Genomic DNA, 56701 nt, shown 5'->3' with positions numbered 1-56701 from the left:
CACAGTTTTCCACCATCTCGACCGACCCCCGTCGTCAATTCCTCGTCCACCGGCGCATCCGGCCTGGTAGGACCACCATGCCGCATCCCGCCGCGGTGCCTCGGCGGCCTGTGGATAACCGAGGGGTTGTGGATAACTCGGTCGCCCGTTCGAGCGGATGGGCCGGACGGGTCTGGCGGTGCGGCGCCCGCGGTGGTGTGCTTGCTCATAACGAAACGAAGCGTCCGAGCCCGAGAGTGGGAGGTGGTCGACGTGCCCGATCAGTCATTGCGCGACGGCCCGTCCGAGAGGTCGAGAGCCCATCCGGGGGATGTCAGCCGCCGCGTCGCGCAGCGGCGGGAACAGCTGGGGCTCAGCCGTGAGGAAGTGGCCGCCAAGGCCGGAATGACGCCCAGCTACGTGCGCTACGTGGAGGAGCAGTGCCACCACACCATCGGCACCAACGCCCTGCTCCGGCTCGCAGGCGCGTTGAGGACCACCGCGAGTCATCTGCTGGGGGGTGACGCCGAGCACGTGCCCGGCGAGGCGGAGCCCGCCGGTCCGCCGGTGATGGGGGAGATGCCCTCGGAGGAGTGCTGGACCCGGCTGTCCGGCCAGGACGTCGGCCGGATCGCGCTCACCACCGGGGGTGGCCACCCCGCGGTCGTCCCGGTGAACTACGCGGTCGTCGGCGGTGCCATCGTCTACCGCACGGCCGCGGACGCGCCTCCGTCCCTGGCCGAAGGAATCGAGGTCGCCTTCGAGGTCGACCAGCTCGACGCCTGTCTCAGCGCGGGATGGAGCGTGCTGGTCCTCGGGGTCGCCGAGCGCGTCGTCGATCCCGAGGACGCCCGCGCACTGGAGACCCACCCCGGCCCGTGGTCCGCGGGTGAGGACGATCTGTGGATACGCATCGTGCCGACGCACGTCACCGGCAGCCTCATACGCACCGTCTAGCACAGGAGCTGCTGGAGCCGTCGCGGGTTCAGCCTGCGGTCGCTCGGGGGCGTTTGATCGGGCGCGGTCGGCGCGGTCGGCGCGGTCGGCGTGGCAGTCGCGGGCGTCAGCCGTGGAAGACCGCCACGGGGCAGTGCGCGTGGTGGAGCACGGCGTGGGTGACATGGGCCAGCCGACCGCCGGCGTGTTGCTTTCGCCGGGCACTCGCGACGAGCAGATCGGCGTGGGCGGAGGCGTCCACCAGGGCGCCGCTCGCGGAGGAGGCCTTGACCAGGTCCACGGTCACGGTGAGGTCCGGGTACTCCTCGCGGATCGTGGCGGCGACGTGCTGTTCGGCCGCTGCCTCCCGGTCGCCGACCGACGTGGCGTCGTCCAGCCCCGGCACCATCTCGCCCACCGCGCCGAGCAGGCTCCATGCGGTCAGCAGGCGCAGGGTGGCCTTCCGCAGCCGTGCCTCGTCGGCGGCGAAGCGCACGGTGGCCAGGTCGGTCTCGCCCCGGAGCCCGACCAGGACGACACCCGTCGACGGCTGCTCGCTGCCCCGCACGACGACCACGGGCCCATGTGCATGGGCCGCCACCCGCAGCCCGACCGAACCCAGCAACAGCGCGTGGAAGCCACCGCCTCCACGGCAGCCGACGACGGTCAGGCCCCCGGACCCGGACTGGTCCAGCAAGGTGTCCGTGGGCTTGCCCCTGTCGAGTGCGGTGGAGACCGCCAGGTCCGGGTAGCGGGCGGTGGCGGAGGCCGCCGCCTCGTCCAGCAGCGCGCGGCCGCCGTCGAACGGGACTCGAGACCGGCCGCGTGCAGGATGTGCAGCGGCCGATCGCGCAGCACGGCCTCACCGGCGGCCCACATCACCGCGGCGGTGGCGCGGGGTGAGCCGTCCGTGCCGACCACGACCGGTCCGTGGCTGGTGTCCATGGCGGGTGACTCCTTGTCGGTGTCGCTGTCGGTGTCGCTGTCGAACGGCCGGCGCTGCGCCCCGGCGCCGGCTCCACCCGGTCGGCCCCTGCCCCGCCCCGCCCCCACCTCTCAGTCCGGGACCAGCACCGCCGCACCGTTGACGCGGTCGGCGGCCAGGTCGGAGAGCGCTCGGTCCGCGTGGTCCAGGGGGTAGGGGGTGGCGGTCACCCGGATCCCGATCCTGGCGGCCAGGTCCAGGAACTCCTGTCCGTCCTGTCGTGTGTTGGAGGTGACGCTGCGCAGAGTGCGCTCCTGGAACAGATGGCGCTGGTAGTTCAGTGCCGGGACGTCGGTGAGGTGGATGCCGGCGATCGCGAGGGTCCCGCCCCGGTCAAGGGCCTCCAGGGCCGGCGGCACCAGGTCGCCGACCGGCGCGAAGAGGATGGCCGAGTCCAAGGGCTCCGGTGGCCGTTCCGCCGCCGCTCCCGCGGAGGCGGCACCGAGTTCCAGCGCGAGTTCCCGCGCCTGTCCGGAGCGGGTCAGCACGTGCACGGTGGCCCCCTCGGCCAGCGCGACCTGGGCGGCGATGTGCGCGGAGGCCCCGAAGCCGTAGATGCCCAGCCGACCGCCGGCCGGCAGGTCGCTGCGGCGCAGGGCGCGGTAGCCGATGATGCCCGCGCACAGCAGGGGCGCCAGGTGCACGGCGTCGCGGCCGTCGGTGTCCTCGGGCAGGGCGTAGGCGTAGTCCTCGGGCACGGAGGTGAAGTCCGCGAAGCCGCCGTCGGCGTCCCAGCCGGTGTAGAGCGAGTACGGGCAGAGGTTCTCGCGGCCGGTCAGGCAGTAGGCGCAGGTGCCGCACGTGCCGCGGAGCCAGGCGACGCCCACCCGGTCGCCCTCGGCGAAGCGGCTGACGAGTTCACCGGTGCCGATCACCCGCCCGACCACCTCGTGCCCGGGAACGGTCTCGCGGCGGCGCGGCGGCAGGTCCCCCTCCGCCAGGTGCAGGTCGGTACGGCACACGCCGCACGCCTCCACGCGCAGCAGCAGTTCGCCCGGTCCCGGCACCGGCTTGGGGCGCCCGACGCGTACCAGTGGCTCCGTGATCATGGGCCCGGGCCGGTCGACGACCCAACCACTCAGCATGTCTCCAGTCTGCGACCGGAGCCCTCGGCGCTGCAGCACGAAACCGGCCGTGGGCACGAAGCCGGCAGCGCGCACGGAGCAGCCCGGCGCGCACGGAGCAGCCCATGCGGGCACGGAGCAGCCCGTGCGGGCACGCCGAAGGCCCCCGTCGCCCGCGACGGGGGCCTTCACCAGGCGAGGGTGCCGGTGGCTCCGCTCAGGCGGCCGAGGTGCTCGCCGAGCTGGAGGAACCGCTGGAGGAGCCGCTGCCGGCGCCGGCGGAACCGCTGCTCTTGGAGTCCGAAGAGGACTTCGACTCCGAGGACTTCGACTCCGAGCCGCCGCTCTTGGCGGCCGGCGTGCTGCTGGACGATGAGCCGCGGCTGTCCGTCCGGTAGAAGCCGGATCCCTTGAAGACGACGCCCACCGCGGAGAAGACCTTGCGGAGTCGGCCGTTGCACGCCGGGCACTCGGTCAGCGCGTCATCGGTGAACTTCTGCACCGCCTCGAGGCCCTCGCCGCAGGCGGTGCACTGGTACTGGTACGTCGGCACTTGCTCCTCCTGGCACTCTGACTCAGTGAGTGCTAACGACGGTCAATAGTGCAGTATTCCGCGGCGTCAGTCCACCGTGACCGGCTCTCGGTGACCGATGCCACTGCCGTGGCCGGTCCCGTCGCCGCGTGCCGCCACCACTTCGGAGGGCCTCGGGACGAGCCGTTCGCGCAGTGCCAGCAACGTGACGAGCGCCAGCCCGGTGCCCACGAGCGGCACGGTGAACCCGGCGCTCGCCCCCAGCCCGTCGGCCAGCCGCCCGGCGGCCGTGGCGGCCGCCGCCTGGCCCAGCGCGACCGCGCCGGTCAGCCAGGTGAACGCCTCCGTGCGGATCCCCGCGGGCACCAGCGACTCGACCAGGGTGTAACCGGTGATCAGCGCCGGGGCGATGGTGAGCCCGACCAGGAGCCCGAGCCCGCCCAGCAGCGGCACGGCGTGCGCCGCCCACAGCATCGAGGTGGCCAGGGTCAGTGCCGTGTAGCCGGCGACCATGCGCTTCTTGGGCCCGGACTTCCAGGCGACGGCGCCGCAGGCGATGCCCGCGAGCATGTTGCCGGCCGCGAAGGTCCCGTAGAGCAGGCCGTTGATGCCGGGCCGGCCGATCTCCTCCGTGAAGGCCGTCATGGAGACCTGCATGCCGCCGAAGACGGCGCCGATCCCGAGGAAGGCCACGGCCAGCACGCGCACGCCCGGCACGCTCAGCGCCGAGGCCTCGCGCTTCCGGGCCCCCGCGACGGCCCGGGACGGAGCGGGCGCGCTCCGCCGCTGCACGGCGAAGAGCAGGCCGCCGGCCAGCGTCAGCACGGCCTCGGACAGCAGCCCGGCCGCCGGGTGCACCCCGGTGGCCAGCGCCGTGGCCAGGACGGGCCCGATGACGAAGGTGAACTCGTCGGTGACCGACTCGAAGGCCGCCGCCGTCTGCAGCAGCGGCGATCCGGCCGGCAGCGCGGCCGCCCAGCGGGCCCGCACCATGGGCCCGACCTGCGGCACCGAGGCGCCGGTCGGCACCGCCACCGCCAGCAGCGCCCACAGCGGGGCGTGCGCCAGCGCGAGCACGGCGAGCAGGGTCCCGGCCGCCGAGTGGACGAGCACCCCCGGCAGCAGCACGGCGCCCTGCCCGAAACGGTCGGACAGCTTGCCGCTCTGCGGGGCGAACAGCGCCATGGAGACGCCGGTGACGGCCGAGACGGCGCCGGCGGTGCCGTAGGAGCCGGTGGTGTGCTGCACCAGCAGCACGATGCCGATGGTCAGCATCGCGAAGGGCTGGCGCGCGGCGAAGCCGGGCAGCAGGAACGCCCACGCGCCCGGTGTGCGCAGCAACTGCCCGTACCCGGGGCGCGCCGCGGTGCGGGAATGACCGGAGGAGCCCGAAGGACGGGACGAGTGGGACGAGTGGGACGTACGAGTGACCGTGGATCCCACGGCCGGGCCTTTCCGCCGCCTGGTAGCGCACCCTGGACGCCTGGTCGCGTTCCTGTGCGCCGAGAGCTGTCCTCTCGCGCATGACCGAGGTAGATACCGGGTCTGTCCGGCCGCCGGGCGGTCGCGCCAGCTCTGCATCAGACAGAGTTGGTGGTGACTGTCGACAGCCATGTTAACGGCCGGCCCCACCGCCCGATTCCAGCCATCCGGCCAGCTTGCCGCCGCGTCCCACCGCCCGCAGCCGTGCCTCCGCCTTGTCCCGTACCGGGTCGGTGGCGACGACGAGGAGTTCGTCACCGTGCCGCAGCACGGTCGTCGGCAACGGGACGAAGCTCCTGTCCTCGCGGACGACCAGGGTGACCGCGGCGCCCGGCGGCAGCCGCAGTTCGCTGACCTCCACGCCGTGCATGCGCGAGCGCGGCGGGATCCGCACCGACAGCAGGTGCCCGCGCAGCCGCTCCAGGGGCGCCGACTCGATCCCCAGGTCCTCCGCGGCCCCCGGGTCCCCGAGGCGCAGCCTGCGGGCGATCCAGGGCAGCGTCGGCCCCTGCACGAGGGTGTAGACGATCACCAGGACGAAGACGATGTTGAAGATGCGCTCGCTCTGCCGGACGCCCGCCACCATCGGGATCGTGGCCAGGACGATGGGCACCGCCCCGCGCAGCCCGGCCCAGGACAGCAGCACCTGGTCGCGGAAGGGCGTGCGGAACGGCAGCAGGCTCGCCGTCACCGACAGCGGTCGCGCCACCATCGTCAGGACCAGGCCGACCACGAGCGCCGGCACGATGTCGTCGCCGAGTTCGTGCGGGGTGACCAGCAGGCCCAGCAGCACGAACAGGCCGATCTGCGCCAGCCAGGCCAGCCCCTCCGCGAAGCCCCGGGTGGCGGGGCGGTGCGGGAGTTTGGCGTTGCCGAGCAGGACGGAGGCGACGTACACGGCGAGGAAGCCCGAGCCGTGCGCGAGCGCGCCGCCCGCGTAGGCGAGGACGGCGATGGCCAGTACCGCGATCGGGTAGAGGCCCGAGGCGGGCAGCGCGACGCGGCGCATGGCGAAAGCGCCGAGCATGCCGACGGCCAGGCCGACCGCGGCGCCGATGGCCAGCTCCAGGGCGATCTCGCCCAGCAGCACGCCCCAGTTGTGCACCGGCCAGTGCTCGGAGAAGGCGACGACCAGGATGACGACCGGGGCGTCGTTGAACCCGGACTCCGCCTCGAGCACGCCGGTCACCCGGCTCGGCAGCGGCACCCTGCGCAGCACCGAGAACACGGCCGCCGCGTCGGTGGACGAGACGACCGCGCCGATGAGGAGCGCCTGCCGCCAGTCCAACCCGACGAGGTAGTGCCCCGCCGCGGCCGTGATGCCGACGCTGACCGCGATGCCGAGGGTCGCGAGGACCGCCGCCGCCGGGACGGCCGGTTTGATCTCCCGCCACTGGGTGCCGAGACCGCCTTCGGCGAGAATCACCACAAGTGCGGCATATCCCAACACTTGGGTCAATTCGGCATTGTCGAAGGCGACTCCGAGCCCGTCCTGTCCTATGGCGACCCCAATGCCCAGGTAGAGGAGCAGGCTGGGGAGGCCGCTGCGCGAGGAGAGGCGCACGGCGACCACCGCTATGAGCAGCACGAGGGCGCACACCAGCAGGAGTTCATTGAGGCGGTCGACAGTCAGGAGCGGTCCTTCCAACGAAGTTCATTGCCTTACCTAACATTTTACCTGTGCTTGGGGTTGTGGCGATCTCCATCCACAGGTCAGGACACCGCGTGGGGAGCTACGGGCCGGTACGCCTAAGGTGGCCCCTAGCAATCGGTCCACCCTGCCTTTCGAAGGACATCGATGCCCGCCAAGAAGAAGTCCCGCCGCACGCGCCTCATCGTGATCGGGGTCGTGCTCGTGCTCGTGGCGGGCATCGTCTACGGGTCGTACTGGAGCGTCGCCACCGTCCGCGCCTCCCTCCCGCAGACCACCGGAACCCTGCAGCTCAAGGGCCTGACCGGAGCCGTCCAAGTGAAGCGCGACGGCAACGGCATCCCGCAGATCTACGCCGACACCGCCGAGGACCTGTTCCGCGCCCAGGGCTACGTCCAGGCCCAGGACCGCTTCTACGAGATGGACGTGCGCCGGCACCTGACCGCCGGCCGGCTGTCGGAGATGTTCGGCAGCGGCCAGGTCGAGACGGACGCGTTCCTGCGCACGCTCGGCTGGCGCCGGGTCGCGCAGCAGGAGTACGACACCAAGCTGTCGGACGCCACGAAGACGTACCTCCAGGCCTACTCGGACGGGGTCAACGCCTACTTGGACGGCCATTCCGGCGCCGACCTGTCCGTCGAGTACGCGGCGCTGAAGTTCAGCAACGACTACGTGCCGGAGAAGTGGACCCCGGTCGACTCCGTCGCCTGGCTCAAGGCGATGGCATGGGACCTGCGCGGCAACATGCAGGACGAGATCGACCGCTCGCTGCTGTCGAGCCGGCTGAGCCCCAAGCAGATCGAACAGCTCTACCCCGCCTACCCGTACGACCGGAACACCCCGATCGTCGAGGGCGGCAAGGTCGACGACGTCTCCGGGGAGTACGTTCCGCCGGGATCCGCCACGGAAGCGGGCGGGACCCCCGGATCGGGCACCGGAACCGGCACGGGCACCGGCACGGGCACAGGAACCGGGACGGGCACAGGTACGGGCACGGGAACCGGCACCAACGCCGCCGACACCTCCGACGCGACGCAGAACGTCCAGTCCCAGCTGGCCTCGCTCTCCGACACCCTCGACCAGATCCCCGCGCTGCTCGGCCCGAACGGCAACGGCATCGGATCCAATTCCTGGGTGGTCTCCGGCGCGCACACCACCACCGGCAAGCCGCTGCTGGCCAACGACCCGCACCTGGCCCCGCAGATGCCCTCGCTCTGGTACCAGATGGGCCTGCACTGCACCAGCGTCGGCAAGGCCTGCCCCTTCGACGTGGCCGGCTACACCTTCTCCGGCATGCCCGGCGTGATAATCGGGCACAACCAGTCGATCGCCTGGGGCATGACCAACCTCGGTGCCGACGTCACCGACCTCTACCTGGAGAAGGTCACCGCCGACACGTACCTCTACGACGGCAAGCAGCAGCCGTTCAAGACCCGCAAGGAGACCATCAAGGTCGCCGGCGGCGGCGACCGCACGATCACCGTGCGCAGCACGGAGGACGGCCGCCCGGTCATCTCCGACCGCAGCGCCGAGCTGCGCAGCGTCGGCGACCGCGCCCCGGTGCCGAACTCCGCGCCCGACCGCGGCGAGGGCTACGCGGTCTCCCTGCGCTGGACCGCGCTCGACCCGTCCAACACCATGGACGCGGTCTTCGAGCTGGACGCGGCGACCGGCTGGGAGCAGTTCCGGGCCGCCGCCCGCGACTTCGCCGTCCCGTCCCAGAACCTGATCTACGCCGACGACAAGGGCGACCGGGGCCACATCGGCTACCAGGCCCCCGGCCGGATCCCGGTCCGCGCCAGCGGCTACGACGGCACCTACCCCGCCCCCGGCTGGGACCCGCGCTACCGGTGGAAGGAGTGGATCCCCTTCTCGGCGATGCCGTACGAGGCGGACCCGGAACGCGGCTACATCGTCACCGCCAACCAGGCCGTGGTCGACCAGGGCGAGTACCCCTACCTGCTCACGCAGGACTGGGGCTACGGCACCCGCAGCCAGCGGATCAACGACCTGATCCAGTCCAAGATCAAGGACGGCGGCCTGATCTCCATGGACGACATGCAGAAGATGCAGGGCGACAACAGCAGCGAGATCGCCAAGCTCCTGGTGCCGTACCTGCTGAAGATCGACATAAAGGACGACAAGGACGACTACGTCCGCAACGCCCAGAAGCTGCTGGAGGGCTGGGACTACAACCAGGACTCCGACTCCGCGCCCGCGGCCTACTTCAACGCCGTCTGGCGCAACATCCTCAAGCTGGCCTTCGGCAACAAGCTGCCCAAGGAACTGCGCCCCGAGGGCCAGTGCCTGACCGTCCCGGCCGCGGACCGCTCCGGCCCGGTCGACGACCTCGACGGCAAGTCCAAGCTGGTGCGCGAGTGCGGCCGGCGCGCCGCGGACCAGGCGCAGCCGGACGGCGGCGACCGCTGGTTCGAGGTCGTGCGCACGATCCTGAAGGACGAGGACAACCCGTGGTGGACGGACTCCCCCTCGGCCTTCTACGACAAGGACAGCGGCAAGACCCGCACCACCCGCGACGAACTGTTCGCCCGGGCCATGAAGGACGCCCGCTACGAGCTGACCGCGAAGCTCGGCAAGAACATCGACACCTGGAGCTGGGGCCGCCTCCACACGCTGGAGCTGCGCAACCAGACCCTGGGCACCGGTGGTCCGGCCTTCGTCCGCTGGCTGCTCAACCGCGGCCCGTGGCAGCTCGGCGGCGGCGAGGCGGCGGTGAACGCGACCGGCTGGAACGCGGCCGGCGGCTACGAGGTGGTCTGGGTGCCGTCGATGCGGATGGTGGTCTCGCTCGACGACTTCGACAAGTCCCGGTGGATCAACCTGACGGGGGCCTCGGGCCACGCCTACAGCTCCCACTACACGGACCAGACGACCAAGTGGGCCAAGGGCGAGATGCTGCCGTGGGTCTTCACCGAGCAGCGCGTCGCCGGGGCCACGGAGGACAGCCTCACGCTGACGCCGTAGCCGGCGCGGCCGGAGCATGACGGCAGGGGGGCGGGCCGCCGGGCCCGCCCCCCTGCCGTCTCTGGCCCGCCGCCTGCCGGTCCGCACGCCGCCGCTCTCAGCCGTCGCCGAAACGCCGTACGCCCCCGGGGGTGACCGCCGCGTCGACCGGCCGGTCGTGCGGCTCGTCGGGCACCCGGTCCAGCACCTCGTGCGGGTACAGCAGCACCACCAGCGCCGGCGTCGCCCCCGCCGCGTCCAGCCGGGCCAGGACCCGGTCGTACGAGCCCCCGCCGCGGCCCAGCCGCAGGCCCCGGCCGTCGACGGCCAGCCCGGGGAGCAGGACCGCGTCCGCCGCGGTGACCGCGTCCGGGCCGAGGCGGGGGCCGGTGGGCTCGTACAGGCCGCGGGAGGCGGGCTGCAGGGCGCCGGGACCCTCGTAGGCGGCCCAGTCCAGGTCGTTGTCGGGGAGCAGGACGGGCAGCAGCACCCGCACCCCGCGCTCGCGCAGCACGTCCAGCAGCGCGCGGGTGCCCGGCTCGGCGCCCATCGACACGTACGCGGCCACCGTCCGGGCCCGTGACAACTCGGACAGGCCCACGGCGTGTTGCGCGATCGCCCGTTCGGCCGCCGCCCGGTCACCCGGCGTCAACCCGCGCCTCACCTGGAGGAGGCGTTCTCGCAATTCCCTCTTGCTAACGTCGTCGTCACTCATTTGACGTGCAACCGCCGCCTATCGTCATCAAGCAACCGGAACTTCATCTTCACCTCATATACAGCGGTTATCGTTGCCCCATGACTCACGCGCGTACCCGGATCAGCAAGGCTGTCATCCCTGCCGCCGGCCTTGGCACCCGTTTCCTGCCCGCCACGAAGGCGACGCCCAAGGAAATGCTGCCGGTGGTCGACAAGCCCGCCATCCAGTACGTCGTCGAGGAGGCCGTCGCAGCGAACCTCTCCGACGTCCTCATGATCACCGGCCGGAACAAGCGGCCGCTCGAGGACCACTTCGACCGCAACTACGAGCTCGAGTCGGCGCTGACGGCCAAGGGCGACGAGGCCCGCCTGGCGCGGGTCCAGGAGTCGAGCGACCTCGCCACCATGCACTACGTCCGCCAGGGCGACCCGCGCGGCCTCGGCCACGCCGTGCTCTGCGCCGAGCCGCACGTCGGCGACCAGCCCTTCGCGGTGCTGCTGGGCGACGACCTGATCGACCCCCGCGACCCGCTGCTCGGCCGCATGATCGAGGTGCAGGAGCAGTACGGCGGCAGCGTCGTCGCGCTCATGGAGGTCGACCCGAGCCAGATCCACCTCTACGGCTGCGCCGCCATAGCGCCCACCGGTGACGACGACGTCGTGCGCGTGACCGACCTCGTCGAGAAGCCCGCGCCGGGCGAGGCCCCCTCCGCGTACGCGGTCATCGGGCGCTACGTGCTGGACCCCTCGGTCTTCGCCGTGCTCAGCAAGACCCGGCCCGGCCGCGGCGGCGAGATCCAGCTGACCGACGCTCTGCGCGAACTGGCCCAGGAGGACGGCCCGGACGGGCCCGTGCACGGTGTCATCTTCACCGGCCGGCGCTACGACACCGGAGACCGCGGCGACTACCTGCGTGCGATTGTCCGACTGGCATGCGAACGTGATGACCTGGGGCCGGACTTCCGGTCCTGGCTGCGCACGTATGTCAACGAGGAGATGCAAGATTGAGCAGCGGCACGGCCGACCGCGTCTGGTCCGTCTCGGAGCACCTCGACAACATCCTCCGGCAACTGAAGCCGCTGGAACCCATCGAGCTGCAACTCCTCGACGCCCAGGGGTGCGTCCTCGTCGAGGACGTCATGGTGCCGGTCGCGCTGCCGCCCTTCGAGAACAGCTCGATGGACGGCTACGCGGTCCGCACCACCGACACCCAGGGCGCCGACGCGTCACATCCGGCCGTGCTCACCGTCATCGGTGACGTCGCGGCCGGCAGTGGCGAATTGCCCACCGTGGGCCCCGGGCAGACCGCCCGGATCATGACCGGTGCCCCGCTGCCGCCCGGCGCCGAGGCCGTCGTGCCGGTCGAGTGGACCGACGGCGGCACCGGCGGCGCCCCCGTCGTGGGCATGCCGGCGGCGAGCCGGAGCCCCGACGCCGTGGGCGGCGAGGTCCGCGTCTACCGGCCCGTGGGGCGTGGCGACCACGTCCGCGCCCGGGGCAGCGACGTCGCGGCGGGCGAGCTGGCGCTGAGCGCCGGCACGGTGCTGGGCCCGCCGCAGATCGCCCTGCTCGCGGCCGTGGGCCGGGCGACGGTACGGGTGCGGCCCCGGCCGCGGGTGGTCGTGGTCTCCACCGGCAGCGAGCTGGTCCCGCCCGGCGAGGTGCTGGGCCCGGGCCGCATCCACGACTCCAACAGCTTCATGCTCACCGCCGCCGCCCGCGAGGCCGGCGCCCAGGCGTACCGGGTGGGCGCCGTCGCGGACGACGCCGAGACCTTCCGGGCCACCGTCGAGGACCAGCTGATCCGGGCGGACCTCGTCGTCACCAGCGGCGGCGTCAGCGTCGGCGCGTACGACGTGGTGAAGGAGGCGCTCGGCGAGGAGATCGAGTTCCGCAAGCTGGCGATGCAGCCCGGCAAGCCGCAGGGCTTCGGCTTCATCGACGTCGGGGCCCGCGCCGAGGACGAGGCCGACGGCGAGGCCGCGGGCGCGGAGGCCGCGCCGCCGGAGCCCGAGCGCACCCCGCTGCTCGCCCTGCCCGGCAACCCGGTCAGCGCCTACGTCTCCTTCGAGATGTTTGTGTGGCCCGCCATCCGCACCCTCATGGGGGTGGAACCGGTGTTCCGGCCGACCGTGCGCGCCGTGTGCGACGGCGAGCTGACCTCCTCGCCCAAGGGCAGGCGGCAGTTCCTGCGCGGCCGCCACGACCCCTCCTCCGGTCGGGTCACCCCCGTGGGCGGCGCCGGATCGCACCTGGTCAAGGCGCTCGCCCACGCGAACGCGCTGATCGTGGTGCCGGAGGACACGACGGAGGTCGCGACGGGCTCGGAGGTCGACGTCGTGCTGCTCGACTGAGCGGGTACCGTTACTGCCCACGCGAGCACGCGGCGAGCAGTGGGAGTGCCGGACCGATGACAGAACAGCAGCATCTGACGCACATCGACGACGCGGGGGCGGCCCGCATGGTCGACGTCTCGGAGAAGGACGTCACCGCCCGCACCGCCCGTGCCACCGGCCGGGTCCTGGTGTCGCCGCGCGTCATCGAGCTGCTGCGGGGCGAGGGCGTGCCCAAGGGCGACGCCCTCGCCACCGCGCGCATCGCCGGGATCATGGGCGCCAAGCGCACCCCCGACCTCATCCCGCTCTGCCACCCGCTGGCGGTCTCCGGGGTGAAGGTCGACCTCGCCGTCGGCGACTCCTCCGTGGACATCACGGCCACCGTGAGGACCACCGACCGCACGGGCGTCGAGATGGAGGCCCTCACGGCGGTGAGCGTCGCCGCGCTCACGGTCGTCGACATGGTCAAGGCCGTCGACAAGGCCGCGGTCATCACGGACGTACGGGTCGAGGAGAAGACCGGCGGCAAGTCCGGGGACTGGAGCCGCACCCGATGAGGGCGCTCGCGATCACCGCCTCCAACCGCGCGGCCGCCGGGGTCTACGAGGACCGGGGCGGCCCGCTGGTCGTCGCCGGGCTGCGCGAGATGGGCTTCACCGTCGACGGCCCGCGCGTTGTCCCGGACGGCGAGCCCGTCGGCAGCGCGCTGCGGGAGGCCGTGGCGGAGGGCTACGACGTGGTGGTCACCACCGGCGGCACCGGCATCTCGCCCACCGACCGCACCCCTGAGGTCACCCGGGCCGTCCTCGACTACGAGGTCCCCGGGGTCGCCGAGGCGGTGCGCGCCGCGGGCCGCGAGAAGGTGCCCACGGCCGCGCTGTCACGTGGCGTCTGCGGTGTCGCCGGGCGCACCCTGGTGGTGAACCTCCCCGGGTCGACCGGCGGCGTCAAGGACGGCCTTGCCGTGCTGGCCCTGATCCTCGTCCATGCCGTCGAGCAGATCCATGGCGGCGACCACCCTACGTCTGGGAGACCGAGCTGAACGGGTCCTGGCCGGCCGAGCTGGCGGACGGGGACGTCCTCCTCCGCCCGATAAGGATGCGCGACCAGCGGGCCTGGCGCGAGGTGAACCGGCGCAACCGCGAGTGGCTGCGTCCGTGGGAGGCCACCGTGCCCCCGGCGCCGCCCGGTCACCTCACCCAGCGGCCCACCTACCGGCAGATGGTCCGGCACCTGCGCCACGAGGCCGCGGCGGGCCGCATGATGCCGTTCGTCATCGAGTACCAGGGCCGGCTCGCCGGCCAGCTCACCGTCGCCGGGATCACCTGGGGCTCCATGTGCAGCGCCCACGTCGGCTACTGGGTCGACGAGGCCGTCGCCGGGCGCGGGGTCATGCCCACCGCGGTCGCGCTCTCCGTGGACCACTGCTTCCGCGCGGTGGGACTGCACCGCGTCGAGGTCTGCATCCGGCCCGAGAACATGCCGAGCCGGCGGGTGGTGGAGAAACTCGGCTTCCGCGAGGAAGGGCTGCGGCCCCGCTATCTCCATATCGACGGAGCCTGGCGTGACCACCTGGTCTTCGCGTTGACGGCGGAGGAGGTGCCGGAGGGAATGCTCCACCGCTGGCACCAGGCCCGACCTGGCACGGCTCACAAATAAAAAGTCTGTTCGAAAATGACCGCCGATCCGACTCCGACTTGAACGCAATCAGAAAAAAATTTCGGAGTATCAGCCAGATCGTGCGACACACCGCGCCAAATTGCGTATGCCCCCGTGTGAACCCCCCTACCGTGTGATGCGTGAGCAGCAGCGGCCTCATCTACGCAGTCATCGTCGGGGCCTGGGCTGCCTACTTGGTGCCGATGTGGCTCCGTAGGCAGGACGAGCTCAACGAAGCGCGCCCGACGGAACGCTTCAGCACCGCCATCCGGCTCCTGTCCGGACGTGCGGCCCTGGAGCGCAGGTACGCCAAGACGGCGGACCCGGAATCGGAGGCCGAGGCGGAGCCCGCGGTCGACGTCCGGGCCCTCGCCGTACCCGCGACGGAAGTGAAGCCGAAGGCCCGGCAGAGCGCGAACGTGGGGAAGCAGGGGAAGCCGGGGAAGCAGGGTGGCCCGGTGAACCCCGGGAAGGCGAAGAAGCCCAATCCGCGGGCCCAGGTCCTCGCCGCCCGCCGGCGCACCATCACGATGCTCTTCCTGGCCTTCACCGCGGGCATGATCGTCGCCGCCGTCGGCGGCGTGGCGTTCCTCTGGGCCCCGGCCGCCCCCGCCGTGCTGCTCACGTTCTACATCGCGTACCTGCGCGCCCAGGAACGGCGCCGCTTCGAGGTCAAGCTGGACCAGCGCCGCGCGGCCGACGCCGCCAAGCGCCTGCGCGAGGCCCGTACGACCCGTGAGCCCGCCCCGGACGTGCCCGAGCCCACACCGCCCGCCGAGGAGCCCGCCACGGCCGACCGGCGCGCCCTCGTGGAGCAGACCGACCACGCCGAGTGGGTCGACCAGCAGCGCGTCCCCACCGAGGACACCTGGGAAGTCCCGGCCCCCCGGCCCACCTTCTCCACCGCCCCGGTCACCCCGCGCCGCTCCCGCGACCGCTCCCGCACCCCGCTGTTCGACCAGCACGCCGACCGCGACCGCCCCCGCGCCGCCAACGAGTGACCTCCCGGCGCCGGGGGCGCGGAGCACCCCCGCCGGGATGCTAGAGTTTTCCTCGTTGCAAGGGCCTGTGGCGCAGTCCGGTAGCGCACCTCGTTCGCATCGAGGGGGTCAGGGGTTCGAATCCCCTCAGGTCCACAACAGCTCGAAGCCCCTGTCGGAGAGATCCGGCGGGGGTTTTGTCGTGCATGCAGCAGCGAAGCCTTCCCGCGTTGGGCCCAACGCTTCGTCGCGTCGGAAGCTCAGAACTAGGCAGTACACAGGTCGGGTGGGGCCCGACCGCGGGCGGAGCGGGCCGCTTCGAGGATTTCCTCTGGCGTGGTTCACAGCGGTCCGCGTGCACCGCTGTAGCAGACGCGTCCTCGATGCCTGTGGTTCGTCAGAGATCCGTTGCGCCGTCCGTGAAGCCGACCGCTTGAGGCGGGTTCGCGGCGCAGTCAACCTCCGGTAGGGGCGACCCTCCACCTCCGCGGTAATTCTCCAGGGGGCATGCGAGGGTCTGCGGCGAGCAATGCTCGTGGCCGGCTGCGATCTGCCGCTCCCAGAGCCCCGTGCACGTCTCCGCCGGTGACGGTGAGGACTCAGGGGAGCGAGGGGGGCGTCCATGGTGCCGCAGCCGGCCTGCAGACCCTCCCCGGTGGTGCGTTCCCGTGAGCAGGCGGAAGAGCTGCTGGACCGGGCCGGGTTGTAGGGGGCGTGCAACGCACCGCCGGGGGTGTGGAAGCCCAAGTCGGGTGCCGGGGTGGTTGATTGGGTCGGTCGGCATACTTGGTATATATACTCGGTATGTCGATCCGCCACGGGCTGCTCGCCCTGCTTGAACACGGCCCCCGCTACGGGTCCCGGCTGCGCTCCGAGTTCGAGAGCCGTACCGGTGCGACCTGGTCCCTCAACGTCGGGCAGGTCTACACGACCCTGAACCGGCTGGAGCGCGACGGGCTGGTCGTGCAGGACGGGGAGGACGACTCAGGGCACGCGCTCTACCGCATCACCGAGGAAGGGCGGTCGGAGCTCGGCTCCTGGTTCCGCAGCCCCGTCGACCGCAGCAACCCGCCGCGCGACGAACTGGCGATCAAGCTCGCCATGGCGGTGAGCGCGCCGGGGGTCGACGTGCGGGACGTCATTCAGCTGCAGCGGCTCCACACCCTGCGGGCGATGCAGGACTACACCCGGCTCAAGGCCGCGGCCCCGGAGCCGGCGTCGGACCGGCCGGAGGACGTGGCCTGGGTGCTCGTCCTGGAGCAGCTCATCTTCCAGACCGAGGCCGAGGTGCGCTGGCTCGACCACTGCGAGGCGCGGCTGGTCAGGGTGGCGGCCGCCGCCGCGGCCCGGCGGGCGGAGGTGGACACCCGGCCGGAGCCCGCGGACGGCGGCGCGCCCCGGGGCGGCCGCCGCCGCGCGTCGCGTTCCTAGCGCCGCCCCCGAAGCCCCCACCCCGTACGCCTGCGTGCGCCTTCCGAAGAGGACCGCCTTGTCCCCACTCACCACCGAACCCGTCCTGCGCATACGCGAGCTGACGCGGACGCACGGCAGCGGCGCCACCGAGGTGCACGCGCTGCGGGGCGTCGACCTGGACGTCCACGCGGGCGAACTCGTCGCCGTCATGGGGCCGTCCGGCTCCGGCAAGTCCACGCTGCTGGCGATCGCGGGGGGCCTGGACACCCCGACGTCGGGCAGTGTGACCGTCGAGGGCACCGAACTGGCCACCGCCGGACGCAAGGAGCTCGCGGCGCTGCGCCGGCGCCGGGTCGGTTACGTCTTCCAGGACTACAACCTCATCCCCGCGCTGACGGCCGCCGAGAACATCGCCCTCCCCCGTGAACTGGACGGCGTCCCGGTGCGCCGGGCACGCAAGGAGGCCGTCGAGGCGCTGGGCGACGTCGGGCTGGAGCACCTGGCGGACCGCTTCCCCGACGAGATGTCCGGGGGCCAGCAGCAGCGCGTCGCCATCGCCAGGGCCCTCGTCGGGGAGCGCCGGCTGCTGCTCGCCGACGAGCCGACGGGCGCGCTCGACTCGGAGACCGGCGAGTCCGTGCTCGCCCTGCTGCGCAGGAGGTGCGAGGCCGGAGCGGCGGGTGTGCTGGTGACACACGAACCGCGGCTCGCCGCCTGGGCGGACCGGATGGTCTTCCTGCGGGACGGCGCCGTCGTCGACGAGACCAGCCGGACGCCCGCGGAGTCGCTGCTCAGCGGGACGGCAGGCCGGTGACCGCCCGCTTCCACGCCTGGCGGGCCGCCCTGCGGATCGCCGGCCGGGACGCCCGGCGGGCCCCGGGCCGCACCCTGCTCGTCGTCGGCATGCTCGCCCTGCCCGTGCTGGGGGCGTCGGCGGCCGACGTCACGCTGCGCAGCGCACAACTCTCCCCGGAGCAGCAGCTGGAGCGCACCCTCGGACGGGCGGACGCCGAGGTCCGCTACCCCGGTTTCGGCCCCATCCTCCAGGACCCCGACGCCTCCGCGCTCTACGTGGACCACACCCCCGTCGAGGGGCAGCCGGACGACGCGGCAGACGGTCCGCCGACCCCGGCGACCGCCAGGGCCGTCCTCGCGCAGGCGATGCCGCCGCACGCCCGGACGCTCGAACGCCTCGCCGGCACCGCCGAGGTCCGTACCCGCCACGGCGCTCTCGACGTCGACGTGCTCGAACTCGAGACCGCCGACCCGATGACCCGCGGCATCACCACGCTGAAGCAGGGCCGCCACCCGGTCCGCCGCGACGAAGTGGCGGTGACGACGCACTTCCTGGCGGTGAGCGGCCTGCGGGTGGGGTCACGGCTCACCGTGCGGGACCTCAGCCCTTCCTACCGCATCGTCGGCGCCTACGAGCGCCCCGGGGACCTGACCGCGGACGAGGTCAACGCGCTGCCCGGCGCACTGCTGGCGCCCTACGGACGGATGCTCGCCGGCGCCCACAGGACGCCGTCCGAGCCGGCCGCCGAGACGTTCCTGGTGTCGCTGCCGGGCGGGTTCGGCTGGCCCAGGGTGGTGGAGGCGAACACCCACGGCGTGGCGGTGGTCTCGCGCGAGGTGACGCTGCACCCGCCGGCCCGATCCGACGTGCCGCAGTACCGGGAGCACCCGGAGCGGCTCCTGGCCGCGCCGGTCTCCGCACGGGCCACGGCGGCGGTGACCGTCGTCGTCCTGGCGCTCGCGGAGGTCTGCCTGCTCGCGGGGCCCGCGTTCGCCGTCGGGGCCCAGCGCTCGCGCCGGCAGTTCGGCCTCATCGGCGCGGGCGGCGGCGAGGGCCGGGACATCAGGGCGGTGGTCCTCGCCGGAGGCCTGATCGCCGGCGTGGTCGCGGCCGCGGTGGGAACCGCCCTCGGCATCGGCCTGGCCGCGGCCCTGCGTCCGCTGTTCGAGGCGCGCGGCGGGGCGCGGTACGGAGGCTTCGACCCGCACCCGGCCGACCTCCTCGGCATCGCGCTGCTCGCCGTGCTCGCCGGACTCGCGGCCGCGGCCCTGCCCGCCGTCACGGCGGCCCGGCAGCCGGTCCTGGCCGCGCTCACCGGGCGCAAGGGGGTGCGGCGCTCGGGGCGGCGACTGAGCCTCGTGGGCCTCGCCGCGTTCCTGCTGGGGACCGCGATCGCGCTGTACGGGGCGATGCGGACCGACTGGAAGGTCGTCGTCGCGGCCGGCAGCGTCATCGCGGAGGCCGGTGTCGTCGCGATGACGCCGGCGTTCATGGGGATCGCCGGCCGCCTCGGGCGCCGGTGGGGCCTCTCGCCCCGCCTGGCGCTGCGGGACGCCGCGCGTAACCGCGCCCGTACCGCCCCCGCCGTGGCGGCCGTGCTCGCCGCCGTCGCCGGCACCGTGACCGTCGCGGCGTACACCGCCAGCACGGCCGCCCAGGAACGCGCCGGGTACGAGGCCCTGCTGCCCGACGGGGCGGTGACGGTGATGGTGGACGAGGACCGCGGACGCGACGTCCCGGCCGCCAGGAGAGCCGTCGCCCGGAACCTGCCCGTGGGCGTCGAGGCGGACGTGGACCAACTGTTCACCGGCCGCGCCGGCTGCGACCAGGACGGCATGTGCGGTTACGTGGAGGTCGTGCGGCCACCGGCCAAGCGGTGCCCGCTGTACGACACGGGACCGGCGAACCCGCTGTCCGCGATGCCGCGCGCGGAGCTCAGGGCGCTGGCCCACGACTCGCGCTGCACGAACGGCAGCACCGGCGACACGACTCCCAGCGGTGTCCTGGTCGGCGACGCGAGACTGCTGGCGGTGCTCGGCGTCGACGACCCCGGGGCGGTGGCGGCCCTGGCCGACGGGCGGGCCGTCTCCCTCGACCGCCGCAACGTGGACGCCCGGGGCCGGGTCGCCGTGCGGCTGGTCACCGACGACCTGCGGGCGAGCGCCGCCGAGGCACAGGGGAAGGAGCCGCCGGGCAGGGTCGCCCGGTTCCCCGTCCACCAGGTTCCCGGCAGCCCGCCCAACCACGGTGTGGAACTGGTCGTGCCCCCGGCGGCGGTCAGGGCGGCGCACATCGGGACGGTGCCGTTCGGCGCCTACTTCACCACCACGCACCCGCCGACCGACGCGCAGCGGCAGAAGACGCAGCAGGCCCTCGGCGACACCGGGGCCGACGTCCGCTTCCACCTGGAGGAGGGGCCCGAGGACCCGGCCGGTGTCGTGCCGCTGGCGCTGGCCGTCTTCGCGGCGGTGGTCACGCTCGGCGCCGCCGGGACCGCGACGGGCCTGGCACGCTCCGACGCCGAGGCCGACCTTGCCACGCTCGCCGCGATCGGGGCGCCGCCCAGGACCCGCCGGCTGCTCACCGCGTTCCAGTGCGCCGTGGTGGCCGCGGCGGGCGTGGTGCTGGGTGCGGTCACCGGGATCATCCCCGCCATCGGGCTGCGGCTGGTCGACCGGCGCATCGTCGAGGCCTTCAACGAGCGGCAGCTCGACGAGGGCAGCGCGAGCCGGATCATCGAGCACGTGCCGATCGTGGTGCCCTGGGGGCTGCTGGCCGTCCTGCTGATCGCGGTGCCGCTGGGCGCCGCCTGCCTGGCGGCGCTGGCCACCTCGTCGAGGCCCACGACCACGCGCCGGGCGGTGTAGCCCCGGCAGCGCGAAATGGGCTGGGTTTCCCACCGGGGCGCGGGGGAGCATGCGGCGGTGGAGATCTCGGGGCCGCCGGAGGGCGAGGTGGAGGTGCCCGCGCGGATCGGGGCGCTGGCGGGGGAGCGGACGCCGCTGCCCGTGTGGCGCAACGAGAGGGGCGGGCTGACGTTCCGGCTGGGGGCGGGGGAGGACCGGCTGTTCGCCAAGTGGGCGCCCGCGGGCTCGGGGCTCGACCTCGGCGCCGAGGCCGAGCGCCTGGAATGGGCGGGCCGGTTCACGTCCGTGCCGCCCGTCGTGGAGCACGGCGCGGACGGCGACGGGGCCTGGCTGGTCACGCGCGGGCTGCCCGGGGAGAGCGCCGTCAGCCCGCGCTGGACGGCCGAACCCGCCACCGCGGTACGTGCGCTGGGCGCCGGGCTGCGCGCGCTGCACGAACGACTGCCCGTCGACGGCTGCCCGTACGACTGGTCCGTCGGCACCCGCCTGGAACGCGCCCGGCGGGCCGGCCGGCCGGTGCCGGGGGACCTGCCGCCGGCGCCGCCCGTCGAGCGGCTCGTGGTGTGCCACGGCGACCCCTGCGCGCCCAACACCCTGCTGGCCGAGGACGGCTCCTGGTCGGGTCACGTCGACATGGGCGCCCTCGGCGTCGCCGACCGCTGGGCCGACCTGGCCGTCGCCACCTGGAGCACCGAGTGGAACTACGGCCCCGGCTGGGACGACGCGCTCCTGGACGCGTACGGCATCGCCCCCGACCCGGAACGCACCGCCTACTACCGGCGCTTGTGGAGCGTCACCTGACGGGTGCCCCGGGCGGGCCGGAGGTGGCACGATCGGGGCGGGAGACCGCGAGAGCGAGGGGGCAGGACGAGATGGCCATCAGTCTGGAGAAGGTGCAGGCGACGGCGCCGGGGCTGGTGAGCCTGTACAAGGGCGCCCGGGTGTCGCTGGAGAAGGCCGGGGTCGCGGGCGAGCGCGCCGCGGTCTACCTGGTGCTCGACCGGTCGGGCAGCATGCGGCGGCACTACCGGGACGGCACGGTGCAGCGCTTGGCCGAGCAGGCCCTCGGGCTCGCGGCGAACCTCGACGACGACGGGGTCGTGCCGGTGGTCTTCTTCTCCACCGAGGTGGACGGCGTCGCCGAGATCGGCCTCGACGGGTACGAGGGGCGGATCAACGCCCTCCACGAGGGCTACGGCCACATGGGCCGCACCAACTACCACCTGGCGATGCAGGCGGTGATCGACCACTACCGGGCGTCCGGCGCGACGCAGCCCGCGTTCGTCATCTTCCAGACGGACGGCGGCCCCTCCTCGCGCACCGCCGCCGAGCGGCTGCTCTGCTCGGCGGCCGGGCTGCCGATCTTCTGGCAGTTCGTCGGCTTCGGCGACCCGGCGGGCAAGGACTTCGACTTCCTGCGCAAGCTCGACGAACTCCCCGTTCCCGCCAAGCGGCTGGTGGACAACGCCGGTTTCCACGCCGCCGGGGAGGAGCCCGCGGCGGCGCCGGACGCGGAGTTGTACGCGGCGCTGATGGAGGAGTTCCCGCAGTGGCTGACGGCGGCGCGGGCGGCGGGCGTCATCCGGGACTGACGGGCGGGGCGGCGCCTGCGGCCGCCGCTGCGGCCGCGTCCACGAGGCGGTCGAGTCCGGCGGCCGACTCGGGCGCGAGCCGGTAGACGCCCTGAAGTCCGATCGACCGCATCAGCCGGCCGTCCTCGACGAACCGCAGCTTGCGTTCGGCGCGGCGCGAGCGGTACGTGAGCCGTTCCAGCAGCTCGCCGGGGACGGTGGTGCCGAAGTCGAGCGGGGTGCCGGGCGGGCCCACGAGCACCTCGGACGCGCAACCGCCCTCCAGCGGCGACCAGTCGGGCAGCGTCGCCAGCTCGTCCGCGGCCCCCTCGTACGGGATGATCCGCGCCACCTCCAGGCGGCCCAGCACGTGGAGCCGGGTGCGGTGGACGCGGACGGGGAAGACGCGGTCGCCGGGCTTGACCCCCGCGAGCCGGAAGCTGGGCAGCGACTGGTGCGGCCCGCCGAACAGGACGCGGAGCGGGCGCCCGGCGTAGCCGCTCCGCGCCAGGTGACGGCAGAGGTCGTTGGTCCACAACGTCGTGTAGGACTGCGGGGCGTCGGCCGGTTCGGACATGCCCGCCACCGTAGGGGACCCCACCGACAGCGGCCGCGGGCCGGCTGGGCCGCGCGGTCGGTGCGGTGTGGGCCGTCGTTGGGTGGAGGGGGCAGGGCCCCGAACGTCCCCGGTCAGTGCGCGGGGTTGGGGAGGCTCGTCCAGTGGCCGCCGGTCGTGGGGGTTCCGGGCGCATCAGCGTGTGGGCTTTGACGGGGGTCGGGGGCGCGCAGTTGGTGCGGGTGTCCGCCGTCGTGGGGTGGAGGGGGCAGGGCTGCGGCCGCCGGTGCGGGTGGGAGTCGGGGTGTCGTCGGTGGATCCGCGGTCAGTGTGTGGGGTTGGGGGCTCGTCCACTGGTCGCTGGTCGTGCGGGTTTTCGGGCGCATCAGCGTGTGGGCCTTGGCGGGGGGTTCGGGGGCGCGCCGTCGGTGCGGTGTGCGCCGGCAGCGGCAGCGGAGGGGGCAGGGCCCCGGACGTCCGCACCGGTCAGAGCAGGGGGTTGGGGAGGCCCGTCCATTGGTCGCCGGTCATGGGGGTCTCCAGGCGCATCAGGGTGAGGGCCTTGATGGGGAGTTCGGGGGCGGACAGGAGGGCCGCGCGGTCGGTGCGGGTGTCCGCCGTCGTGGGGAGGGCGTCGAAGGCGCGAGCGGTCTCCGTGCGCACCGCGGTCCACAGCCGTGCCTCGGTGGGGCGGTGGCCCGCGCCGAGGGCGGAGACGAGGCTGCCGAACGTCGTGGCGACCAGGGAGCCGTAGAGCTTGGCGTGCAGGACCGCGGGGTCGTCGCTGAGGCCCCGGCCGAGCGGGGGCAGGGCGATGCCGTGCCGGGCGAGGCGGGCCGGGCTGATCCGGACGTCCGCGAGGTCGCGGTAGACCAGCCGCAGCGGCCGGGCGTGCCGGTCGAGGACGAGCAGGAGGTTCTGCCCGTGCGCCTCCAGGGCGACGCCCCAGGACAGCAGCCTCAGCACGGCCGGGAGCGTGAGCCGGGCGAAGGCGGTGAGCCAGGCGGCGCCGTCCGGGGGCGCGGCAGGTTCCGCGGCCGAGAGCAGGGAGCGGAGCAGCGGCGGCCCGCCGTCCGCGGGGCGCTCGGCGAGGGCGGCGACGGGCAGGACGTACTCCCCGGCCGCCGGGTCGGCGAAGCCGGACGGGGACTCCCGCAGCAGCGCCGCGAGGTCGGGGCTGGGCTCACCGCCGACGACGGCGGCCGCGGCCCCGACGTTGCGGACGACGCGCAGCGCGTCTCCGCCGAGCCGCCGGGTCAGCTCGTCCAGCAGGGCGGACAGGGGGGCGCTGTCGGTCACCGAGAGGGCCGAGATGTCGCGGACGGACGAGGTCATCCGCATGCTCAGCGCCGTCTTCAGGTGCGGCCCGCCGTCGAGCGGGGCGAAGGTGCGCACCGACATCAGCGGGCGGGTCGGCACCGCGGCCTCGGCGTACGGGCGCAGCCCCAGGGCGGGCAGGATGTGCCGGGTCTGCCAGGGGTGGACGGGAAGCAGCAGCCGGTCGCCGTCCCGGAACCGGTCCGGCCAGGCGCCCGCGACCAGGGACTCGGCGGCGGGGACGGCGACGAGGTCGAGGGCGACGACGGGCCGGTGTTCGGGCCCGTACGCCAGTTGCTCGGCGACCGAGAAACCGGGACGGCTGCGGCAGCACGGGTGGTAGGGGTGGCCGTCGACGACGCCCTGCTCGAAGGAGGCGAGCGTCGGCGGCCGTACGCCGTGGCCGTCCGCGGCACCCGCCCGGGACAGGGCCAGGGAGGCGACGCTGTGGTCGAGTTCGTCGCGCAGCAGGCCCGAGCCGGGCAGGCCCAGGGCCGCCACCAGGGCGGCCGGGTGGTCGTGGGGCAGGCCGTCCAGCAGCAGGGCGGGCTCGTCATCCGGCGACGCCAGGTCGTGCGGCAGCCGCCGCGGCCCGGTGAGCAGCCGGCCGTCGTGGAAGAGCACGCGGCCGGGGCCGCGCCAGGCGATGCCCGGCAGCGGTTCCAGCAGCAGGGCGCGCCACAGGCGGCCGAGGACGGCGGCCCGGGCACCGGGGAGCGCGGCGGTGTACGCGTCGTGCAGATCAGGTCGGAGCGTCGCCAGCTCGGTGGCGAACGCCGTCTCCAGGGGGCGCCGCGTCGCAGCCGCCGAGTGCGGGTACATGATGAGTCCCTACCCTACGAGGAGGCAGCCGGCCGTGCACCGACAAGCCCTGCGACCAGCGGGAACGAGCCGTCGTGGGTGAGGCCTGGGACCGCGCCGAGGCACTCTCGGCGACGGCCCTGCTGAACTGCCTGCTGCGTGAGGTCGCCGTGCCCGCCGGCGAGGACGGGGGCCGTCCCGTCCACCGGCTGCCCGCGACCGGGCGGCTGCTGCGTGTGCGGGCCGGGCGCCATCCCGCCGGGCCCGAGGTGCACACCCCGGACGGCTGGCGGCCGCTCCCGCTGGAGGCGCTGGTCGACGTCACGGCCGCGGAGCTGACCGCCCGCACGGGTGTGGCCAACACCGGGCTGCCCGCCGAGATCGCGGACAGCCGCGACGTGCTCGCCGCGCTGCTGGAGGCCCGCGAGCACGCCCCGCCGCCGGCCGACCCGTACCTGCGTTCCGAGCAGGCCCTGGTGGCCGGGCACCGCCACCACCCCGCGCCCAAGACCCGTGGCGGCGGCCCGCCGGAGCGCTGGCTGCCCTACGCGCCGGAGGCGCACACGAGCTTCCCGCTCGCCCTGCTGGCGGTCCGGGCGGACCTGCTGGCCGGGGAGGGCGACACCGCGGTGCTCGACCGGCTCCACCCGGACGTCCCCGAGGGCTACCGGGTGCTGCCCGCGCACCCCTGGCAGCTGGCCCTGCTGGGGGACCTCCCGGCCTTCCACGACGGCCGGCTGCTGCGCCTGGGGGAGACCGCCGTGCCGGCGGTGCCGACGGCGTCCGTGCGGACGGTGTACCTGCCGGAGGCCGACCTCTTCCTGAAGTTCAGCCTCGACGTGCGGATCACCAACGACGTCCGCCGGCTGTGGCTGCACGACCTGCGGTGGCTCGGGCCCGTCGACGCGGTGCTGCGGGCCGTCCCGGAGGCGGACGTCCTGTCCGACCGCGGCTACCGGACGGCCGGCCTGGACGGCCCCGACGGCCCGGACGCGTACGAGGCGCTGGCCGTGCTCGTCCGCGACGGCTTCGGCGCGCACCTGCGCCCGGGGCTCACCCCGTTGCTGGCGGCGGCCGTCGCCGAGGGGTACGGGGGCAGCCCGCTCGCCGCGCCCGGGCTGACCGCGCGGGGTGCGCTGGCCTGGTGGGAGGCGTACCTGCGGCAGGTCGTGCCGCCGGTGCTGCACGCGTTCCTGCGGCACGGGGCGGTGCTGGAGTGCCACCTGCAGAACGTGCTCGTCGCCGTGGACGACGAAGGGCTGCCGGGCCAGGCGCTCTTCCGCGACCACGAGGGCGTCAAGCTGGTCGAGGAGCGGCACGGTGAACTGCTCCGGCGCCACGCGCGCCCTGATGCCCCCGGGCCCGGCGTGGACGCGGCGCACGGCTGGGAACGGCTGGTTTACTGCCTCGTCACCAACAACCTGATGGAGATCGCGGGCGCGGTCGCCGCACGCCACCCGGAACTCACCCCGGTGCTGTGGGCGCGCGCCCGGGTGTTCCTCGCGGGGTGGTCGGCCGCGAACGGCGAGCCGGCGCCGCTGCGGGAACTGCTGACCGCGGCGCACATCCCGGGGAAGACCAATCTCCTGCTGCGCTGGACCGGCGCGGACGGGGCCGCCGCCCGTTACCTGCCGCTGCCGAACCCGCTGCGGCCTCAGGGCGCGGCGGTGACCGACTCCAGCGAACGGCGCGTGGCGGGGCCGTAGAAGCCGGCGGCGTCGCCCGTGACGCCGTGGTCCTTCTGGTAGCGCTGGACGGCGGATTTGACGCCGCCGTCGTACTTGCCGTCGGCGGGGCCGTCGTAGAGCCGTACCTGGGCGAGCCGCTGCTGCAGCGCGGTGACCTCGGGGCCGCGCGAGCCGGGCTTGAGAACCGTCGCGGGGACGGCGGGCGCGGTCCCGGCGCTGCCGTCGGGGGCGCCCGCGGTCGCGGTGGCCGTGGCGGACGCAGACGCGGAGGCGGACACAGAGGCGGGGTCCGGGCCGGCCGGGGAGGCGTCGCCCGTGCCCGCCGGCGTCGAGGAGGCCCCTGCACCGGACGAGGGCTCCGCCGTGCCGCCGGAGCGGAGCAGGCCGGGCGGGGCCGGCTGCGGCTGGGAGGCGCTCGGGGCGGGCAGCGCCCGGTCGGCCTCGCCGGGACCGGTGACCAGGTGCCCGAGCAGGGCCAGGACGCCGACGCCGGTCACCGCGGCGGCCACCACGACGAGGGTGCGGGTGCGCCGTCCGGAGCGTGCGGCCGCCCGGCGCGAACCGCGCGGACCGCCCGCCGGGTACGGCTGCGGCGGCATTTGCGGCGTCGGGTCCTCGGGGAACAGGTCGGCGTAGTCGGGCGCGGGCCCCTCGGCGCCGACGCCTATCAGCGGTCTGACGGTCGTGCCGCCCGGCTCCCCGCCGGTCATCTCTCGTCGCCGGCCTGGTCGGGCACGAGGCGTTCGAGGACGTCCTGGAACTCCTCGCCGACGGTGATCATCAGCCCGTCGCCGTCCTTGCGGCTGAGCTGGGTCAGCACCCCGTCCCGCCACCAGTAGACGTACGGGCTGATCGGGCCCACCGCGTCCTCGTGGCCCGCCGCGGCGAAACCGGCCATCCCGTTGAGCGCCGGGATGACGCCGCTGTCGCGGATGGCGTGGAAGGCCAGCTGGTGCCGGAAGGGCATGGCGACCAGCGCCCCGTCGGCGGTCAGCGGCTCCCCGGTGACCCGCTCCACCAGCTCGTCCAGGACCAACACCCGGGCGGCGGTGAAGAAGGAGTCGCCGACCAGGACGTCGAAGCGCACGTCGGCGTGCCGGACGACCTCGTGCCGTTCCACCGGCAGGTCGCGCAGGTTGAGCAGGGCGCGGCCACGCAGCTCGCGGGTGTCGCCGAGCGGGCCCAGGGCGTGGTCGGCGAGCGTCATCACGCTCTCCGGCAGGTCCAGGGCGAGCACCTCCAGCAGCCCCGGCGCGGCGACCCGGGCGTAGCGGAAGGTCTCCGGGTCGACCGCGTCGGGCGGGACCAGGCGCGGGTAGAGCCGTTCGCGGATCTCCTCGACGGGCATGGTCTCCAGCGGCGAGGGGCCGTCGAGGGTGCGCAGCACCGCCCCGACGTGCTCCCGGGCCAGCTGCGGCCACACGCGCGGGCCGCGGCGGTCGTTGTGGCAGAGCGCGGCGAGGTTGCCGAGCCCGAAGCGACGGCCGGAGTCGTCGGTCACCATGTCGGCGAAGACGGTGACCTCCAGCCCGAGTTCGGCGAACGACTCGCGCACGGTCGCGCGGAAGCGCGCGCCCTCGTCCACCGAGAAGAAGGCGTACTCGGGATCGCGGGGTGCGTCCCGCTGGTCACGCTTCGGCCCGCGCCGGAAAATCCCCACCTCAGCTGTCCCCTCGACCTGGTCTCGACGAGCAGGGCGCGATCCTATCGGCAGGCGCCCGGGGCCGCCGTCTCCGTCAGCCTTCGCCGTCCGGCGCGTCCCGGTAGGTCTCCAGCAGCCGCAGCCAGATCTCGCTCATCGTGGGGAAGGCCGGTACGGCGTGCCACAGCCGCTCCAGCGGGACCTCCCCGGCGACGGCGATGGTGGCCGAGTGCAGCATCTCGCCGACCGACGGGCCGACGAAGGTGACGCCGACGAGGTGACCCCGGTCCAGGTCGACGACGGCGCGGGCCTTGCCCTTGTAGTCGTCGGCGTAGAGGCCGGCGCCCGAGACGTTGCCGATCTCGTAGTCCACGACCTTGACGCGGCGGCCCTCCTGGCGTGCCTGCGCCGCGGTGATGCCGACGGACGCGGCCTCGGGCTCGGTGAAGACGACCTGCGGGACGGCGCCGTGGTCGGCGGTGGCCGCGTGCCGGCCCCAGGGAGCGGTGTCCACAGGCTCGCCCTTGGCGCGGGCGGCGATGGCGGCGCCGGCGATGCGGCCCTGGTACTTGCCCTGGTGGGTGAGGAGGGCGCGGTGGTTGGTGTCGCCCGCGCAGTACAGCCAGCCGCCCTCGACGTCCTTGACCAGGCAGGTGTCGTCGACGTCCAGCCACGAGCCGGGGCTCAGGCCGATCGTCTCCAGGCCCAGGTCGTCGGTGTGCGGGACCCGGCCGGTGGCGAACAGGACGTCGTCGGTGAGGAGTTCGGAACCGTCGGAGAGCACCAGGGTGACCGGGCCGGACTCCGCGTCGCGCCGCAGCGCCGTGACCGAGACGCCGGTGCGGATGTCCATCCCGGCGGCGCGCATCCCGTCCGCGAGGAGTTCGCCCACGAACGGTTCCCAGCGCGGCAGCAGCCCGGAGCCGCGGACCAGCACGGTCACCTCGGAGCCGAGGGACCGCCAGGCGGTCGCCATCTCGACGCAGACCACTCCGCCGCCGACCACCACGAGCCGTCCGGGCACCTCGGGGGAACTGGTGGCGTCCCGGCTGGTCCACACGTGGTCGTCGGCGATGCCGGGCAGATCGGGCAGTTGCGCGCGGGTGCCCGTGCAGACCGCCACCGCGTGCCGGGCGACCAGGACGCGCTCGCCGCCGTCCGGGGTCTCGACGACGACGCGGCGCGGCCCGTCGAGGCGTCCGCGTCCCCGGACAAGGTCGATGCCGGCCGAGTCCAGCCAGGTCACCGCCCCGTCGTCCTTCCAGCTGGAGGTCCAGTAGTCGCGCCGGGCCAGCACCGCCGCGGCGTCCAGGCGGCCGCCGGCCGCCTCCCGCGCCCCCGCGACCGCCCGCGCGGCGTCCAGGGCCGCCTGCGGACGCAGCAGCGCCTTGCTGGGGATGCACGCCCAGTACGAGCACTCACCGCCGACCAGCTCGGCCTCGACCACCACCGTGGTCAGTCCGGCCTGCCTGGTCCGGTCGGCGAGGTTCTCCCCGGTGGGGCCCGCGCCGATGACGATGACGTCGTAGGTGTCCGTGCTCGTGTGCGTACCGCTGTCTGCCGCCGTGGTCATGGTTCCACCGTAGGCAACAGCTCGTCCGCGCACAGCCGGAACCCCCCTGTTCCGCGGCCTCACCCGTACGGCTGGTAGGCCATCAGGGCGAGGCGGGAGGCGGGGCCGCCGGTCGCGGCCCTCACGCGGGGAGTTGCTGCTCCGTCCAGATGACCTTGCCGCGGTCGGTGTAGCGGGTGCCCCAGCGGCGGCAGAGCTGGGCGACGAGGAAGATGCCGCGGCCGCCCTCGTCGGTGGTGGCCGCGCGGCGCAGCCGGGGGGAGGTGCCGCTGGCGTCGGCGACCTCGAAGACCAGGGCCCGGTCGCGCAGCAGCGTGGCACGTACCGGGCCGGCGCCGTGGCGGATGGCGTTGGTGATCAGCTCGCTGGCGATCAGCTCGGTGGTGAAGGCGAGCTCGTCCAGGCCCCAGGCCCGCAGACGGCCGGTGATGGCGGACCGGAGGGCGGAGACGGCCGCCGGGTCGCCGGGCACGTCCCAGCAGGCCACCTGGCGCTCGTCCAGGGAGCGCGTGCGGGCGACGAGCAGGACGACGTCGTCGGCGGAGGGCACGGGGCGCAGCGCGGCCTCGACCGCCGCGCACACCTCCTCCGGCGGGCAGCCGCGCGGGACGGCGGCGAGGGCCCGGCCGAGGCGGCGCATCCCGGTGTCCGGGTCGAGGTGGCGGCCCTCGATGAGGCCGTCGGTGTAGAGGACGAGGCCGCTGCCCTCGGGGACCGCGAACTCGGCCGTCTCGAAGGGGAGTCCGCCCAGGCCCAGGGGCGGCCCGGCGGGCAGGTCGGGGAAGCGCACCCCGCCGTCGGGGGCGAGCAGCGCCGGTGGCGGATGGCCGGCGCGGGCCAGCTGGCAGCGCCGGGCGACCGGGTCGTAGACCGCGTAGAGACAGGTCGCGCCCGCGAGGCCGGGGCCGGTGCCGCTCTCGTCGTCGAGGCGGACGACGAGGTCGTCCAGGCGGCCCAGCAACTCGTCCGGGGGCAGGTCGAGGGTGGAGAAGTTGTGCACGGCCGTACGCAGCCGGCCCATGGCGGCGGCGGCGTGGATGCCGTGGCCGACGACGTCGCCGACGACCAGCGCCACGCGCGCCCCGGAGAGCGGGATGACGTCGAACCAGTCGCCGCCGACCCTCCCCCGGGCCGCGGGGCGGTAGCGGTGGGCCACGTCCACGGCGTGCTGCTCCGCCACGCCGCGCGGCAGCAGGCTGCGCTGGAGTTCGAGGGCGAGGTGGTGCTCGCGGGTGAAGAGCATCGCGTTGTCGATGCAGACGGCGGCGCGGGCGGCCAGGTCGCGGGCGAGGGTGAGGTCGTCGTCGGCGAACGGTTCCGTCCGCGCGGCGCGTTGGAAGGTGGCGACGCCCAGCAGGGTGTCGCGGGCGCGCAGCGGGACGGCGATGACGGCGCGGGGTTCGCCGTCCGGGCCGGGGGAGGTGTCGCGGACCGCCGAGCCGGCGCACAGGGCTCTGGCCTGGGGGCTGCCGGGCACGAGGCGAATCGGTTCACCCCGGGCGTACGGGCCGTACGCGCCGGCGGGCGCCGCGCCGCCGTCCGCCACCCGGCGCAGCTCCGCCCCGGTGTCACCGGGGGCCGTGCCGTGCAGGACGGGGCGGAAGAGGTCGACGGTCGCGTGGTCGGCGAAGCGGGGCACGGTGGCCTCGACGATCTCGCGGGCGGTGCGGGCGACGTCGAGGGTGGTGCCGATCCGCAGGGCGGCGTCGCTGAGCAGTTCCAGGCGGCGGCGCGCGGCGACGGCGAGGCGGCCCACCCCCGGCTCGCCGACCAGCAGCGGGCGGCTCCCAGCCGGGGCGGCGCCCGGTGCCGCCCCGGCGTCCCCGGGCACGCTGACCTCCACGACGGCGCCACCCGCGACGGGCCGGCACAGCAAGTGGGCCGTACGGCCGCGGGAGAGGGGGAGTTCGAGCGCCTCGCGCCGTCCGGCGGCGATCAGTCCGGCCGCGGTCTCGGCGAGGGCCGACTCGTCGCCGTCGGTGAGTCCGGCGGGAGGCCCGACTCCCTGGACGCGTCCGGCGCCGTCGAGCCGCAGCGCGGTGGACCCGGCACCGCGGTGCTCGGCGTTCAAGTAGTCGCGCAGCAGGGCGCGTTCGCGTTCGCCGCACTCCTCGAGGAGCCGCTGCTCGATGGCGAGGGCGCAGCCGCGGGCGAGTTCGGCCATGAGGGGATGGGCGTCGCCGGACAGGCTGGTCAGGTCGAGCACGCCCTCCACCCGGCCGCTGACCGGGTGGCGGACGGGCACCCCGAAGCAGCTGAAGCCGCGCAGGGCGGCGGCGAAGTGCTCCTCGCCGCAGACGCGGACGGGCTGCCGGGCGGCCAGCGCGGTGCCGATGCCGTTGGTCCCGGCGTCGAGCTCGTGGTAGCTGAACCCGGGGGCGAGCCGGACCCGGTCCAGGGCGGGCAGCAGCGGGGGTTCGGCGGCCCGGCGGTCGATCACCAGGCCCCGGTCGTCCGTGAGCAGGACGGCGGTGCGGGTGCCGGAGAGCGTGCCGGCGAGCCGGTCGAGTACGGGGGCCGCGGCCCGGACCAGGGCTCCGGTGGGGTCGAGGTCGTCGCTGTACGGGACGTCGAACCTCTCGGGGTCGAGGCCGGCGCTCCGGCAGCGTTCCCACGAAGCGAGGATCGGTACCCGCACGGATTCGACCACCAGGCTCACTCCTTGACGTCCGCGTCCCAGGTCCCGAACGTAGGGCGGCGACGCGCCGGCGGGGGGCGGGTCGGTGAAATCCCTGCATACAGCCACCCTTGTGGGTGACGGCTCGTTTGACAGAGGGCAACACGACCGTCACGGCGCGGGTGATCACTTCGCGAAGCGGCCTGCCGTGGTGAAGACTTGGACCCGCCGCAGCCGTACTCCGCACTCGGGAGGAACCACCATGTCCACCACGCGCGTCGCGCACACCGTCTGGGACGGCAGTCTGACGGAGGGCAGCGGGGTCGTGACCCTCGACTCCTCCGGCATCGGGGAGTACCCGGTGACCTGGGTCGCCCGCTCGCAGGAGCCGGGCGGGAAGACCAGCCCCGAGGAGCTCATCGCCGCCGCCCACTCCAGCTGCTTCTCGATGGCCCTGTCGGCCGGTCTCGGCAAGGCGGGCACCCCGCCGACCCGGCTGCGCACCCAGGCCGACGTCACCTTCAAGCCGGGCACCGGCATCACCGGCATCCACCTGACCGTCGAGGGCGAGGTGCCCGGGATGGACGAGGCGGAGTTCGTCAAGGCGGCCGAGGACGCCAAGGCGAACTGCCCGGTGAGCAAGGCGCTGGCGGGCACGGAGATCACCCTCACGGCCTCGCTGGCCTGACACCGCACGGCCCGTACCGTGTGCACCGCCCATCGAAACGTTTCGGTTTCGGTGGGCGGTGCCATATTGTCGTTCGGATACGGAACCGTTTCGCAGGGGACGAGAGACGGAGCAGGGACATGACGACCGACGCGAGCGCACCGGCGCGCCGCACCCGGCTGACGCCCGAGCGGGAGCAGGAGCTGTACGGCGCGGTGATCGAGCTGCTGCGCGAGGTCGGGTACGACGCGCTGACCATGGACGCGGTCGCCACCCGGACCCGGTCCAGCAAGGCCACCCTCTACCGGCAGTGGAAGAGCAAGCCCGAGCTGGTCGTGACCGCGCTCCGGTGTACCAAGCCGGTGCACGTGGAGAACGTCGACACCGGTTCGCTCCCTGGCGACCTGCACGAACTCGCCGACCGCATAGGCGACGGCTCCGACGTGGACACCCCGCTGATCCGGGGCCTGGCCCACGCCTCCGCCACCAACCCCGACCTCGCCGAGGCGATGCGCCAGCACCTGATCGAGCCCGAGCTCACCGGGGTGCGGCAGCTGCTGGGCAGGGCCGCCGGGCGCGGTGAGATCGACGCGGCCGTGCCCGCAGCCGAGTTCATGCCGCACATGATGCTCGGCGCGGTGATCACGCGGCGTCTGCTGGAGGACGTGGAGGTCGACGCGGCGTTCATGCACCGGTACATCGACGCGGTCGTGCTGCCCGCGCTCGGGATTGCGCCGGGTCGCTGACTGTGCGCGGCGGGCTGCCCGGTCTTTCTGCGCGGGTGCGTCGTGCTTTCTGTCGGGGGTTCCCCCACCCGCCCGCCCTCCCCCAGCCTTCGGCCGGGGGGACCCCCATCTCCCCCGCCTCCCCCACCCCCTTCGTCTCGACAGCGACCGCCGTCTCGCGCCCTTCGGGCGCAAAGCGGCTGGCTGCGGGTGGGAGGGTGGCGGTCCGAGGCCGGTCGGCAGTGTGCGGCCCGGTGGGCGGCTGGGGTTCAGGCGCCGGAGCGGGGCCGGTTGTTCGTCTGGCTCGGGTCTCGTTGCCGTCCGCGGGTGCAGATGGCCGGTGACCACGCCCACTGTTGGTGGGTGGCGCGCCCGCCGTAACCGGCGTCTGCGGGTGCTTCCCCGATCCGACATCGGGCCCTGTTCCGACGGCTATGACGCTGAAAGCGGGCCCGATCTCCCGCCGACCGCCCGACCGCACCCCGAAGCACCTGCAGTCGCGGCGGCCGGTGGGTGGTCAGAAGGCAGTCCGGGGGCACCGCACCTGTTGGACGCACCCCTCACCGGCTGTCATCGCCCACGCGAGAACGGCGCCCGCCCAACGGGAGGGACGGCGCCCGACGCAGACGCGGGGGGCAACTCCGGACTGCCTCCGTTCCCCCACCAGCAATGCGGCCACATCGGCCGGAGGGCATGTGGCGGGGTGTTCCCTCTGGTCGAAGGCTGGGGGAGACGAGCGGTGGAATTCGGTGGCGAATGATGTGGGCTTGACCCGTAGGGCTGTGGGGGTCAGAGGGCGGTTCCGGGTACCCCCACATGCCTATCTGACCCCCCACCGGCCGTTGTGCGCCCATACGAGAGGAGGGGGTGTGTCGGGGTGCGCCCGGAAACGACGAGCGGTTAAGTCCGGTGCCCAAGGATGTAGACGTAAACCGCGAGCGTTGAGGACGTGCGCCGGCGCGGCGCCGACCCCAACACAACGTGCGAGGCCTGCACCAATCGTGCCGGGCAATCGGGCGGGAGGGTGGGAAAAAGCCCCCAACATCAACCACAACGCACCCGCACACGACACCCGGGCCGCCGCCGGAGGCTCAGTCGCTGACCGCGCTGCGCGGGCGGTACTCCAGGTCCTCGTACTCCGGGTGGTGCGCGATCCACCCCGCGATGAACGGGCAGGCCGGGAGCACGCTCTGCCCGCGCTCGCGTGCCTCGTCCAGCGCGTGGCGGGCCAGCGCCGAGCCCACGCCCCGGCCCTCGAACTCCGGGTCCACCTCGGTGTGCAGGAACGCGACCATCTCGGGCGTGCGGATGTACGTGGCGAAGCCGGCGAGCCTGCCGTCGACGTGCGCCTCGTAGCGCCGTGCGCCGGTGGCGTCCGAGACCTTCGCGTCGCTCTTCACGACTGGTAGCCCTCCACGGTGCGCGAGGAGCGCACCTGCGCCTCGCCGGGGTCCCCGCCGGCCTCGGTCTTGGCGCGGCGCTGGCGGAGCAGGTCCCAGCACTGGTCGAGCTCGCGCTCCAGGGCGTCGAGCCGCGCCCGCTCGGTCCCGCTGTCCATCTGCCCCTCGCTGAGGAGCTCGCGCAGGGTCCTCTCGTCGGAGACCATCGCGCTGATCCGTTCCAGGATCGCCTTCTCGGGGCGATCTCCCGCGTGCTGCTCGGCCACGGCCCGCACCTCCTCGTCGTCGGCACCCACTCTAGGCAGCCGCTTGCGTCCATGCGATCGAAACATTTGCGTTTCGATAAGGGGCTCCCTAGTCTCTGTGTGTACGAAACGGTTTCGTATCGCGTCGGGTCCCCGGTGCCCGGGCGCACCCTGCCCTCCTCGCGACCGACTGGAGCACGTTCCGCATGTCCCAGACCACCGCCGCACCTGCCGTGCCGGCCGAGACGAACGCGAGCGACGCCCCGGCGGCGCGGCGCTGGTGGGTCCTCGCCGTCATCGGCATCGCACAGCTGATGGTCGTGCTCGACGCGACCGTCGTGAACATCGCCCTCCCCTCCGCCCAGGCCGACCTCGGCTTCACCGACGGCAACCGGCAGTGGATCGTCACCGCCTACGCCCTGGCCTTCGGCAGCCTGCTGCTGCTCGGCGGCCGGATCGCGGACCTCTTCGGCCGCAGGAACGCCTTCCTCGTCGGCGTCGTGGGCTTCGCCGCGGCCTCCGCGCTGGGCGGCGCCGCCGGCAGCTTCGAGATGCTGGTGACCGCCCGGGCCCTGCAGGGCGCCTTCGGCGCGCTCCTCGCGCCCGCCGCGCTGTCGCTGCTCACCACGACCTTCACCGACGCCAAGGAGCGCGACCGCGCCTTCGGCATCTACGGCGCCATCGCGGGCTCCGGCGCGGCCGTCGGCCTGCTGCTCGGCGGTCTGCTGACCGAGTACCTGGACTGGCGCTGGACCCTCTACGTCAACCTGGCCTTCGCCCTGGCCGCCTTCCTCGGCGGCGTGGCCCTGCTGCGGCGCGCGGGCCGCCGTCCCGGCGCGACGATCGACCTGCCGGGCACCGCGCTGGTCTCCGCCGGGCTGTTCGCCGTCGTCTTCGGCTTCTCCAACGCCGAGAGCCACCACTGGAGCTCGCCGCAGGTGTGGGGCTACCTGGCCGCGGGGGCGGCGCTGCTGGCCGCCTTCGCCTGGTGGCAGACCCGGGCGCGGCACCCGCTGCTGCCGCTGCGCGTGCTGTTCGACCGCAACCGGGGTGCCTCCTTCGCGGCCTCGCTGGTCTCCAGCGCCGGCATGTTCGCGGTCTTCCTCTTCCTGACCTACTACCTGCGGCTCACCCTCGGCTTCTCCGCGGTCGAGACGGGCCTGGCCTTCCTGCCGATGGTCGGCGCCCTGATGGTCGGCGCCCAGGTCGCCACCACGGTGCTGGTGCCCCGGGTGGGCCCGAGGCCCGTGGTGCCGACCGGCTTCGGCCTGTCGGCGGCGGGCCTGGTCTGGCTGACCGGGCTCGGCCTGGACAGCGGTTACGCGGCCGACGTGCTGCCGCCGCTGCTGGTGGTCGGCCTCGGCATGGGCCTGATCTTCCCACCCGCGATGAACCTGGCCACCGCCGGCGTCGGGGCCGAGGACGCGGGTGTGGCCTCCGCCACCGTCAACGCCATGCAGCAGGTCGGCGGCTCGATCGGCACCGCGCTGCTGAACACCCTGGCCACCGGTGCCGCCACCGACTACGCCCTGGCCCACCGCACCGATCCGCTGGTGAAGGCGCGGGCCGCCCTGGAGGGCTACGCGACGGCCTACTGGTGGGCCGCGGCCTTCTTCGCGGCCGGTCTGGTGATCAGCTTCCTGATGTACCGGCGCGGAATTCCCGCCCGGGACGGGAATGCTGACGCCGCCCCGGTCGTCCACATGTAGGGGGAATGAGCTGCGGGGCCGCCCCTGAGCGGTGGGAAGGCCCCGCACGCGCCGACCCGTGGGGACGGGGTGCGGTGCGACGGAGGGCCCGGTGCCGGAGTCCGTGGTTGCACACGGAAGCCGCGCCGGGCCTTTCCCATGCGATTCCACGGCGATCCGGGGTAGGCGGGGCGGATGTGACGGAATCTGCGTGCGGTGCGCCGCAAAAGGGAACCTATGGTCAGTTAATGTGCGTTTTCACTGGTCCACAGGGTTTCGTCGAAAGGCCCCTCGGTTGAACCTGCTCGACCTCCTGCTGCTGGTGCTGACCGTCGCCTACGCCGTCGCCGGCTTCCGGCGGGGACTGGTCGCGGGCTGCGTCTCGCTCGCGGGCTTCCTCGGCGGTGCGGTGGTCGGCGTGTGGCTGCTGCCGTACGTACTGCAGTACGTCGAGCCGGGCACACCGCGGGCCACGCTGGTCGCGCTGCTCACCGTCCTGGTGCCCGCGGCCGGCGGGCACGCCCTGGCCTCCGGCATCGCCCTGAAGGCGCGGACCGGTCTGGACTGGGGCCCGCTGCGCTGGGTCGACGGGGCGGGCGGCGCGGTGGCGAACGCGGTGGCCGTGCTGCTGGTCTCCTGGGTGGCCGCGAGCGTGCTGGTGACGTCCTCCTCCAGCGTGCTGTCCCAGTCGATCCGCGGGTCCGAGGTGCTGGGCGCGGTCCAGGACACCATGCCCCGGCAGGCACCGACCTGGTTCAGCAAGGCGACCAGCGCGCTGGCCGAGGCCGGGTTCCCACAGGTGTTCAACCCCTTCGAGTCCGAGCCCGTCAACGGGGTGCCCGCGCCCTCCGGGGACAGCGTCACCGCGGCCGCGGCCGGCGCCGCGGCCCGCAGCACGGTCAAGATCGAGGGCGTCGCCTTCGTGGACGGCCGCCGCCAGGGCCAGGAGGGCACCGGCTTCGTCTACGCCGACGAGCACGTGATGACCAACGCGCACGTGGTGGCGGGGGTGGACGACCCCGCGGTGCAGGTCGGCGGCACCGGCCGGGCCTACCGGGCCACCGTCGTGCTCTTCGACCCCGGCAAGGACATCGCCGTCCTGGACGTCCCGGGGCTGAACGCGCCCGCGCTGGACTTCACCGACGACGCGGTGCGTGGCGACGGCGCCGTCGTGGCGGGCTACCCGCAGGACGGCGGCCTCGACCTGCGCGCGGCGACGGTGGCCGGGCGCATCCGCGCCACCGGTCAGGACATCTACGGCGACGGCACGGTCACCCGCGACATCTACCAGGTCCGGTCCGTGGTGCGCCCCGGCAACTCCGGCGGCCCGCTGCTGGACACCTCCGGACGCGTCTACGGGGTGGTCTTCGCACGTTCCACCACCGACTCCACGACGGGCTACGTGCTGACCGCGGACGAGGTGCGCTCCGACGCCCTGCGCGGGGCGAGCGCCACGGAGCCGGTGGACACCGGCGACCGCGCGGCGCTGTGACCGCGGCCCCCGCGCCCACGGAGCGCGGCGGGACTCCGCATACGTTCGACGTTAGACTTTCCATTCACGCTGAAAACCGGACGAAACCATAGGAACGTCGAGCGTCGTCCGGCGCCGAGCCGGACGAGGACGACCGCGGCCGAGCACGCGGGAGTGGTGCCTGCGTCATGATCTCCATCCTCTTCGCCGTCCTCGCGGCCTGCAGCAACGCCTACGGCACGGTCCTGCAGCGACGCGCGGTGCTCACCGTCCCCGCCTCGAAGTCCCTGCGCCTGGGTCTGATGAAGGACCTGCTGCGCACCCCCGTCTGGCTCGCGGGCATCCTCGGCGTCATCCTCGCCGCGGTCTTCCAGGCGCTGGCGCTGGGCACGGGCTCGCTCGCCGCGGTCCAGCCGGTGTTCATCCTGGAACTGCCGCTGGCCCTGGTGATCGGCGGCATGGTCTTCCACGTCGAGCTGTCCCGCAAGGCGTGGGTCAGCGTGGCGTGCATCGCCGGGGGCCTCGCGCTGTTCCTCTTCTCGATGGCGCCCCGCGGGGGGCGGGAGCAGGTGCCGGGCATCTGGTGGGTGCCGACGCTGCTGATCGTCGGCGGGCTCGGCGCGGCGCTGGTGCTCGCCGGGCTGCGGCGGCCCAACGGCCTGACGCGCGCCGCGTGCCTGGGCGCGGGGGCCGCGGTCGGCAACGCCCTCACGGCCGCGCTGATCAAGTCGTCCATGTACGTCCTGGAGCACGAGGGGGTCGTGGCCTGGCTGATGTCCTGGCAGACCTACGCGTTCGCCGCGGCCGGCGGGTTCTCGCTGTTCCTGCTGGGGACCGCGATGCAGGGGGGACCGCTGATCGCCTCCCAGCCCGCCCTGACGCTCGGCGACGCCGTCGTCGGGTTCTGCCTGGGGGTCACGCTCTACGGTGAGCAGCCGCGCACCGGCTTCTGGATGCTGCCCGCGCTGGCCGGGTTCGCGGTGCTCAGCTACGGCGTCTTCGCGATGTCCCGCACCCAGTGCCTGTACAAGTGCGTCCACCCCGAGGAGCACCTGGCGAGCCCCGCCGGGGAACCCGCCACCTCGGCCGGCTGACGGTGCGCGGACGCCCCCCGGACCGGTGGGTCCCGGGGGGCGTCACGCGTACGGCGCGCCGGTCGTCAGTGGCGCGGGGCGGAGTACGCCTTGGGCAGGCGCATGCCGCGGTCGGCCATGATCTGCCGGACGTGGTTCGGGTAGTCGGTGATGATGCCGTCGATGCCCATGTCCATCAGGGCCTCGATGGTCGGGTTGTCGTCACAGGTCCACGGGATGACCTTCAGGCCGCGCGCGTGGGCGTCGTCCACCATCTTCTCGGTGACGTAGAATGTGAAGTTCGGGTCGGCGACGGTGCCGTTCTGCGGCATGCCGTAGACCGGGGAGAGCGCCTTGACGCCGGGTACGGCGGAGGCGGCCTTCACGAAGTCGCCGTCGTAGTCGTCGGCGTCGATGCCGCCGAGCCACGGGGAGGCGCCGGGCTTGCCGACCTGGAGGAAGTCGTAGTTGGTGAGCGCCACCAGCGGGTACTTCGGCGCGAGCTTGTGCATCTCGTTCAGGGCGCCCCAGTCGAAGGACTGGATGGTGACCTGCTTCTCGATGCCCGAGCGGTGGATCTCCTCGAAGACCCGGCGCACGAACAGCTCGCGCGGCGCGGTCTGCTCGGGGGCGCCGGCCTCCACCTTGGTCTCGATGTTGAGCTTGACCTTCTTGGCCTTGTAGCTCTTGACCAGGCCCAGCACGTCCTTGAGCTCCACCATGCGGTGGCCCTTGACCTGCTCCTGCTCGGGGAAGCCGGGCAGCTGCTGGTAGCCGCAGTCCATCGTCTTGATCTGGGCCAGCGTCAGGTCCTTGATGTACTTGCCGACGTAGGGGTACATCGGGTCGCCCGCCGTCACGGGGCCGGTGTCCTTGCACTTCTGGGCGCTGATCTGGCGGTCGTGGTTGACGACGACCTTCTGGTCCTTGGTGACGTGGGTGTCCAGCTCCAGGGTGCTCACCCCGAGGCGCAGGGCCTTGCCGAAGCCCTCCAGGGACTCCTCGGTGGTCATGCCGATGCCGCCGCGGTGGGCCTGCAGGTCGAAGTCGGCCCGGTGGGAGTGGCCGTGGCCGTGTTGGGCGGTGGCGGCCTGGGCGGCGGTGGGGACCGCGAGCGCGGGGACGACGGCCAGGGCTGCGATTGCGTGCCGGAGGGACATTTACACCTCGTCTACATCGGGCGAACGGGACCTCGTGAAGCTAAGCCGCAGGTCGAGCCCGTACGAAGCCCGCGCATGAGGGCATGGTGAACGCCCGGGGAACGATCCTTCCCCGGGCGCCGGCGGGTCCGGGGCGGTGTCAGTCGAGCAGGCCGTCGTAGTCCGGGAGTTTGAAGGTGCGCTCGGCGTGACCGCCCACCAGGTCGCCGGTGTTGTTGCCGATGTTCGCGACGATCGTGTAGCCGCGCCTCTCGATGGCGGCGCGCTGCGCGGTCTTGTACGCGCTGACCTCCTCGAACAGGTCGGGGATCGAGCGGCCGTAGAGCCCGGTGACCGGGTACCCCGCGCGGTCGAGGTTGTAGCGGGTGGCCGGGTGGATGAAGTCCGGCCGCGCGGTGACGAAGAAGACGGCCACGCCGCGGGAGTCCGCGTACCGGGCGAGGTCGAGGGTCGGCGCCACGGCCGGCGGGAACCACCAGTCGAAGTGGGTCTCCAGCGCGGTGTTGTCGATGTCCAGCACGATCGCCTGCTTCTCGCCGGGGCGCACGGCGGACGTGCGCTCCTGGAGGTAGGCGTGCGCCTGGTCGATCACCGGACGGACGTCGCTCAGCCAGGTCTCGTGGTCGATCGGGGCGGTGGCGGAGGCCGTCGCGGGGGCCGTGGCGGCCGCCGCCACCGTGCCGGGGGTGTGCCCGGCGGCGTGCGCGTCGGCGGGGAGGGCGATGCCGGACACGCCGGCGACGATGATCGCCGTCACGACGGCGCCGCGTCTCCAGTCGAGGGTTTTGAGGGTTGTCATGCACCGTACGTTCGCGGGTGCGGGTGAGCGGAAACCGGCGTTCGGATTACCGGTTGGTAACTATCCTTGAGGGTCGGGCAATTGGCCGGCGAAGGCCAAGAACGCGGTCCACGCCTCCGGATCGAAGGCCAGAACGGGACCGGACCTGTCCTTGGAGTCCCGTACGTGGACGGCGGCCGGGCCGACCGCAACTTCCACGCATTCGCCGCCGTCGCTGCCGCTGTGAAGGGACTTGAACCACACGAGAGCGCTCACAGTTCACCCGCAATCTGCTCGATCACCTTGGCCGAGTCCTCCGGCGTGAGGGCCTGCGCCCGGATCATGCCATAGCGCTGGTGGAGCAGGCTGACCCTTTTCCGGTCATCGGTGAGCAGGCCCCCGACCTGACCTTCAGCGTAGGCGAGCAGGTGGCGTTCGGGATTCTCCAGGAAGGTGAAGGGACCGTCGAGGCCGGCGTGCGCCTCGTACCGCGCCGGCATCACCTGGATCTGGACGTTGCGCCGCCGCCCCACCTCGACGAGGTGCCGCAACTGCTCCCTCATCACGGCCGGTCCGCCTGTCGGGCGGCGCAGGACCCACTCCTCCAGGACGAAGGAGAGCATGCAGACGGGCCGGCGGGTGATCAGGGCCTGGCGGGCCAGCCGGTCCTCGGTCCAGCGCTCGACTTCGTCCTCCTCCAGGGCCGGACAGCGGGCTCCGAACACGGCACGGATGTACGCCTCGGTCTGCAACAGGCCGTGAATGACGTGGGTGTTGTACGTTCCCAGGCTCAGTGCCCGGGCCTCCTCGTCCGCGTACTCCCCGTACCCCACGGGCAGCTTCTCCCGGGACAGATGGGGTGCCACGGCCTTCAGCACCCCGGGAGAGCCCAGCAGTTGCTCGGCGCGGTCGATGAACGCCGTGCTGGCGATGCGCTCCCCGCACTCGATCTTGACGGTCTGCGACCTCGAGTAGCCCGTGTGCGCCGCCACCGCGTCGAGGGTGAGCCCGCGGCCCTCGCGCAGTGCCCTGAGCAGGTCCCCGAAGATCCTCATGCTCACTGAGCGCTTGTCCTCGACCGCCATGCGGTCACCCCCGTCCGGCCCACCTGGTGTCGTCCCGGCCGCCACGCTAGGCACGCGGCGCCCGGCGGCACGCCGCGAACCGGCCGGATTCACCTGACCCGGCGAACGCCCGCCGGGCCCGGCCGCGGTACGGCCGCCGGTGGGCGGGCGTGTGACGCGGGTCACGGCCCCCGTCCGATGAGTTCGCGACGCCCGCGCGGTCAACCAGGCATGACGGAGAACGTGAAGGGCCCCGCGAGTTACTTCCCCGCGATCGAGAAGAAGTACGGGCGGCCGGTCGGGGAATGGAAGGAGCTCATCCGCTCCTCCCCGCTGACCCGGCACATGGACCTGGTCGGCTGGCTGAAGACCGAGCACGGCCTCGGGCACGGCCACGCCAACGCGCTGGTGGCGCACACCCTGGCCGAGGGCAAGGACGTGTCGTAGTCCCGGCCCCCGGCCCGCCGCACCAATCACTGCGGCAGGCGCGTCCCCTCGGGGAGCCGTACGCCGAAGTCGTCCGCGAGGACCCGCAGCACCTCGTCCGCGCCCGCGAGTTCGCGCTCCTTGCGGGTGCCGTCGGCGGCCGTCTCCGTGAGGTGCCGCCCGGTGAGGGAGAGGTGGGCGTCGCCGGTGGTGCGCTGGACGTAGACACCGTGGGAGAAGGGGGAGCGCGGGTTGGTCGCCACGTGCCAGTTGATGACCTCGTAGTCGGGGGCCTGGAAGGGCTCGACGGTGAAGGCGTACTGGTCCTCCCACCCGTCGTCCGTGGTGCCGGGCAGGTGCGCCTGGAGCTTCCACAGCTCCAGCGGGCCGTCGTGCGGCGCGTGGACCAGCCGGTGGCGGCGCGGCGCGTCGTGCAGCTCCACGTCCGCGACCAGCGGCAAGGGCTCCAGCAGGGAGCCGATGCTGCCGAAGCCGACGTCGCTCACCCACGGCACCGGCTCGCCGGGCACGTCGGTGAGCATCAGCATGTGCGTCCGGGGGCGGACGTCCCCCGGCTTCGCCCCGACCAGGACGCGCGCGGTGAGCAGCGTGACCCGGAACCCGAGGGCGGTGAGCGCCGCGGCGAACAGGGTGTTGTGCTCGTAGCAGTAGCCGCCGCGCGTACCGCGGACGAGCTTGGCCTCCAGGTCGGGCAGCGCGAGCGAGGGGGCGTGGCCCAGGACCGGGTCGAGGTTCTCGAACGGGATGCCCAGCAGGTGGGCGCGGTGCACGGAGCGCAGCACCTCCGCCGTGGGACGGCGATCCCCGGTCCAGCCGATGCGGGCGAGATAGGCGTCGAGATCGAGCGTCATACGTCCACAGTACGGATGCGCGCCGCCGTTCCGGGAACGCGGGCCGGCCGGCCGCGGTGCGGGCGGAGGTGCCGCCCGGGGGCGGCGTACGGGGGTCAGCGCTTGAGTTCCTCGCGGAGCCTGCGGTCGATCGCCAGGGCGAGCTCCGCCTCCACGACGGCCTGGACGAGGGGGCGCAGCCGGGCGATGGCCTCGGTGAGCCGGGTGGTGTCGCCGGACTGGAGGTCGGCCTCCGCGTCCGGCAGGACGTAGGTGCGGGCCAGTTCGACGAAGAGCTCGGCGAGCAGGTCCATGCGGCCCCGCATGTCGCGGCCGGCGGCCAGCACCTCGGCGAGCGGGACGCCCTCCCGGACCAGCGCGGCCGACGCCTCCAGCAGGCGGCGGCTGACGTGGACGACGTCGTCGCCGTCGACGGCGATGTAGCCGACGTCCAGGGCGGTGGCCAGGTTCTCCGCGGTGGCCTGGTCCCCGTAGTGGTCGGCGAGGCCCTCGGGGGTGAGCCGCAGCGGCTCCTCCTCCGACCAGCGGGTGGGCAGCCCCGGGTCCAGGCCGAGCAACTCGCCGACGTCGCGGCGGCCGCTCTCCCAGGCGTCCATCAACTCGGCGATGCCGCCGAGGGTGTGACCCCGTTCCAGCAGGGCCGTGACGGTCCGCAGCCGGGCCAGGTGGTGGTCGTTGTACCAGGCGATCCGGCCCTCGCGGCGCGGCGGCGGAAGCAGCTTGCGCTCCCGGTAGAAGCGGACGGTGCGGACCGGGACTCCGGCCGCCTCCGCCAGCTCGTCCATCCGGTACTCGCGCTCGTGCGTTGCCACGCCGTTCAGCCTATGCCGTGTCCGCGCCACATCGCGCGGCCCGACCTCTACCGCTGGTAACGCCTTCTGGTCTACGCTCCGACCGTGCCAGTGAACGCTGGCACGATTCGGCACAGGGGCGGCACCGAGAGGCGGCGGTATGGCCGGACACAGCGAACACGTGCGGGTTGCGGTGATCGGATCGGGGTTCGGCGGACTGGGCGCCGCCGTGCGGCTGCGACGCGAGGGGATCACCGACTTCGTCGTCCTGGAACGCCGGGACTCCGTCGGCGGCACGTGGCGGGACAACAGCTACCCGGGGTGTGCCTGCGACGTTCCCTCGCACCTGTACTCGTTCTCCTTCGCGCCCAACCCCCGGTGGCCGCGCACCTTCTCCGGCCAGCCGCACATCCGGGCCTACCTGGAACAGGTCGCGGACACCTTCGGCCTCCGCCCGCACCTGCGGCTCGAGACGGAGGTGACCGAGGCCCGCTGGGACGCCGGCGCCCGGCACTGGCGCATCACCACCTCGCGGGGCGAACTCACCGCGGACGTCGTGGTCTCGGCCACCGGGCCGCTGTCCGACCCCAAGCTGCCGGACGTCCCGGGCCTGGACGCCTTCCCGGGCAGGGTCTTCCACTCCTCGCAGTGGGACCACGACTTCGACCTCACGGGCAAGCGGGTCGCCATGATCGGCACCGGGGCCTCCGCGATCCAGATCGTGCCCGCGATCCAGCCCGAGGTGGCGAGCCTGACCGTGGTACAGCGGACGCCCCCGTGGGTGATGCCGCGCATGGACCGCGGGATCAGCCGGGCCGAGCAGTGGCTGCACGGCACGGTGCCGGCCACCGCCAGGGCGCGGCGCAGACTGCTGTGGCTGATCCGCGAGTTCCAGGTGGGCGCGTTCACCAAGCGCCCGGCGATGATGCGCGGCGCGCAGGCCGTCGCCGCCTCGCACCTGCGCAAGTCCGTCAAGGACCCGGCGCTGCGCGCCAAGCTGACCCCCGACTACCGGATCGGCTGCAAGCGCATCCTGCTGTCGAACGACTACTACCCGGCGCTCGCGCGGCCCAACACCGAGGTCGTCGCCTCCGCGCTGAAGGAGGTGCGGGGTTCGACCCTGGTCATGGCGGACGGCACCGAGCGCGAGGTGGACGCCATCGTCTTCGGCACCGGCTTCCACGTCACCGACATGCCCATCGGGGACCGGGTGTTCGGCGCCGACGGCCGCTCGCTGGCAGAGCACTGGAAGGGCGGCATGGCCGCGCTGCGCGGCTGCGCCGTCGACGGCTTCCCGAACCTGCTGTTCGTCATCGGGCCCAACACCGGCCTCGGGAACAGCTCGATGATCCTGATGATCGAGTCCTCGCTGAACTACGTCGCCGCCTACCTGCGCGCGCTGGACACCACCGGGGCCGCCGCGCTCGACGCCCGCCCGGAGGCCGTCCGGTCCTGGAACGAGGCGGTGCAGCGCCGGATGACCCGCACCGTGTGGAACACCGGCGGCTGCGTCAGCTGGTACCTGGACGACCAGGGCCGCAACACCACCGTCTGGCCCGGGACCACCGCGGAGTTCCGGCGTGCCACGCGCCGGCTGGACCTCCAGGAGTACGAGGTCCTCCCCGCCGGTGCCGGCGAGGGGCGCCCGGAGCGCGTGGAGGTGGCCTCGTGAGCGCGTCCGTCTTCGACCTCCCGGCCGCCCGGCGCACGCACTCCGTGCGCTCCGCGGACGGCACCCGGATCCACGTCGAGGAGTACGGCCCGCAGGCCGGCGCGGCGCCCACCGTGGTGCTGATCCACGGCTGGACGTGCAGCACCCTGTTCTGGGCCCCGCTCATCCACGAACTGGCCGGGGAGTACCGGGTCGTGGCCTACGACCAGCGCGGCCACGGCGGCAGCGGCACCCCGCGGCGCGGCGGCTACGGCACCGGCGCGCTCGCCGACGACCTCACCGCGGTCCTGGAGGCCGCCGTCGAGGGCGATGAGAAGGTGGTGCTGGTCGGCCACTCCATGGGCGGCATGACCGCGATGGCGGCCGGCGACCGGGCCGCCGTGCAGTCCCGTACCGCCGCGGTGCTGCTGGCCAGCACGGGCAGCGGGCGGCTGCTCACCGAGGCCGCGGTGCTGCCGCCGCGGGTGCGCAGCAAGCGGGTGCGCGACGCCTTCCACCGCTTCCTGCTGGTCAGTTCCGCGCCGCTCGGCCCGCAGTCCGCGGTGACCCGGGCCGCACTCAAGTACGGGATCCTGGGCGCGGCGTCGAGCCGGGAGCTGACGGCCGCCACCGCGCGCATCGTGCACGCCTGCGGGCGCCGGCAGCGCGCCGCGTGGGGCCGGGTGCTGGCCGGGCTCAACCTGGACGCGGGCGTGTCCGCGCTGCGCGCGCCCACCGCCGTGCTGGTGGGCGGGGCCGACAAGCTCACCCCGCCGGTGCACGCCCACGGCATGGCCGCCCGGCTCTCCCGGTTCGCCGGGCTCACCGAACTGCCGGGCCTCGGCCACATGACGCCGCTGGAGGCGCCGGCCGCGGCCGCCGGCGTCGTACGCGCCCTCGTCGAGGACCATCTGCGGCCCGGAACGCAGGTCAAGGAGGAGACGGCATGAGCAGGTCGCTGGACGGGCAGGTCGCGGTCGTGACCGGTGCCGCCCGTGGGGTGGGGGCGATGCTCGCCCGTGAACTCGCCTCGCGCGGCGCCCGGTTGGCGCTGGTGGGGCTGGAACCGGACGAACTCAAGGGCGTCGCCGCGGAGATCGGGCCGGACACCGGCCACTGGACGGCCGACGTCACCGACCGGGAGGCGATGGCCCGGGTGGCCGCCGAGGTCCTGGAGCGTTACGGCCGCGTCGACGTGGTGGTCGCCAACGCCGGTGTGGCGACCGGCGGTCCGTTCCTGGACGTCGATCCCGCCGACTTCGAACGGGTCGTCCAGGTCAACCTGCTGGGCAGCGTGGTCACCGCCCGCGCGTTCCTGCCGGCGCTCCTCGCCTCGCGCGGCTACCTGCTGCAGATCGCCTCGCTCGCCGCGATCACCCCGGCGCCGCTGATGACCGCGTACTGCGCCAGCAAGGCGGGGGTGGAGGCGTTCGCGCACTGCCTGCGGGCCGAGGTCGGCTTCAAGGGCGTCAAGGTCGGCGTGGGGTACCTGAGCTGGACCGACACCGACATGGTGCGGGGCGCCGACGAGGACGCCCTGATGCGTGAGGCCCGCGCCCGGCTGCCCTGGCCCGCCAACCGCACCTACCCGCTGGGACCGGCCGTCGGGCGCATCGCGGACGGGATCGCCCGCCGCTCGCCGCACGTCTACGCCCAGTGGTGGCTGCGCGGGATGCAGTCCGTACGCGGGTACGTGCCCGGCCTGATCGGCGGCGTCCTGGGGCGGCGCGAGATGCGCCGCCTGGAGCCGAGGATCGCCGCCGCGGGCGGCGTCCGGCACGGACTCGTCGGCCGGGGCGGCGCCGCCGACGAACGCGCCCGCTCGGAAAGGCCCGTCTGACCAGCGCCGTTCACGGACCGCGTTCGTCCGAAATGCGTACTGTGTCCGGCCGTGTCAGCCTGGTCGAGGCCCATTCCATACATCACGAAGGAGTGATCATGGGCAAGAACGACCCCACGCGAAACAAGGCCGGGCAGCAGCACCGCCCGCAGGCTCAGCCCCAGGGGCAGGAGCGTATCGGCCAGACCCGCGAGCGTGCTCAGGGCATGGCCGGCGACCCGATGCGCCAGCCGGGCAAGCCGCAGCACCGCGAGCCCGGCCAGGGTCAGCCGTCCAAGCAGCCCCCGGAGGGCATGCCCAAGGGCGACCGCGACCGCCGGCGCTCGCCGGAGGAGATCGACGAGCGGCACGAGCGGGCCTGACCCGCGTGGTCAAGGCGTGAAGGAGGGGCGCGTCCGTACCGGGCGCGCCCCTTCCTCGTCCTCGACCGGACCTTCCTCGGCGGAACCGCCCGCCGTCCCTGACGGGGAGGGGAGGTTCAGGGACGCGGGGGGAGTGGCGGCCGCCGCCGGTCCGGGCGGTCGGACAGATCGGGCGGTGTGGAGGCCGGGTGCTTCTCCAGCAGGTCCAGTGCCGTCTGCACGGCGACCTCAAGGTCGGTGCGGCGGCCCTCCGCCCAGTCCAACGGCGTGCGGATGACGGGGATGTCCGGCTCCACGCCGTAGTTCTCCACCGCCCAGCCGTAGGCCTCGAACCAGGCGGCGTTCATCGGCACCGTGATCACCGTGCCGTCGCCCAGCCGGTGCCGGCCGGTCATGCCGACCACGCCGCCCCAGGTGCGGTGGCCCACCACGGGGCCGATGCCCAGCAGCCGCAACGTGGCGGTGATCATGTCGCCGTCGGAGGCCGTCGCCTCGTCCGCCAGTGCCACGATCGGGCCCCGCGGGGCGTTGCCGAGATAACTCACCGGCTGCGCGTGGCGGGTGTGGTCCCAGCCGAGGATCTTGCGGGTCAGACTCTCCACCACCAGGTCGCTGATGTTGCCGCCCGCGTTGCCGCGCACGTCGACGATGAGCGCCGGATGGACGATCTCGATGCGCAGGTCGCGGTTGAACTGCGCCCAGCCCGAGCCCCCCAGGTCCGGGATGTGCAGGTAGCCGCACTTCCCCTCGCTCAACGCCCGTACGACCGCGCGTCGTTTGGCCACCCAGTCCTGGTAGCGCAGCGGCCGCTCGTCCACCAGCGGCACCACCGCGACCCGGCGCGGATGCCCGCCGTCGGGCGGGACGAAGGTCAGCTCCACCGTGGTGCCGCCCGCGGCCGACAGCAACGGGCCGGGACCGGCGTCCGGGTCGACGGCGCGGCCGTCGACGTGGGTGAGCGCCGCGCCCTCCAGGACGCCGGTGCCGGCCAGCGGCGAACGCGCCTTGGAGTCCGAGGACTCGCCCGGCAGGATGCGGGTGACCACCCACCGGCCGTCCTTGGTGTGGAGGAAGTTGACGCCGAGCAGCCCGATCGGCCGCTGGTAGTGCGGCGGCCCCTCGCTGCGGCGGGCGGACGCCACGTACGCGTGCGAGGTGCCCAGTTCGCCGAGGACCTCGCGCTGCAGGTCGGCGAACTCGTCCGGGGTGGCGACCCGTTCGACCAGCGGACGGTACTGGTCGAGGATCTCCGGCCAGTCGATGCCGCACATGTCCGGCGCCCAGAAGTAGTCGCGGATGATCCGCCCGGCCTCGTCGAACGCCTGCCGCCACTCGGTGGGCGGGTTCGCCTCGTGCAGGATGCGGCGCATGTCGATGTAGACGGTGGAGTCCAGGTCGCCCGGCTCGTACGCCGGGACCACCGTCAGGTCGCCCTCGTCGAAGACCACCAGCTGCGTGCCGTCGCCGCTGATCCGGTACCAGTCCATGTGCCGCACCAGCTCGACCCGCTTGGACTTCGCCAGGCCGAAGTACTCCAGCGTGGGGCGGGCGGAGGGGTCGGTCGGATTGACGAAGGTCTCGCCGAGCGCGCCGGAGATCGGCCAGCGCAGCCAGGTCAGCCCGCCCCGCACCGCCTCCAGCGAGCTGTACTTGGAGGCGGGCACCGGGAAGGGCGTCACCCGCATCGGCAGCCCGGCCGCCTCCACCGCCAGCGGCCCCTCGGTGAACCCGGTCGGGTCCAGCCCGCCCCCCGGCGGCCGGCCCTCCACGGGCAGCGCGAAGGGCGAGGGCGTCGCCGAGTGCAGCGGTACGAGGTGCGGGCGGCAGCCCAGCGGGAAGGACAGGTCGCCGGTGTGCACGTCGTACACCGGGTCGAAGCCGCGCCAGGACAGGAAGGCCAGGTAGCGGCCGTCGCGGGTGAAGACCGGCTGCTCGTCCTCGAAACGGCCGTTGGTGACGTCGATGAGGGTGTGCTTGCCGGTCTCCGGGTCCGGGCTGAGCCGGGCGATCCGGATCTTCCGCAACGAACGGCCGATGACCGGGTGGGACCAGGCGATCCAGTCGGAGTCCGGGGAGAAGGACAGGTCGCGGACGGGACCGTTGGACGAGCGGACCAGCTCGGCCACCGCGCCCGACTCCGCGTCGACCATGAGCAGCCGGCCGTCGTGGGAGGCGACGGCGAGGATCTGGCCGTCGGGCGAGGGCACCATTTCGTGGACGCGGCCGAGCAGCCCGCACGCCAGCCGGGTGCCGCCGCTGCTGCACGGGGGCCGAGGCTCCGTCTGCCCCTCGGCGGCCGCGATCTCCTGCGCGGTCTCCTCCTCGTCCTCCTCCCCGCCCCCGTCCCCGGTGCCCTCCTCCGTGGCCCGCAGGGCCTGCGCGACCGCGTCGTCGGCGTCGGCGATGTCGGCGGCGGCCAGCGCCGCGGGGCGGCCCGGCAGCGCGGCGATCTCGATGGCGTCCTCACCCTCGGCGTCGGTGACGAAGGCGATCCGCCCGGTGTCGCCCAGCATGACCGGCAGCCGGACCCGCGACCCCGGCACGTCGGAGATGGTGCGCGCGGGCCCGTCGCGGTGGGTGAGCCAGTACAGGCTGCCGCGCACGCACACCGCGCTGGCGCGTCCGGTGCGGTCCACGGCCAGCCCGTCCAGGTACGCCGAGGCCGGGACCTGGTACGGGCGCCGGCCGGCGCGCGGGCCGCCGAGGTCCACGGTGAGGCGGCGCGGCACCGAGCCCGGGCCGAGGTCGTCGACCAGCCACACCTCGCCCGCGCACTGGTAGACCACGCGCGTGCCGTCGGTCGCCGCGCTGCGGGCGTAGAAGTCGGCGTGGTCGGTGTGCCGCCGCAGGTCCGTGCCGTCCGGCAGGCAGGAGTAGAGGTTGCCGATGCCCTCGTGGTCGGAGAGGAAGGCGATGCGCCCCGCGACGAACATCGGCGACTCCAGGTGGCCGTCGACCTCCGGCACCAGCCGCCGGCACTGCAGCCACAGCCGCCCCGTCGCGCCGCCCCGGTACCGCTTCCACGAGGCCGGCTCGTGGGGCGCGGTCGCCGTCAGCAGTAGCGTCCGGTGCTCGCCCTCCTCGCTGTCGTCCACGGCGATGTCCGACACCGGGCCCCAGGGCAGGCGGCTGCCCGGACCGCCCTCCACGGGGACGCCGTAGGCCCACGTGTAGTGCGAGAAGGGTTCGCCGTGGGAGGACACCGCCAGGATGCGGCCGTCCCGCGTCCAGGAACGCACGCGGGTGTCGGTGCTGCCCCAGTAGGTCAGCCGGCGGGCCGGGCCGCCCTCCACCGGCGCGACGTACACCTCGGGGTCGAGGGAGCGCCAGCTGTTGAAGGCGATCACCGACCCGTCGGGGGAGAAGCGCGGATGCCCGACCCGGGTCCGGTCGGCCGTCACCCGCCACGCGCGCCCCTCGCCCAGGGGCGCGACCCAGATGTCGTCCTCGGCGACGAAACAGAGCCGCTCGCCGTGAACATGCGGAAACCGGAGATATGCGGCGTCGCTCACTCATCCATCGTTCGCGGCTCCCGGAGCCCGGGCAACTTTTCCGGCCCGCCGTCAGCGCAGGCACTCCCGCACCGCCCGGACCAGCGCCTGGGCGCGCGGATCGGCGGTGACGTTCTTCTGCATGCCGTTGGTGACGTAGCCGAAGGCGACGCCCTCACCCGGGTCCGCGAAGCCCAGCGACCCGCCGCGGCCCGGGTGCCCGAAGGAGCCCGGGGACAGCAGCGGGGCGGCCGGGCCGTGCAGCATGAAGCCCAGGCCGAAGCGGGTGTTCACCACCAGGACGCGGTCCGGGCCCTCCGACTCCGGGGTGCGCGCGGAGGTGAGCGTCGCCGGGGCGAAGAGCCGGGCGCCGGGGCCCTCGACCTCCCCTATGAGCGCGGCGTAGAAGCGGGCCAGCGAACGGGCGGTGGCGATGCCGCCGGAGGCCGCCAGCTGCGCCGCGTGGTAGGCGGCGTCGTTCTCGTCCGGCAGCGGGTCGATCGCGCCGAACGCCCGCCGGGTCAGCGACGACGGGTCGTCGTACGCCTCGGTCACGTTCCGCTTGGGCCGCGCGCGCAGCCCCGCCGCGGCCGGGGGCGGCGGGGTGTCCACGGCGGCGATCCGCCCGACGCGGTGCTCCTCGCCCGCCGGCAGGCCGATCCACAGGTCGAGGCCGAGCGGGCGGGCGATCTCCTCCGCCACGTAGCGCCCCAGGGAGCGGCCCCCGCTCGCGCGCCGCACCAGCTCGCCGATCAGCCAGCTGTACGTCTGCGCGTGGTAGCCGTGGTCCTTCCCGGGCGCCCAGAACGGGGCCTGCGCCGCGATCGCGCGCGGCCCGCTGACGCCGTCCTGCGCCTGCTCCGGGGTGAGCGGGGCGTCCAGCGCCGGCACCCCGGCCCGGTGCGCCAGGGCGTCGCGGACCGTGACCCGCTCCTTGCCGGCGGTCTTGAACTCGGGCCAGTACGTGCCGACGGGCGCGTCCAGGTCGAGCTGCCCCCGCTGGTGCAGCAGGAGCAGGCACGCCGCCGCCACGCCCTTCGTCGCCGATCGCACCACCTGCGCCGTGTCCTGCGCCCAGGGCGCGCCGCCGGCCCCGTCCCCGCCGGCGGAACCCGCCCACAGGTCCACGACCTTGCGGCCGTCCCGGTACAGCGCCACGGCCCCGCCGCGCTCGCCCCGCTCCTCGAAGTTCCGGACGAAGGCCTCCCGGACCGGCTCGAAGCCTTCCGTCACTGCCCCGTGGACGTCCACCACAGCCCGTGCTCCCACCATGCGCCGCCGTTGTTGCTCCCCCCATGGTGCCTCCCGCCCGGGACCGGTCAGGACCGGGGTCGGGACGCACCGGCGGCGCGCGGGGGGACCGGTCAGGCGGTCGCCTTCGCGGCGGCGCGCCCCGCCGTACGGCCAGAGAAGATGCAGCCGCCGAGGAAGGTCCCCTCCAGCGAGCGGTAGCCGTGTATCCCGCCGCCGCCGAAGCCGGCCGCCTCGCCCGCCGAGTACAGCCCCGGCAGCGGCTCGCCGTCGGCGCGCAGCACCCGTGCGTCCAGGTCGGTCTCCATGCCGCCGAGCGACTTGCGGGTCAGGATGTTCAGCCGCACCGCGATCAGCGGGCCCGCCTTCGGGTCCAGCAGCCGGTGCGGGGCGGCGGTGCGGATCAGCTTGTCGCCGATGTAGTTGCGGGCCCCGCGGATCGCGGTGACCTGCAGGTCCTTGGTGAAGGTGTTGGTGATCTCGCGGTCGCGGGCCTCGATCTCACGGCGCATCGCCGTCTCGTCGAGCAGGTCGTCCTTGGCGAGCGCGTTCATGCCGCGCACCAGCTCCGGCAGGTCGTCCGCCACGACGAAGTCCACGCCGTTCCGCTTGAACGCCTCGACCGGGCCGGGCGCTCCCGGCAGCACGCGCTTGAGCACGTCGCGCACGCTCTTGCCGGTCAGGTCCGGGTTCTGCTCGGAGCCCGACAGCGCGAACTCCTTCTCGATGATCTTCTGGGTGAGGACGAACCACGTGTACTCGTGCCCGGTCCGCATGATGTGCTCCAGCGTCCCCAGCGTGTCGAAGCCCGGGAACAGCGGGACCGGGAGCCGCCTGCCGGTCGCGTCCAGCCACAGGGACGACGGGCCCGGCAGGATGCGGATGCCGTGCCTGGCCCAGATCGGGTCCCAGTTCTCGATGCCCTCGGTGTAGTGCCACATCCGGTCGCCGTTGATCAGGTGCGCCCCCGCCGCCTCGGCGACCCCCAGCATCAGGCCGTCCACATGGGCCGGAACGCCCGACAGCAGCTTGCGCGGCGGCGTGCCCAGCCGCTGCGGCCAGGCCGCGCGCACCAGTTCGTGGTTGCCGCCGATGCCGCCCGAAGTGACGATCACCGCCTGCGCCTTGAGCTGGAACTCCGCCCGGATCTCCCGCGAACTCGCGTGGCCGCGCTCGGCGTCGCTGTCCACCAGGACCTCGCCCGCCACGCCGTCCACCGCGTCGCCCGTCGTCGTCAGGGCCGTCACGCGGTGCCGGAAGCGCAGCTCCACCAGGCCCCTGTCGACGGCCTCCCGCACCCGGCGCTCGAACGGCGCCACGATGCCCGGGCCCGTGCCCCACGTGATGTGGAAGCGGGGCACCGAATTGCCGTGCCCGGTCGCGAGGTAGCCGCCGCGTTCCGCCCAGCCGACCACCGGGAAGAACCTCATTCCCTGCGCGTGCAGCCACGACCGCTTCTCGCCTGCGGCGAAGTCCACGTACGCCTCGGCCCACTCGCGCGGCCGGCGGTCCTCGGCGCGGTCGAAGCCGGCGGTGCCCATCCAGTCCTGCAGGGCGAGTTCGCGGCTGTCCTTGATCCGCATCCGGCGCTGCTCGGGGGAGTCGACGAGGAACAGCCCGCCGAAGGACCAGAACGCCTGGCCGCCCAGGTTGCTCTCCGGCTCCTGCTCCAGCAGGAGGACCTTGCGCCCCGCGTCGGCCAGCTCGGCGGTCGCGACCAGACCGGCCAGTCCAGCTCCGACGACGATGACGTCCGCGTCCAGCGCCATGGTGTGCCTTTCCGCTCCCCTTGGGTGTGCAGGCACGTTACGCTACGCGCGAGTAAGGAGGCGAGAGGGCAGCGCCTTTCAATCGCTCGCCGGCGGGAGATGACCCGATGCGCAGGTTCGAGGGACACGTCGCCGTCGTCACCGGGGGCGCCCAGGGCATCGGCGCGGCGACCGCCCGGCGCCTGATGGCCGAGGGCGCGGACGTCCTGCTGGCCGACCTGGACGCGGACCGTGCCGCGGCGACGGCGGAGGCCCTCGCCGAGGAGACCGGCGGCCGGGCCGCGGCGGTGCGCTGCGACGTCGTCGACCAGGCCGCGGTGGACGCCGCCATGGCGCACGCCGTCGAACGCTTCGGGCGGCTCGACGTGCTGGTCAACAACGCCTACGCCTGCCACGTGGACCCGCCGCGGTTCGAGGACGTCCCGGACGCCGAGTGGTACGAGGACCTGGAGGTCACCCTCACCGGGGCCATGCGCTGCGCCCGCGCGGCGCTGCCGCTGCTGGCGGAGGCGGGCGGGCGTGGGGCGATCGTCAGCATCGGCTCCGTCAACGGGCACATGAACTTCGGCAACCACGCCTACAGCGCCGCCAAGGCGGGGCTCGCCTCCCTGACCCGCACGCTGGCCGTGCACGCCGCCCGACGTGGCGTCCGGGTCAACCTCGTCGCCCCCGGCACGGTGCGGACGCCCGCCTGGGCGGGGCGCGAGGACGCGCTCGACCGCCTCGCGGGGGTCTATCCCCTCGGGCGGGTCGGCGAGCCCCGGGACATCGCGGCGGCGGTCGCGTTCCTCGCCTCCGGCGACGCGTCCTGGATCACGGGGCTCACGCTCCCCGTGGACGGGGGGATCCTCGTGAACGCGGCATCGTTCCGCTCCGCGCTGGATTGACGCCGGGTGTCTGTGGTTGCGGCCTGTTGTTGTGTGCGGGTTGTTTGCGCCTGCGGCGGGCTGTCTCCCACCCGCCCTCCCGATTGCCCGGCGCGATTGGTGCGGGCCTGCGCAAGTTCGTCTGGGGTCGGCGCCGCGCCGGCGCACTCCCCCAACCTTCGGCCGGGGGGACCCCCAGAACGCTCGCGGTTTGGCCCCACATCCTTGGGCGCCGGGTTCGCCGCTCGTCTCCCCCAGCCTTCGGCCAGGGGGAGCACCCCGACACACCCCCTCCCGCCCTATGGGCGCACAACGGCCGGTGGGTGGGCAGAAGGTGGCTGGCCGCACCGTAGTTCGTGGAGTACGGGCACGAGCGACGGGAGGACCAGGGGTGACCCGCGTTGTCTTACTTCGCCCCACTCCGGACGCGGTGGAGTCGGCAGCGAAGGCGTCCTCGGGTCACTTGATCGCGGAGTCGAGAGAAGCGTCAGCCAGGGCGCGCGTCTGGATCGATGGGCCTTCGGCTCAGTTCAGGTGAGCTCATCGGGGGCGAACCTGGTTGCCGATGTGGTGGTGCGGTCAGGTCGGGCGGAGGGGACTCACGCCATCACCCCACACCGACCGTCGTGCGCCCCTACTGGCCGAAGAGCGTGCGCTGGGGTGTTCCCCCTGGCCAAAGTCCAGTGGGAAACGAGCGGCGGACCCGGTGCCGAATGATGCGGGCCTGAACCACGGGGTCGCGGGGTCAGTGAGCGGTTCGGGGCAACCCCGGACTGCCCTCACACCCCCCATTGGCCGTCACGTGCCCGCACCCGCCGGAGGGGGTGTGTCGGGGTGCTCCCCCTGGCCGAAGGCAAGGACAGACGAGCGGCGGACCCGGTGCCGAATGATGCGGGCCTGAACCACGGGATCGCGGGGTCAGTGAGCGGTTCGGGGCAACCCCGGACTGCCCTCACACCCCCCATTGGCCGTCACGTGCCCGCACCCGCCGGAGGGGGTGTGTCGG

General features: G+C 73.7%; 49 protein-coding genes and 1 tRNA gene. 26 read left to right on the top strand and 24 right to left on the bottom strand.

Going from position 1 to position 56701, the window contains the following annotated elements; translation table 11 throughout:
- The first annotated feature begins 252 nt into the window (after positions 1–252).
- Positions 253–936 (top strand): helix-turn-helix domain-containing protein, encoded by a 684-nt coding sequence (locus ACFZAU_RS22460; RefSeq protein ID WP_500553657.1) that lies wholly within the window; start codon positions 253–255, stop codon positions 934–936.
- A gap of 106 nt (positions 937–1042) precedes the next feature.
- Here ACFZAU_RS22460 and ACFZAU_RS22455 read toward each other — a convergent pair whose 3' ends face one another.
- From ACFZAU_RS22455 to ACFZAU_RS22430, 6 genes are all read right to left on the bottom strand, one after another.
- Positions 1043–1657: a universal stress protein gene (locus ACFZAU_RS22455; protein ID WP_500553676.1), complete on the bottom strand. Its 615-nt coding sequence runs from the start codon at positions 1655–1657 to the stop codon at positions 1043–1045.
- On the bottom strand, positions 1582–1794 hold the full coding sequence (locus ACFZAU_RS22450) for a hypothetical protein (protein ID WP_500553675.1): 213 nt from the start codon (positions 1792–1794) through the stop codon (positions 1582–1584). The genes ACFZAU_RS22455 and ACFZAU_RS22450 overlap by 76 nt, the downstream gene beginning before the upstream one ends.
- A 177-nt stretch (positions 1795–1971) precedes the next feature.
- Positions 1972–2985, bottom strand: a complete 1014-nt coding sequence (locus ACFZAU_RS22445; RefSeq protein ID WP_500553656.1) for a zinc-dependent alcohol dehydrogenase family protein — start codon at positions 2983–2985, stop codon at positions 1972–1974.
- Positions 2986–3181: 196 nt separating this feature from the next.
- On the bottom strand, positions 3182–3517 hold the full coding sequence (locus ACFZAU_RS22440) for an FmdB family zinc ribbon protein (RefSeq protein ID WP_500460953.1): 336 nt from the start codon (positions 3515–3517) through the stop codon (positions 3182–3184).
- Between the two features lie 66 nt (positions 3518–3583).
- On the bottom strand, positions 3584–4939 hold the full coding sequence (locus ACFZAU_RS22435; RefSeq protein ID WP_500553655.1) for an MFS transporter: 1356 nt from the start codon (positions 4937–4939) through the stop codon (positions 3584–3586).
- Between the two features lie 172 nt (positions 4940–5111).
- The gene (locus ACFZAU_RS22430; RefSeq protein WP_500553654.1) at positions 5112–6626 is read right to left on the bottom strand and encodes a potassium/proton antiporter; all 1515 of its coding nucleotides are present in this window, start codon (positions 6624–6626) and stop codon (positions 5112–5114) included.
- A 150-nt stretch (positions 6627–6776) separates the two neighbouring features.
- On the opposite strand from ACFZAU_RS22430, the gene ACFZAU_RS22425 reads away from it, so the two are divergent.
- Entirely contained in the window at positions 6777–9614 is a 2838-nt protein-coding gene (locus tag ACFZAU_RS22425) for a penicillin acylase family protein (RefSeq protein WP_500553653.1), read from the top strand.
- Positions 9615–9711: 97 nt separating this feature from the next.
- On the opposite strand, the gene ACFZAU_RS22420 is transcribed toward ACFZAU_RS22425, so the two are convergent.
- On the bottom strand, positions 9712–10308 hold the full coding sequence (locus tag ACFZAU_RS22420) for a 5-formyltetrahydrofolate cyclo-ligase (protein ID WP_500553652.1): 597 nt from the start codon (positions 10306–10308) through the stop codon (positions 9712–9714).
- An 80-nt stretch (positions 10309–10388) separates the two neighbouring features.
- Here ACFZAU_RS22420 and galU point away from each other — a divergent pair, with 80 nt between their 5' ends.
- The 12 genes from galU (at position 10389) to ACFZAU_RS22360 (ending at position 21932) form a co-directional block, all read left to right on the top strand.
- Positions 10389–11297, top strand: coding sequence for a UTP--glucose-1-phosphate uridylyltransferase GalU (galU, locus tag ACFZAU_RS22415; protein WP_499600088.1), 909 nt, complete (start codon positions 10389–10391; stop codon positions 11295–11297).
- Positions 11294–12643, top strand: coding sequence for a molybdopterin molybdotransferase MoeA (locus ACFZAU_RS22410; protein ID WP_500553651.1), 1350 nt, complete (start codon positions 11294–11296; stop codon positions 12641–12643). Before galU ends, ACFZAU_RS22410 begins: the two co-directional genes overlap by 4 nt.
- 56 nt (positions 12644–12699) lie before the next feature.
- Complete coding sequence (gene moaC, locus ACFZAU_RS22405) at positions 12700–13182, top strand: cyclic pyranopterin monophosphate synthase MoaC (protein ID WP_499600092.1); 483 nt, start codon at positions 12700–12702, stop codon at positions 13180–13182.
- On the top strand, positions 13179–13667 hold the full coding sequence (locus ACFZAU_RS22400; protein ID WP_500553650.1) for a MogA/MoaB family molybdenum cofactor biosynthesis protein: 489 nt from the start codon (positions 13179–13181) through the stop codon (positions 13665–13667). Before moaC ends, ACFZAU_RS22400 begins: the two co-directional genes overlap by 4 nt.
- The gene (locus tag ACFZAU_RS22395; RefSeq protein ID WP_499600285.1) at positions 13664–14284 is read left to right on the top strand and encodes a GNAT family N-acetyltransferase; all 621 of its coding nucleotides are present in this window, start codon (positions 13664–13666) and stop codon (positions 14282–14284) included. The genes ACFZAU_RS22400 and ACFZAU_RS22395 overlap by 4 nt, the downstream gene beginning before the upstream one ends.
- A 140-nt stretch (positions 14285–14424) precedes the next feature.
- Positions 14425–15285, top strand: coding sequence for a divisome protein SepX/GlpR (sepX, locus tag ACFZAU_RS22390; RefSeq protein ID WP_500553649.1), 861 nt, complete (start codon positions 14425–14427; stop codon positions 15283–15285).
- A 61-nt stretch (positions 15286–15346) separates the two neighbouring features.
- Positions 15347–15420, top strand: a tRNA-Ala gene (locus tag ACFZAU_RS22385).
- A 648-nt stretch (positions 15421–16068) separates the two neighbouring features.
- Positions 16069–16695 carry a PadR family transcriptional regulator gene (locus tag ACFZAU_RS22380; RefSeq protein ID WP_500553648.1) on the top strand — a complete coding sequence of 209 codons (627 nt, stop codon included), beginning with the start codon at positions 16069–16071 and terminating at the stop codon, positions 16693–16695.
- 58 nt (positions 16696–16753) lie between these two features.
- Positions 16754–17491: an ABC transporter ATP-binding protein gene (locus tag ACFZAU_RS22375; RefSeq protein WP_499600110.1), complete on the top strand. Its 738-nt coding sequence runs from the start codon at positions 16754–16756 to the stop codon at positions 17489–17491.
- Positions 17488–20340: an FtsX-like permease family protein gene (locus ACFZAU_RS22370; protein WP_500553647.1), complete on the top strand. Its 2853-nt coding sequence runs from the start codon at positions 17488–17490 to the stop codon at positions 20338–20340. Before ACFZAU_RS22375 ends, ACFZAU_RS22370 begins: the two co-directional genes overlap by 4 nt.
- Before the next feature lie 57 nt (positions 20341–20397).
- A complete protein-coding gene (locus ACFZAU_RS22365; protein ID WP_500553646.1) occupies positions 20398–21141 on the top strand; it encodes an aminoglycoside 3'-phosphotransferase in 744 nt (247 codons plus the stop codon).
- A 71-nt stretch (positions 21142–21212) separates the two neighbouring features.
- Positions 21213–21932, top strand: coding sequence for a vWA domain-containing protein (locus ACFZAU_RS22360; RefSeq protein WP_500461883.1), 720 nt, complete (start codon positions 21213–21215; stop codon positions 21930–21932).
- On the opposite strand, the gene ACFZAU_RS22355 is transcribed toward ACFZAU_RS22360, so the two are convergent.
- Together ACFZAU_RS22355 and ACFZAU_RS22350 are read right to left on the bottom strand one after the other, a co-directional pair.
- Entirely contained in the window at positions 21919–22488 is a 570-nt protein-coding gene (locus ACFZAU_RS22355) for a hypothetical protein (RefSeq protein ID WP_500553645.1), read from the bottom strand. The two genes, ACFZAU_RS22360 and ACFZAU_RS22355, sit on opposite strands and share 14 nt — an antisense overlap.
- Before the next feature lie 465 nt (positions 22489–22953).
- A complete protein-coding gene (locus ACFZAU_RS22350; protein WP_500553644.1) occupies positions 22954–24606 on the bottom strand; it encodes an IucA/IucC family protein in 1653 nt (550 codons plus the stop codon).
- Between the two features lie 74 nt (positions 24607–24680).
- Here ACFZAU_RS22350 and ACFZAU_RS22345 point away from each other — a divergent pair, with 74 nt between their 5' ends.
- Positions 24681–26291, top strand: a complete 1611-nt coding sequence (locus tag ACFZAU_RS22345; RefSeq protein ID WP_500553643.1) for an IucA/IucC family protein — start codon at positions 24681–24683, stop codon at positions 26289–26291.
- On the opposite strand, the gene ACFZAU_RS22340 is transcribed toward ACFZAU_RS22345, so the two are convergent.
- The 4 genes from ACFZAU_RS22340 to ACFZAU_RS22325 all read right to left on the bottom strand — a co-directional run bounded on the left by ACFZAU_RS22340 (position 26240) and on the right by ACFZAU_RS22325 (position 32138).
- Positions 26240–26983, bottom strand: a complete 744-nt coding sequence (locus ACFZAU_RS22340) for a peptidoglycan-binding domain-containing protein (RefSeq protein WP_500553642.1) — start codon at positions 26981–26983, stop codon at positions 26240–26242. The genes ACFZAU_RS22345 and ACFZAU_RS22340 overlap by 52 nt on opposite strands.
- Positions 26980–27933 carry a hypothetical protein gene (locus tag ACFZAU_RS22335; protein WP_499600118.1) on the bottom strand — a complete coding sequence of 318 codons (954 nt, stop codon included), beginning with the start codon at positions 27931–27933 and terminating at the stop codon, positions 26980–26982. The genes ACFZAU_RS22340 and ACFZAU_RS22335 overlap by 4 nt, the downstream gene beginning before the upstream one ends.
- A gap of 76 nt (positions 27934–28009) precedes the next feature.
- Positions 28010–29488: a dihydrolipoyl dehydrogenase family protein gene (locus ACFZAU_RS22330; protein WP_500553641.1), complete on the bottom strand. Its 1479-nt coding sequence runs from the start codon at positions 29486–29488 to the stop codon at positions 28010–28012.
- Between the two features lie 121 nt (positions 29489–29609).
- Positions 29610–32138, bottom strand: coding sequence for a SpoIIE family protein phosphatase (locus ACFZAU_RS22325; RefSeq protein WP_500553640.1), 2529 nt, complete (start codon positions 32136–32138; stop codon positions 29610–29612).
- A 229-nt stretch (positions 32139–32367) separates the two neighbouring features.
- On the opposite strand from ACFZAU_RS22325, the gene ACFZAU_RS22320 reads away from it, so the two are divergent.
- Both ACFZAU_RS22320 and ACFZAU_RS22315 read left to right on the top strand, forming a co-directional pair.
- The gene (locus ACFZAU_RS22320; RefSeq protein ID WP_499600121.1) at positions 32368–32793 is read left to right on the top strand and encodes an OsmC family protein; all 426 of its coding nucleotides are present in this window, start codon (positions 32368–32370) and stop codon (positions 32791–32793) included.
- A gap of 119 nt (positions 32794–32912) precedes the next feature.
- Entirely contained in the window at positions 32913–33518 is a 606-nt protein-coding gene (locus ACFZAU_RS22315) for a TetR/AcrR family transcriptional regulator (protein WP_500553639.1), read from the top strand.
- 1070 nt (positions 33519–34588) lie between these two features.
- On the opposite strand, the gene ACFZAU_RS22310 is transcribed toward ACFZAU_RS22315, so the two are convergent.
- The gene (locus ACFZAU_RS22310; RefSeq protein WP_499600123.1) at positions 34589–34897 is read right to left on the bottom strand and encodes a GNAT family N-acetyltransferase; all 309 of its coding nucleotides are present in this window, start codon (positions 34895–34897) and stop codon (positions 34589–34591) included.
- On the bottom strand, positions 34894–35163 hold the full coding sequence (locus ACFZAU_RS22305; RefSeq protein ID WP_500461891.1) for a DUF2630 family protein: 270 nt from the start codon (positions 35161–35163) through the stop codon (positions 34894–34896). The genes ACFZAU_RS22310 and ACFZAU_RS22305 overlap by 4 nt, the downstream gene beginning before the upstream one ends.
- Positions 35164–35348: 185 nt before the next feature.
- Between ACFZAU_RS22305 and ACFZAU_RS22300 the strand changes: the two genes are divergently transcribed.
- From ACFZAU_RS22300 to ACFZAU_RS22290, 3 genes are all read left to right on the top strand, one after another.
- Positions 35349–36851: an MFS transporter gene (locus ACFZAU_RS22300; RefSeq protein ID WP_500553638.1), complete on the top strand. Its 1503-nt coding sequence runs from the start codon at positions 35349–35351 to the stop codon at positions 36849–36851.
- A 274-nt stretch (positions 36852–37125) separates the two neighbouring features.
- Entirely contained in the window at positions 37126–38322 is a 1197-nt protein-coding gene (locus ACFZAU_RS22295; RefSeq protein WP_500553637.1) for a MarP family serine protease, read from the top strand.
- Positions 38323–38489: 167 nt separating this feature from the next.
- Entirely contained in the window at positions 38490–39395 is a 906-nt protein-coding gene (locus ACFZAU_RS22290) for a DMT family transporter (protein ID WP_500553636.1), read from the top strand.
- A gap of 65 nt (positions 39396–39460) precedes the next feature.
- Here the strand turns inward: ACFZAU_RS22290 and ACFZAU_RS22285 are convergent, their stop codons facing one another.
- The 4 genes from ACFZAU_RS22285 to ACFZAU_RS22270 all read right to left on the bottom strand — a co-directional run bounded on the left by ACFZAU_RS22285 (position 39461) and on the right by ACFZAU_RS22270 (position 42397).
- Positions 39461–40534 (bottom strand): glycerophosphodiester phosphodiesterase family protein, encoded by a 1074-nt coding sequence (locus ACFZAU_RS22285; RefSeq protein WP_500553635.1) that lies wholly within the window; start codon positions 40532–40534, stop codon positions 39461–39463.
- Positions 40535–40673: 139 nt separating this feature from the next.
- Positions 40674–41333 carry an HAD family acid phosphatase gene (locus ACFZAU_RS22280; RefSeq protein ID WP_500553634.1) on the bottom strand — a complete coding sequence of 220 codons (660 nt, stop codon included), beginning with the start codon at positions 41331–41333 and terminating at the stop codon, positions 40674–40676.
- Positions 41334–41393: 60 nt separating this feature from the next.
- A complete protein-coding gene (locus ACFZAU_RS22275; protein ID WP_500553674.1) occupies positions 41394–41576 on the bottom strand; it encodes a DUF397 domain-containing protein in 183 nt (60 codons plus the stop codon).
- A gap of 8 nt (positions 41577–41584) precedes the next feature.
- Positions 41585–42397: a helix-turn-helix domain-containing protein gene (locus tag ACFZAU_RS22270; RefSeq protein WP_500553633.1), complete on the bottom strand. Its 813-nt coding sequence runs from the start codon at positions 42395–42397 to the stop codon at positions 41585–41587.
- A 210-nt stretch (positions 42398–42607) separates the two neighbouring features.
- Here ACFZAU_RS22270 and ACFZAU_RS22265 point away from each other — a divergent pair, with 210 nt between their 5' ends.
- Complete coding sequence (locus tag ACFZAU_RS22265; RefSeq protein ID WP_500553632.1) at positions 42608–42823, top strand: DUF4287 domain-containing protein; 216 nt, start codon at positions 42608–42610, stop codon at positions 42821–42823.
- Positions 42824–42849: 26 nt separating this feature from the next.
- Here ACFZAU_RS22265 and ACFZAU_RS22260 read toward each other — a convergent pair whose 3' ends face one another.
- Both ACFZAU_RS22260 and ACFZAU_RS22255 read right to left on the bottom strand, forming a co-directional pair.
- Positions 42850–43674, bottom strand: a complete 825-nt coding sequence (locus tag ACFZAU_RS22260) for an arylamine N-acetyltransferase family protein (RefSeq protein WP_500553631.1) — start codon at positions 43672–43674, stop codon at positions 42850–42852.
- A gap of 95 nt (positions 43675–43769) precedes the next feature.
- Positions 43770–44486, bottom strand: coding sequence for a MerR family transcriptional regulator (locus ACFZAU_RS22255; protein ID WP_500553630.1), 717 nt, complete (start codon positions 44484–44486; stop codon positions 43770–43772).
- 139 nt (positions 44487–44625) lie between these two features.
- Between ACFZAU_RS22255 and ACFZAU_RS22250 the strand changes: the two genes are divergently transcribed.
- From ACFZAU_RS22250 to ACFZAU_RS22235, 4 genes are all read left to right on the top strand, one after another.
- Entirely contained in the window at positions 44626–46137 is a 1512-nt protein-coding gene (locus tag ACFZAU_RS22250; protein WP_500553629.1) for a flavin-containing monooxygenase, read from the top strand.
- Positions 46134–47066, top strand: coding sequence for an alpha/beta fold hydrolase (locus ACFZAU_RS22245; protein WP_500553628.1), 933 nt, complete (start codon positions 46134–46136; stop codon positions 47064–47066). The genes ACFZAU_RS22250 and ACFZAU_RS22245 overlap by 4 nt, the downstream gene beginning before the upstream one ends.
- Positions 47063–47956: an SDR family oxidoreductase gene (locus tag ACFZAU_RS22240; protein ID WP_500553627.1), complete on the top strand. Its 894-nt coding sequence runs from the start codon at positions 47063–47065 to the stop codon at positions 47954–47956. The genes ACFZAU_RS22245 and ACFZAU_RS22240 overlap by 4 nt, the downstream gene beginning before the upstream one ends.
- 98 nt (positions 47957–48054) lie before the next feature.
- A complete protein-coding gene (locus ACFZAU_RS22235; RefSeq protein ID WP_499600138.1) occupies positions 48055–48318 on the top strand; it encodes a hypothetical protein in 264 nt (87 codons plus the stop codon).
- A gap of 116 nt (positions 48319–48434) precedes the next feature.
- On the opposite strand, the gene ACFZAU_RS22230 is transcribed toward ACFZAU_RS22235, so the two are convergent.
- From ACFZAU_RS22230 to ACFZAU_RS22220, 3 genes are all read right to left on the bottom strand, one after another.
- Positions 48435–51830 (bottom strand): S41 family peptidase, encoded by a 3396-nt coding sequence (locus ACFZAU_RS22230; RefSeq protein WP_500553626.1) that lies wholly within the window; start codon positions 51828–51830, stop codon positions 48435–48437.
- Between the two features lie 51 nt (positions 51831–51881).
- A complete protein-coding gene (locus ACFZAU_RS22225) occupies positions 51882–53081 on the bottom strand; it encodes a serine hydrolase domain-containing protein (RefSeq protein WP_500553625.1) in 1200 nt (399 codons plus the stop codon).
- Positions 53082–53173: 92 nt separating this feature from the next.
- Positions 53174–54829, bottom strand: a complete 1656-nt coding sequence (locus tag ACFZAU_RS22220) for an FAD-binding dehydrogenase (RefSeq protein WP_500553624.1) — start codon at positions 54827–54829, stop codon at positions 53174–53176.
- 107 nt (positions 54830–54936) lie between these two features.
- On the opposite strand from ACFZAU_RS22220, the gene ACFZAU_RS22215 reads away from it, so the two are divergent.
- A complete protein-coding gene (locus tag ACFZAU_RS22215) occupies positions 54937–55716 on the top strand; it encodes an SDR family NAD(P)-dependent oxidoreductase (protein WP_500553623.1) in 780 nt (259 codons plus the stop codon).
- The last annotated feature ends 985 nt before the right edge of the window (positions 55717–56701 follow it).

Source organism: Streptomyces sp. NPDC008238 (genome assembly GCF_042956445.1).
Classification (GTDB): domain Bacteria; phylum Actinomycetota; class Actinomycetes; order Streptomycetales; family Streptomycetaceae; genus Actinacidiphila.
Note: the sequence above shows the minus strand (reverse complement) of the source record. Positions and strands in the feature narration are given on the sequence as shown.

Excerpts from the sequence above, each read along its gene's own strand:
- ACFZAU_RS22450 (WP_500553675.1), bottom strand. The coding sequence starts at position 1,794 with ATGTGGGCCGCCGGTGAGGCCGTGCTGCGCGATCGGCCGCTGCACATC.
- ACFZAU_RS22445 (WP_500553656.1), bottom strand. The coding sequence starts at position 2,985 with ATGCTGAGTGGTTGGGTCGTCGACCGGCCCGGGCCCATGATCACGGAG.
- ACFZAU_RS22425 (WP_500553653.1), top strand. The coding sequence starts at position 6,777 with ATGCCCGCCAAGAAGAAGTCCCGCCGCACGCGCCTCATCGTGATCGGG.
- ACFZAU_RS22420 (WP_500553652.1), bottom strand. The coding sequence starts at position 10,308 with ATGAGTGACGACGACGTTAGCAAGAGGGAATTGCGAGAACGCCTCCTC.
- galU (WP_499600088.1), top strand. The coding sequence starts at position 10,389 with ATGACTCACGCGCGTACCCGGATCAGCAAGGCTGTCATCCCTGCCGCC.
- moaC (WP_499600092.1), top strand. The coding sequence starts at position 12,700 with ATGACAGAACAGCAGCATCTGACGCACATCGACGACGCGGGGGCGGCC.
- ACFZAU_RS22400 (WP_500553650.1), top strand. The coding sequence starts at position 13,179 with ATGAGGGCGCTCGCGATCACCGCCTCCAACCGCGCGGCCGCCGGGGTC.
- ACFZAU_RS22380 (WP_500553648.1), top strand. The coding sequence starts at position 16,069 with ATGTCGATCCGCCACGGGCTGCTCGCCCTGCTTGAACACGGCCCCCGC.
- ACFZAU_RS22360 (WP_500461883.1), top strand. The coding sequence starts at position 21,213 with ATGGCCATCAGTCTGGAGAAGGTGCAGGCGACGGCGCCGGGGCTGGTG.
- ACFZAU_RS22355 (WP_500553645.1), bottom strand. The coding sequence starts at position 22,488 with ATGTCCGAACCGGCCGACGCCCCGCAGTCCTACACGACGTTGTGGACC.
- ACFZAU_RS22350 (WP_500553644.1), bottom strand. The coding sequence starts at position 24,606 with ATGTACCCGCACTCGGCGGCTGCGACGCGGCGCCCCCTGGAGACGGCG.
- ACFZAU_RS22340 (WP_500553642.1), bottom strand. The coding sequence starts at position 26,983 with ATGACCGGCGGGGAGCCGGGCGGCACGACCGTCAGACCGCTGATAGGC.
- ACFZAU_RS22330 (WP_500553641.1), bottom strand. The coding sequence starts at position 29,488 with ATGACCACGGCGGCAGACAGCGGTACGCACACGAGCACGGACACCTAC.
- ACFZAU_RS22320 (WP_499600121.1), top strand. The coding sequence starts at position 32,368 with ATGTCCACCACGCGCGTCGCGCACACCGTCTGGGACGGCAGTCTGACG.
- ACFZAU_RS22315 (WP_500553639.1), top strand. The coding sequence starts at position 32,913 with ATGACGACCGACGCGAGCGCACCGGCGCGCCGCACCCGGCTGACGCCC.
- ACFZAU_RS22300 (WP_500553638.1), top strand. The coding sequence starts at position 35,349 with ATGTCCCAGACCACCGCCGCACCTGCCGTGCCGGCCGAGACGAACGCG.
- ACFZAU_RS22290 (WP_500553636.1), top strand. The coding sequence starts at position 38,490 with ATGATCTCCATCCTCTTCGCCGTCCTCGCGGCCTGCAGCAACGCCTAC.
- ACFZAU_RS22285 (WP_500553635.1), bottom strand. The coding sequence starts at position 40,534 with ATGTCCCTCCGGCACGCAATCGCAGCCCTGGCCGTCGTCCCCGCGCTC.
- ACFZAU_RS22280 (WP_500553634.1), bottom strand. The coding sequence starts at position 41,333 with ATGACAACCCTCAAAACCCTCGACTGGAGACGCGGCGCCGTCGTGACG.
- ACFZAU_RS22270 (WP_500553633.1), bottom strand. The coding sequence starts at position 42,397 with ATGGCGGTCGAGGACAAGCGCTCAGTGAGCATGAGGATCTTCGGGGAC.
- ACFZAU_RS22265 (WP_500553632.1), top strand. The coding sequence starts at position 42,608 with ATGACGGAGAACGTGAAGGGCCCCGCGAGTTACTTCCCCGCGATCGAG.
- ACFZAU_RS22260 (WP_500553631.1), bottom strand. The coding sequence starts at position 43,674 with ATGACGCTCGATCTCGACGCCTATCTCGCCCGCATCGGCTGGACCGGG.
- ACFZAU_RS22250 (WP_500553629.1), top strand. The coding sequence starts at position 44,626 with ATGGCCGGACACAGCGAACACGTGCGGGTTGCGGTGATCGGATCGGGG.
- ACFZAU_RS22240 (WP_500553627.1), top strand. The coding sequence starts at position 47,063 with ATGAGCAGGTCGCTGGACGGGCAGGTCGCGGTCGTGACCGGTGCCGCC.
- ACFZAU_RS22235 (WP_499600138.1), top strand. The coding sequence starts at position 48,055 with ATGGGCAAGAACGACCCCACGCGAAACAAGGCCGGGCAGCAGCACCGC.
- ACFZAU_RS22225 (WP_500553625.1), bottom strand. The coding sequence starts at position 53,081 with ATGGTGGGAGCACGGGCTGTGGTGGACGTCCACGGGGCAGTGACGGAA.
- ACFZAU_RS22220 (WP_500553624.1), bottom strand. The coding sequence starts at position 54,829 with ATGGCGCTGGACGCGGACGTCATCGTCGTCGGAGCTGGACTGGCCGGT.
- ACFZAU_RS22215 (WP_500553623.1), top strand. The coding sequence starts at position 54,937 with ATGCGCAGGTTCGAGGGACACGTCGCCGTCGTCACCGGGGGCGCCCAG.